The organism is Arthrobacter sp. Leaf69, assembly GCF_001422645.1.
Taxonomy (GTDB): domain Bacteria; phylum Actinomycetota; class Actinomycetes; order Actinomycetales; family Micrococcaceae; genus Arthrobacter.
The window spans coordinates 1-55858 of record NZ_LMLR01000001.1; the positions used below are offsets into that span (position 1 = coordinate 1).

Here is a 55858-nt window from a genome sequence, read left to right on the forward strand (position 1 = left end):
TGTGTCTGTTGTTTGAGAACTCAATAGTGTGCCAAGTTTGTTGATACCAATTTATTGTATTGAATTGGTTGAATTTGCCGGGCCCGCCACCCCGTGGTGTGGTCTGGTGTTTTTGGCTGGTTTCAAATTTTGTGCATTGTGTGCATCCCGTTTTCCCGGGGGCGCATGGTGTGTCTGTTTTTCTTCAACGGAGAGTTTGATCCTGGCTCAGGATGAACGCTGGCGGCGTGCTTAACACATGCAAGTCGAACGATGATCCCAGCTTGCTGGGGGATTAGTGGCGAACGGGTGAGTAACACGTGAGTAACCTGCCCTTAACTCTGGGATAAGCCTGGGAAACTGGGTCTAATACCGGATATGACTCCTCATCGCATGGTGGGGGGTGGAAAGCTTTATTGTGGTTTTGGATGGACTCGCGGCCTATCAGCTTGTTGGTGAGGTAATGGCTCACCAAGGCGACGACGGGTAGCCGGCCTGAGAGGGTGACCGGCCACACTGGGACTGAGACACGGCCCAGACTCCTACGGGAGGCAGCAGTGGGGAATATTGCACAATGGGCGAAAGCCTGATGCAGCGACGCCGCGTGAGGGATGACGGCCTTCGGGTTGTAAACCTCTTTCAGTAGGGAAGAAGCGAAAGTGACGGTACCTGCAGAAGAAGCGCCGGCTAACTACGTGCCAGCAGCCGCGGTAATACGTAGGGCGCAAGCGTTATCCGGAATTATTGGGCGTAAAGAGCTCGTAGGCGGTTTGTCGCGTCTGCCGTGAAAGTCCGGGGCTCAACTCCGGATCTGCGGTGGGTACGGGCAGACTAGAGTGATGTAGGGGAGACTGGAATTCCTGGTGTAGCGGTGAAATGCGCAGATATCAGGAGGAACACCGATGGCGAAGGCAGGTCTCTGGGCATTAACTGACGCTGAGGAGCGAAAGCATGGGGAGCGAACAGGATTAGATACCCTGGTAGTCCATGCCGTAAACGTTGGGCACTAGGTGTGGGGGACATTCCACGTTTTCCGCGCCGTAGCTAACGCATTAAGTGCCCCGCCTGGGGAGTACGGCCGCAAGGCTAAAACTCAAAGGAATTGACGGGGGCCCGCACAAGCGGCGGAGCATGCGGATTAATTCGATGCAACGCGAAGAACCTTACCAAGGCTTGACATGAACCGGAAACACCTGGAAACAGGTGCCCCGCTTGCGGTCGGTTTACAGGTGGTGCATGGTTGTCGTCAGCTCGTGTCGTGAGATGTTGGGTTAAGTCCCGCAACGAGCGCAACCCTCGTTCTATGTTGCCAGCGCGTTATGGCGGGGACTCATAGGAGACTGCCGGGGTCAACTCGGAGGAAGGTGGGGACGACGTCAAATCATCATGCCCCTTATGTCTTGGGCTTCACGCATGCTACAATGGCCGGTACAAAGGGTTGCGATACTGTGAGGTGGAGCTAATCCCAAAAAGCCGGTCTCAGTTCGGATTGGGGTCTGCAACTCGACCCCATGAAGTCGGAGTCGCTAGTAATCGCAGATCAGCAACGCTGCGGTGAATACGTTCCCGGGCCTTGTACACACCGCCCGTCAAGTCACGAAAGTTGGTAACACCCGAAGCCGGTGGCCTAACCCCTTGTGGGAGGGAGCTGTCGAAGGTGGGACTGGCGATTGGGACTAAGTCGTAACAAGGTAGCCGTACCGGAAGGTGCGGCTGGATCACCTCCTTTCTAAGGAGCACCTACAATCACCGTGCCGGGCGTATGYCCGTGTGGCGGGGTTGTCAGGAGTAGGCCCGTTGCGCAGGCGATTGTTCTGCGGCGGGTGCTCACGGGTGGAATATCAGCAAATAGGTGCCTGGCGGCACGTGCCGGCAGCAAGTACGGACACTCTTTCCCTTCGGGGGCGGTGGGTCCTGGAACGCGGCCGGTGTGAACCGTTGGGTAGTGTTTGGCACACTGTTGGGTCCTGAGRCAACAGGACCGGGTGGCGCAGCCTTTGGGKTGTGTCGTTCCGGGACTTGTGTTTCTGGTTTCCTGGCTGCACCGAGCGCACGTGTATCGGCCCTTWSGGGGTTGTGTGTGGGGTGTGTGGTACGGGGTTGTTGTTTGAGAACTACATAGTGGACGCGAGCATCTTTTATAAGAAGCAATTTCCAAGAATATGAACCTGGATCTGATCCTGTGCCCTTTGGGTGTGGGGTTGGTTTTCATGGTTCTCTCGAAAATTAGCGTTTTTGATCTTTTGTGGTCAAGTTTTTAAGAGCACACGGTGGATGCCTTGGCATTAGGAGCCGAAGAAGGACGTAGGAATCTGCGATAAGCCTGGGGGAGTCGATAACCGGACTGTGATCCCAGGGTGTCCGAATGGGGAAACCCCGCCAGGGGCGCGAGTTACCTGGTGACCCGCATCTGAACACATAGGGTGCGTGGAGGGAACGCGGGGAAGTGAAACATCTCAGTACCCGCAGGAAGAGAAAACAATAGTGATTCCGTCAGTAGTGGCGAGCGAACGCGGATCAGGCTAAACCGTTCCATGTGTGATAGCCGGCGGGCGTTGCATGGTCGGGGTTGTGGGACTTCCCATTCTGTCTCTGCCGGGGCAGTGGGGTGAGTAGTACAGGCATAGGTGAACGGTCTTGAAAGGCCGGCCAGAGAGGGTGTGAGCCCCGTAACCGAAATGTTGTGTACCGCCCGGTGAAGTATCCCAAGTAGCACGGGGCCCGAGAAATCCCGTGCGAATCTGTCAGGACCACCTGATAAGCCTAAATACTCCCTAATGACCGATAGCGGACCAGTACCGTGAGGGAAAGGTGAAAAGTACCCCGGGAGGGGAGTGAAACAGTACCTGAAACCGTGTGCTTACAATCCGTCGGAGCCATCGCAGCTTGCTGTGTTGTGGTGACGGCGTGCCTTTTGAAGAATGAGCCTGCGAGTTAGTGTTACGTCGCGAGGTTAACCCGTGTGGGGAAGCCGTAGCGAAAGCGAGTCTGAATAGGGCGTTGCAGTGGCGTGATCTAGACCCGAAGCGAAGTGATCTACCCATGGCCAGGTTGAAGCGACGGTAAGACGTCGTGGAGGACCGAACCCACTTCAGTTGAAAATGGAGGGGATGAGCTGTGGGTAGGGGTGAAAGGCCAATCAAACTTCGTGATAGCTGGTTCTCCCCGAAATGCATTTAGGTGCAGCGTTGCGTGTTTCTTACCGGAGGTAGAGCTACTGGATGGCTAATGGGCCCTACAAGGTTACTGACGTCAGCCAAACTCCGAATGCCGGTAAGTGAGAGCGCAGCAGTGAGACTGTGGGGGATAAGCTTCATAGTCGAGAGGGAAACAGCCCAGACCACCAACTAAGGCCCCTAAGCGTGTGCTAAGTGGGAAAGGATGTGGAGTTGCGAAGACAACCAGGAGGTTGGCTTAGAAGCAGCCATCCTTAAAAGAGTGCGTAATAGCTCACTGGTCAAGTGATTCCGCGCCGACAATGTAGCGGGGCTCAAGTACACCGCCGAAGTTGTGGATTTCAGACAWTAGCCCAGCCGCCTCCTTTGTGGGGTTGGTTCAGGCGTCTGGAGTGGTAGGGGAGCGTCGTGTGGGCAGTGAAGTCGCGGTGTAAACCAGCGGTGGAGCCTACACGAGTGAGAATGCAGGCATGAGTAGCGAAAGACGGGTGAGAAACCCGTCCGCCGAATGATCAAGGGTTCCAGGGTCAAGCTAATCTGCCCTGGGTAAGTCGGGACCTAAGGCGAGGCCGACAGGCGTAGTCGATGGACAACGGGTTGATATTCCCGTACCGGCGAAAAACCGCCCATGCTGAACAGGGGATACTAACCGCCCGAAACCTGCCCGATCGCCCTTGTGGTGTGAGGGTTTTGGTGGAGCGCGGGACCTGATCCTGGGAGGCAAGCGTATTAACAGGTGTGACGCAGGAAGGTAGCCGAGCCGGGCGATGGTTGTCCCGGTCTAAGGATGTAGGGCGAACGGTAGGCAAATCCGCCGTTCATGATGCCTGAGATCCGATGGGACTCCCGTAAGGGGGGATTCGGTGATCCTATGCTGCCGAGAAAAGCATCGACGCGAGGTTTTAGCCGCCCGTACCCCAAACCGACACAGGTGATCAGGTAGAGAATACTAAGGCGATCGAGAGAATTATGGTTAAGGAACTCGGCAAAATGCCCCCGTAACTTCGGGAGAAGGGGGGCCCCCATCGTGATGGACACTAGCTGTCCGGAGCGTGCAGGGGCCGCAGAGACCAGGGGGAAGCGACTGTTTACTAAAAACACAGGTCCGTGCGAAGTCGCAAGACGATGTATACGGACTGACTCCTGCCCGGTGCTGGAAGGTTAAGAGGACCGGTTAGCCGCAAGGCGAAGCTGAGAATTTAAGCCCCAGTAAACGGCGGTGGTAACTATAACCATCCTAAGGTAGCGAAATTCCTTGTCGGGTAAGTTCCGACCTGCACGAATGGAGTAACGACTTCCCCGCTGTCTCAACCATAAACTCGGCGAAATTGCAGTACGAGTAAAGATGCTCGTTACGCGCAGCAGGACGGAAAGACCCCGAGACCTTTACTATAGTTTGGTATTGGTGTTCGGAGTGGCTTGTGTAGGATAGGTGGGAGACGTTGAAGCCCGGACGCCAGTTCGGGTGGAGTCATCGTTGAAATACCACTCTGGTCACTTTGGACATCTAACTTCGGCCCGTAATCCGGGTCAGGGACAGTGCCTGATGGGTAGTTTAACTGGGGCGGTTGCCTCCTAAAAAGTAACGGAGGCGCCCAAAGGTTCCCTCAGCCTGGTTGGCAATCAGGTGTCGAGTGTAAGTGCACAAGGGAGCTTGACTGTGAGAGAGACATCTCGAGCAGGGACGAAAGTCGGGACTAGTGATCCGGCGGTACATTGTGGAATGGCCGTCGCTCAACGGATAAAAGGTACCTCGGGGATAACAGGCTGATCTTGCCCAAGAGTCCATATCGACGGCATGGTTTGGCACCTCGATGTCGGCTCGTCGCATCCTGGGGCTGGAGTAGGTCCCAAGGGTTGGGCTGTTCGCCCATTAAAGCGGTACGCGAGCTGGGTTTAGAACGTCGTGAGACAGTTCGGTCCCTATCCGCTGCGCGCGCAGGAAATTTGAGAAGGGCTGTCCTTAGTACGAGAGGACCGGGACGGACGAACCTCTGGTGTGTCAGTTGTACTGCCAAGTGCACCGCTGATTAGCTACGTTCGGATGGGATAACCGCTGAAAGCATCTAAGCGGGAAGCTCGCTTCGAGATGAGATTTCCATACACCTTGTGTGTGAGAGGCCCCCAGCCAGACCACTGGGTTGATAGGCCGGATGTGGAAGCGAGGACTAACGACTCGTGAAGCTGACCGGTACTAATAGGCCGATAACTTACACCACACACCACCTGGACAAACCAATCCTTCAAAAGAGGTTTGCCCGCCAAGGGTGGTACAAAGATAACAAGACTGCTTGCGTCCACTATGTGGTTCCCAACCAACAAACCCGTCACGGGARCGTTGCTTGAGAACACAACACAATAACAACACCACACCTGCACCAGCATCACCGGTGCAGGAAGTTGTAACCACAAGATTTCCCACCACCACACCCCAGGGCGTGGACGGAACGGGAGCAAGGGTTACGGCGGTCATAGCGTGGGGGAAACGCCCGGTCCCATTCCGAACCCGGAAGCTAAGACCCACAGCGCCGATGGTACTGCACCCGGGAGGGTGTGGGAGAGTAGGTCACCGCCGGAACATCATTAAGGTCGAGGACCCCCAACCACGTTGGGGGTCCTCCCGCATTTAACGAGGGTGTGGGAGAGTAGGTCACCGCCGGAACATCATTAAGGTCGAGGACCCCCAACCACGTTGGGGGTCCTCCCGCATTTAACCCCCCAACCACCACCACGACACCCCCGCACCACCGGCAGCCGCCCCACCAACCCACCCGCACATCCCGCCGGTCACACCCCAACCCTCCCGCACATCCCGCCGGTCACACCACAACCCTCCCGCAGCACCTGCGCGGGCGCTCCCCCCGGAGCCGGGGAGGCATCACCTACACGGCTGCCGGCCTGCGAGAGCCCGCAGCCGCCCAGCGCAGCCACGCCGGCAGCCCGCGGGTAGAGTTGGTGCCCATGGAGAACCTTTTCAGCCACGCACCCTCTGATGCCGCCGAGACGCCGGAACCGGCACCGGGAGAGGGGCTGGACCAGTTCGTCTTTACCGTCATTGTGCCGGGGGCAGTCGCCCGGGCCTTCGTCGGTTTCACCGAACACACGCACCTCTGGTGGCCTCTTGAGGATCACAGCGTATTCGGGGCCGGCTCCTACGTGGAATTCGAGGAGAACCTGATCCTGGAGAGCGCGGACGACGGCAGGACGGCCATTTGGGGGTCCATCGACGACTGGCAGCCCCCGCTCTCCTTCCATGCGAGCTGGCACCCAGGATCATCCGCGGTGTGGTCCACGGAGCTGCGCGTCGCCTTCCGGGCCGTCGAGGACGGTACGGAGTTGCGGTTGGTGCACAGTGGCTGGGAGGGCGCCGAGGACCCTGCGGCTACGCGGGCGGAGTACGCCGCCGGCTGGCCCGGAGTGCTCGACCGCTTCGTGCGCTTTATGGGCGGCGACGGTGCCTAAGAGTCGGCCTGCAGCCCGCATGGCCGCGCTCCTGCCCGGTTGCTGAGCCGGCCGGTCCGCGGAATCCGGAGAATTCCCCGGATTTCAGGGCGTTGCTCCCGGGGCAACCAGGCCATGGAGCAAGCAACTTGGGAGGAACGCGCCTAAGAGGCAGCCGTCAGTGCCTAGCGCAGCGGCGCCGGGTCCGCGGGCGGAACGGCCGTGCTGGAACGTATTACGAAGTGCGTGGGAAACTCTGTGTCGGCCGCCTCGTCGTCGCTGCCGCCGTCGAGCCCGGCCAGGAGGCGCCGGACGGCCAGTGCGCCCTGGCCGCGGGCGTCCTGGTCGATGGTGGTGAGGCCGAAGACCTCGCCGAGTTCGTGGCCGTCAATACCGATCACCGACAGGTCGTACGGGACGCGGAGCCCGAAGTCGCGGGCGGCGAGAATAGTGCCGATAGCCATCTCATCGGATGCGGCGAAAACCGCCGTGGGCCGTTCCACGGAGCTTCCCAGCAGGCGTCTGGCGCTGGCGTAGGCGCCCTGGATCGTGAAGTCGGCGGAGATCTGCCACTCGGGACGGACCGCCAGCCCTGCGTCGTTCATGGCCTTCTTGAATCCGGCCTGGCGGGTGCCCGGAAGGCGGAAGTCCTGCTCGTAGGCGGCATCGCCGGTCATATGGGCGATCTTGCTGTGGCCGAGCTGGATCAGGTGCCGGGCCGCGGCCTGGGCGATGCCTGAGTCGTCGATGCGGATGGTCGAGGCGCCCGGCAGCGGACCGCCGATGCCGACGATGGGCCGGTGGATCGCGAGCAGTTGCTGGATCTCGGCCTCGCTGAGTTCCAGCGACACGGCAATCACCGCGTCCACCCGCTTGCGCAGCAGGAAGTCGTTGAGCACGCTGTGGCGGCGTTCCTGCCCCCCGCTGACGTTGTAGAGGGTGAGATCGTACCCCGCGTCCAGCAGTGTGGCCGAGACGCCTTCCACCACCGACGAGAAGAACCAGCGGTGCACCGACGGAACCACGACGCCGACGTTGTGGTTCCGCCCGGAGGCCAGGCTGGAGGCGTGATAGGAGAGGACGAACCCGAGTTCGGCCGCGGCGTTCCGGGCGCGTTCACGGCTGCGGGCCGAGACGTTCCCTTTGCCGCTCAAGGCCCGCGAAACGGTGGCTATGGAGAGGCCAGCGCGCTCCGCGACGTCCTTGATGCCGGGCATTCTTAGCTCTCCGCGTCCTCGATGTAGATTTCCAGCCAAACAGTTTCCCCTGAGCCTAACCGATGCCCGGAGGCGGCCGGTCCAGATGACCTTGCCCCGTCCCCGGCGGCGTCCTGGGAGCTGCGCAGCAGCACCCGCCCGGCGGGCAGTTCGACAGGTTCGTGCCCTGCGTTGAGGAGCACCAGGGTGGTGCCGTTCACGTACGCCAGGCACGTGTCCGTGCACCATTCCTCAGCCCAGGCGAGTGAACCCTGCCCGAGCCCCAGCCCGCGCCGCACGGCAAGCATGCGCCGGTAGAGATTAAGGTGCGACGACGGCGAGGCGGCCTGGGTGTCACGCGCCAGTCCCGCGAAGCTCGCCGGCTGCGGAAGCCACGGCGCCGCACCGTCGCCGAATCCGGCGTGAAGTTCGGCGGCGCGCCACGGCAGCGGCACGCGGCAGCCGTCACGGCCCAGCCGCTCACCGCCGGTGCGGGCAAAGGTGGGGTCCTGCCGCTGGTGGTCCGGGATGTCGATGCCGTCGGGCAGGCCAAGCTCTTCGCCCTGGTACAGGTAGGCGCCGCCGGGAAGGCCCAGCATAAACATGGAGGCGGCCGCGGCCCGGGAGCGGCCCAGGGCCTCGCACGGCTGCGGATCGAAGGTGCCGATGCCGTCGCCGTCGCGCGGTGCGCGGCCGTCGTAGCCGAAGCGGGTGGCGTGCCGGACGACGTCGTGGTTGGAAAGGACCCAGGTGCTGGGGGCTCCCACGGAATCGAGCGCCGTCAGCGACTCCGTGATGACGCCCCGCATGCGGTGGACGTCCAGGCCGGTGTGCAGGTACGGGAAGTTGAAGGCCTGGTGCATTTCATCCGGCCGGACCCAGTCGGCCAGGCGGGGGAGCGGGTCCACGTTCGCTTCGGCGCAGAGGATCCGGTCCGGGCCGTATTCGGCCAGGATCCGCCGCCACTTGCGGTAGATGTCGTGGAGGGCGGGCTGGCCGAACATCGGGGCGTCATGGCCCGGGAAACCGTCGCAGCTGTTCCCGTCGGCGCGGCCGCCCCACTCGGGCAGGCCGGGAGCCTTGACGAGGGCGTGGGCAACGTCCACCCGGAAGCCGGACACACCGCGGTCCAGCCAGAAACGCAGGACGCGCTCGAATTCCTCGTGCACGGCGTCGTTGTCCCAGTTGAAGTCCGGCTGTGAGGTGTCGAACAGGTGCAGGTACCACTGGCCGGGCGCGCCGTCCGGTTCGGTGATCCGGGTCCAGGCCGGGCCGCCGAAGTGGGATTCCCAGTTGTTCGGCGGTTCTTCGCCATCGGCGCCGCGGCCGTCGCGGAAGATGAACATGTCCCGTTCCGGGCTGCCCGCGGGAGCGGCCAGGGCTGCCTGGAAGGCGATGTGCTGGTCCGAGCAGTGGTTGGGTACGAGGTCCACGATCATCCGCAGGCCCAGCCGCGTGGCCTCGGCCATCATCGCGTCGAAGTCCGCCAGCGTGCCGAACAGGGGGTCGACGTCGCAGTAGTCGCTGACGTCGTAGCCGGCATCGCGCTGCGGCGAACGGTAGAACGGGGAAAGCCAGACGGCGTCGATCTCCAGTTCGGCCAGTTGCGGAAGTTCCGCGGTGATCCCGGCGAGGTCGCCGATGCCGTCCCCGTTCAAGTCCCGGAACGAGCGCGGGTACACCTGGTAGATGACGGCCGAACGCCACCAGCCGGGGAGGTGATCGGCGGCGTGCACCGGCGTCAAGGGGCCGGTCAAGGGCCCGGCCAGCGGCGCGGCTGATACGGCGGGGGCGATGAGTGCTGAGTCAACGGACATGCCGGTAATCGTAAGGCCGAACCGGTCAAAATGAAAACGCTTCCAGCGCGGATCGCCGCACACCTTTATTTATGGTCACCTGCAGGCGCCGCGGCGCCCCTTCTGCGCCAACGCGCTGAACTGCGGGTTCATCCCGAGTTGCTGCTCCCTGCCGTTGAATTCGACCGCATCCGATACTCGCCGGTAGGGTGACTTTCCAAAGTCATGTTCAGCATGTACCTTGGAAGCGCTTGCAGCTGTGAGCCACATCACCGACGATGCCACCAGGCCTCCGGAGTCTTCACCAGGGCTCGGACGGAGCCTTCAGCGTGGATGCAGGATTTATGAAAGGGACACCAATGAAGGTGCAGAACACCCTCACAACCGGGACCAGCCGCCGCGTATTCACGGCCGGCGCGATCTCCGTAGTTGCCGCGCTGGCGCTCAGCGCCTGCGGCGGCGCCGCAGCCACCGCCCCCGCCACGGCTACCGCCAAGCCAGACCTCAAGGCCTCCGGGGCCAGCACCATCACCATGTGGGTTGACGCCGAGCGCTCGCCCGCCCTGAAGGACATCACGGCGAAGTTCAAGGCTGAAACCGGAATCGACGTGAAGCTTGTGGTCAAGGACTTCGCGGCAGTCCGCGACGACTTCATCACCCAGGTTCCCACGGGCAAGGGCCCTGACCTGATCGTCGGCCCGCACGACTGGGTAGGCAAGTTCGTCCAGAACGGTGTCATCGCCCCCGTCGAGCTCGGTGACAAGACGGACTCCTTCCAGGAGTCCTCGGTCAAGGCCATGACCTTCAACGGTTCCGTTTACGGCGTTCCGTACGCGATCGAAAACATCGCACTGCTGCGCAACACGGCAATCGTGCCGGATGCCGCCAGCACCTTCGATGAGGTGGTCGCCAACGGCAAGAAGGCCGTCGCCGACGGCAAGGCCAAGTTCCCGTTCCTGGTGGGCATGGACCCGAAGCAGGGTGACCCGTATCACCTGTACCCGCTGCAGGCCTCCATGGGCTCGCAGATCTTCGGCGTGACCGCCGACGGCGGCTACGATCCCAAGCAGCTCCTCATCGGCGACGCCGCCGGCGTGGAGTTCGCCAAGAAGCTGGCCGCCTGGGGCGACGCCGGTGAGAAGATCATCAACTCCAACATCACCGGTGACATCGCCAAGGAGAAGTTCCTGGCCGGCGAGTCCCCGTACTACCTGACGGGCCCGTGGAACGTGCCGGACGTCCAGAAGAAGGGCATCAAGTTCGCCGTGGACGCGCTGCCGACAACCGGTGACAAGCCGGCCCAGCCGTTCATCGGCGTCAACGGCTTCTTCATCAGCGCCAAGAGCGCCAACGCCCTGGCCACCAACGAGTTCGTGACCAACTACCTCACCTCCGAGGCAGCACAGGACTCCATGTACAAGGCCGGAGGCCGTCCGCCGGCGCTGAAGTCATCGTTCGAGAAGGCCGCCAGCGATCCCGTCGTGGCAGCGTTCGGCAAAATCGGTGCAACCGGCGTCCCGATGCCGGCCATCCCGGAAATGAGCGCCGTCTGGGCTGACTGGGGCGCCACCGAGCTCGCCCTGATCAAGGGCCAGGGCAACCCGGCCGCCGACTGGGCCAAGATGGCCGCCAGCATCAAGGCAAAGATCGCGGGTTAGTCCCCGCGCCGGATCCTGACGTTTGCGCTACGTCGACAAGCGTCACGAACCGGCAAGCACCGGGCCGGGCGGCAGCGATGCCGCCCGGTCCGTTCCTGCACCACCACCAGCTGCTCCCAAGGACTGTAGACAGCCATGACAGATACCGAACTCCGCCAGGCCGGCACCCCGGCCGCCGCAAAGGGCACGGCAACAGCCCCGGACGGCGCCGCCGGGCGGCCTGCCCGTCCGGTCAAGAGGCGCCGCCGCTTCGGCCCTGACACCACCAAGGGCACCGTCGCCAAGATCGTGTTGCTGGGCCTCGTGGACGCACTGGCCGTCTACGTCCTCATGATGCTTTTCCTCAGCGAGTCGTGGGGCGCGCTGGCAGTCTCCTCCGCCGTCGTCCTGGCGATCAACTGGATCTATCTGCGCAAGGGCGGGCTCCCCGCCAAGTACCTGGCCCCCGGCGTCCTGTTCCTTCTGGTCTTCCAGGTCTTTGTGGTCATGTTCAGCGGCTATATCGCCTTCACCAACTACGGCGACGGGCACAACAGCACCAAGAATGATGCGATCGCCGCCATCCAGCTCACCGCGCAAAAGCGCGTCCCGGATTCCCCGGCCTACAAAGCCGCCGTCCTCGCCAAGGACAATTCCTTCTACCTGCTGTTCACCGACCCGGACGGCAAGGTCTCGCTCGGCAACACCGAAACCCCGCTGGAGGAAATCTCCGACGCCGGCACGGACTCTACCGGCAAGGCCAACGCCGTGGACGGCTACCGGACCCTGAACTTCCAGGAGATCGTCGCGAACCAACAGAGCATCCTGGCCATCATGGTCCCGGTCTCCGACGACCCCGCCGACGGGACGCTGCGCACGGCAGACGGCAGCAACGCGTACCAGTTCAAGCCGGCCCTGACCTACGACGACGCCGCGGACACCTTCACGGACACCGAAACCGGGACGGTCTACCAGGACAACGGCAAGGGGGCCTTCGCGGCCAGCAACGGCGATACCCTGACCACCGGCTGGAAGATCGACGTCGGCATGGAGAACTTCGTCCGTGCCTTCACCGACCCCAGCCTGCGCGGGCCGCTGCTGGGCGTCATCCTCTGGACCTTCACCTTCGCCATCGCCTCCGTGGCGCTGACCTTCGCGATGGGCCTCTCCTTGGCGATGACCTTCAACCGGGAGGACCTGAGGGGCAAAAAGATCTACCGGATCCTGATGATCCTGCCCTACGCCTTCCCCGCGTTCCTCTCGGGGCTGGTCTGGTCCGGCATCCTCAACCCGCAGTTCGGCTGGCTCAACCAGACCCTGCTGGGCGGCGCAACGATCGGCTGGCTCACGGACCCCATCCTCGCCAAGATCAGCGTGCTGGTGGTCAACCTCTGGCTCGGCTTCCCCTACATGTTCCTCGTCTGCACCGGCGCACTGCAGTCGCTGCCCACGGAGCTGGACGAAGCCGCGCGGATGGACGGCGCCGGGCCCTGGCGCGTGTTCCGCTCCATCAAGCTGCCGCTGCTGCTGGTCTCCATCGCGCCGCTGCTGATCTCCTCCTTCGCCTTCAACTTCAACAACTTCAACGTGATCTTTATGCTCACCGGCGGCGGACCGCGCTTCGCGGACACTGACCGGGACATCGGAGCCACGGACATCCTGATCACGCTCGTGTACAAGGTGGCGTTCGGGCAGGGGACGGGGCGTGACTACGGCCTGGCCAGTGCCCTGGCCATCATCATCTTCATCATCGTGGCCACCGTTTCGGCCATCAGCTTCAAGCAGACCAAGGCACTCGAGGACGTGAACTCATGAACGGGTCAGCATCAGGCACCGTCAGTCCGACGACGGCTCCGGCCGACGTCGACGACACCACAACGGGCCACAGCGCGACAGGCCACACCACGGTCCAGGACCTGAAGGCAATGGCGCGCCGGCGTCCCTTCGGCGTCTGGTTCAAGGACAAAGGCTGGCGGCACCTCGTCGGCATCACCGTGACCCTCTTCGCGATCTTCCCGCTGCTCTACGTCCTCTCCGCGGCGTTCAACTCCACCGGCACACTGGTGGGCTCCAACGCACTGTTCAGCCGGATCGACTTCGGAAACTTCACCGCACTGTTCAACGACCCCTCACGGCCCTATGCCCGCTGGTTCGTCAACACCATGGTGGTGGGAACTGTGACGTCCGCGGCCACCGTTTTCCTCGGCGCCATGGCGGCGTACGCGTTCTCCCGGATGCGCTTCAAAGGCCGCCGGATCGGGCTGCTGAGCCTGCTCCTGCTGCAGATGTTCCCGCAGCTGCTCGCCGTCGTCGCGATCTTCCTGCTGCTCAGCGGCATCTCCGAGGTCATCCCGGCGCTGGGCCTCGGCAGCCAGCTGGGCCTCATCATGGTCTACCTGGGCGGTGCCCTGGGCGTGAACACCTACCTGATGTACGGCTTCTTCAACACCGTCCCGCAGTCCCTCGACGAGGCGGCCAAGATTGACGGAGCCAGCCACACGCAGATCTTCTTCGGCATCATCATGCGCCTGGTCACGCCGATCCTGGCCGTTGTGGGCCTGCTGTCCTTCATCGGCATTTCCGGCGAGTTCGTGATCGCCAGCGTGGTGCTCACGGACCCGGACAGCCAGACACTCGCCGTCGGGCTGTATTCCTTCGTGGCGCAGCAGCGGTCCGAGAACTGGGGAGTCTTCGCCGCCGGTGCCGTGATTGCCGCGGTGCCCGTTATGGCACTCTTCCTCTTCCTGCAGCGCTACATCGTCAGCGGCCTCACCCAGGGCTCGGTGAAGGGCTAGGCATGAACGGGCTGGGCATGCCGGGGGCGGGAATGGCACGGCCGCTGCCGCACCACGACGGGTCCGGCCTGCATGCCCCGCAGCAGGTGTCGCTCGGCGACGAGGCCCTGCTGCGGGTCCGGGTTCCCGCCGACTGGGGACGCGCCGCCCGGGTGTGGCTCCGTTCGATCCAGGACGGCGAGCCCCGTTATGAGCCCTGTACAGCTTTGGGCGAGGCGGACGGCTGGGTCTGGTGGGAGGCGCCCATGACCGTCACCAACCCGGTGGCCCGGTACCGTTTCCTGCTGGAGGTCCCGGACGGCCACGAGGAGCCCGACGGCGGTGCGGCAGGCTGCGCGGGCGGCGAGACCGGCGCGGCTCCCGGCTCTGCGGCCGGGGGGCTGCGCTACTGGAGCCTGAACGCACAGGGGATCTTCAGCCGGGATGTCTCCGACTACGCGGACTTCCGGCTGACCACGTTCCCGGCAGCGCCGGACTGGCTCTGCGGCGGCACGATGTATCAGATCTTCCCGGACCGCTTTGCCCGCTCCTCCGGGTCGGACGCGGGCCTTTCGCCGGAAGACCGGGCCGCGGACCAGGCGGCCCCGGAGTGGGCGGTGCCGTGCAGCTGGGACACTACCCCGGTGGAGGGCTCGGGCCCGCAGACGCCCTACCAGTTCTACGGCGGGGACCTCGGCGGCGTCATGGAAAAGCTTGACCATATCCAGCAACTGGGCGCGGACGTCGTCTACCTGACACCGTTTTTCCCGGCACGCTCCAACCACCGCTACGACGCCTCCACGTTTGCCTTCGTGGATCCGCTCCTCGGCGGCGATGGGGCCCTGGTGGAGCTCGTTGAGGCGGCCCACGCCCGTTGCCTGAAGGTGATGGGCGATCTCACCGCCAACCACTCCGGGGACGCCCACGAATGGTTCCGGCGCGCCCTCTCCGATCCGGATTCCGAGGAGGCGGGCTACTACTACTTCAACGGCGACCACACCGGATACGAATCCTGGTACGGCGTCCCCTCGCTGCCCAAACTCAACTGGACCTCGGAGGGGCTCAGGGAAAGATTCGTCCTGGCCGACGACTCGCCCGTGGCCCGTTGGCTCAAGCCTCCCTTCAACCTGGACGGCTGGCGGATCGACGTCGGCAACATGACCGGGCGGCTTGGGGCCACGGATCTCAACCACGACGTGGCCCGGCTGATCGCCGACCGGGTCCGGGAGATCAACCCGGACGCGGCACTGCTGGCCGAGGCCACCAACGACGCCGCCCCGGACTTCAGCGGTGAACACTGGCACGGCGCCATGACGTACTCCAACTTCACCCGGCCGCTGTGGTCCTGGCTCGCCGGAGACGCCGCGCACGTCAACTTCTTCGGCACCCCCTTGCCCGGTCCCAACCGGACCGGCGCCGAGGACTTCCTGGCCACCCACCTGGACCTGGCGGCCGCCTTCAGCTGGGACGTCCGGCAGCAGAACATGAACGCGCTGAACAGCCACGACACCGCGCGGGCCGCCACCGTCATGATCGACGGCGGCCAGCGGCTCGGTGCGGTGCTCATGTTCACGCTCCCCGGCGTCCCCGTCGTGTTCGCCGGCGACGAATTCGGGCTCAAGGGACACAACGGCGAAGCCTCCCGCACGCCGATGCCCTGGAACGATCCGGACCGGGTCCTGACCGACCTCCGCGATGACTATGCCGCACTCGCCGGGCTGCGCCGGGACCAGCCCGCACTGACCGGCGGAGGCATCCGCTGGCTGCACGCACACGGTGACGCCCTGGCATTCGTGCGGGAAGAAGCGGGGAGTTCCGTGCTCGTCGTCGTGGCCCGGGACGCCGCGGAGGTCGCACTGCCGCCGGGACTGCTCACCCGCGCCCAGCTCGGGGCCCTCGCGGAAGCCCCCGCATTCGCCACCGGCCGCATCAACGCCGGTCTGGAGAACATCGGCCCCGAGACAGGCGGGCAGATCAGGGCGAATGGCCCCGCTCCATCCGCCCTGATCTGCACCCGCGGCCCCGCGGCGGGAGTCTGGGTGCTGCCCGGGACCCCGTTGCCTTAGGCACACTGCCCCGGCAGGTTGGATCCGCGCCTTAGACTGAAGGCCGGATTCGACGAACTGGAGACCGCATGAGCATCATCGACGAGCTCACCTCTGCCCTGGGCCCGGCGAAAGTCGCCCTGGACACGCCCACCCTGACGGCCTATGCCGTGGACCAGGCTCCGGTGCTGGACTACCAGCAGCCGCAGGCCGTGGTGCGTGCCGAATCGGTCGAAGACGTCCAGGCCACCGTCCGCGCCTGCGCCGCGCACGGGGTGCCCTTGGTGGCCCGCGGCGCCGGCACCGGCGTTTCAGGCGGCGCGCACGCCAGCAAGGGCTGTGTTGTGCTGAGCCTCGAACGGATGAACCGCATCCTGGACCTCAACCCGGACGATGAGACGGCCGTGGTGGAACCCGGGGTGGTCAATGCCGACCTCAACACCGCCGCCGCGGTGCACGGCCTCATGTATGCCCCGGACCCGGCCAGCTTCAAGCTATCCACCATCGGCGGCAACGTGGCCACGAACGCCGGCGGCCTGCGCTGCGCCAAGTACGGGGTCACCCGGGACTCGGTGCTGGCGCTCGACGTCGTGCTCGCGGACGGCTCGCTCATCCACACCGGCCACCAGACGTTCAAGGGCGTCGCCGGCTACGACCTCACCGCGCTGTTCGTCGGCTCCGAGGGGACGCTGGGGATTGTCGTCGGCATCACCGTGCGGCTCAAGTACCTCCCGCAGGACGTGCACACTGTGGCCGCCTTCTACCCGGACTTCCGCAGCGCCGCGGCGGGCGTCCTCGCCGTGGGAAAGGCCCGCGTGCAGCCGGCCATCATGGAACTCCTCGACAGCGGCACGCTGGCCCAGCTCGATGAGATCCACGGCTCGGACCTCGCCGCCAGGGGAAAGTCGCTGCTCCTGATCCAGACCGACGGCTTCGGTGCGGCCGCAGAGGCAGCGGCCATCCGGCCGGTCCTCGCGGCCGGCGGGGCCGTGGTGACCATGGAGGCCAGCGCGGAGGCGGAACTGCTGGTGGACCTGCGGCGCAACAGCCGGGGAGTGGAAGTCGACGACGAATACCGCGTGGGTGAGGACGTCGCCGTCCCGCGCTCCCGGCTGGTGGACTACGTCGCCGAGCTTGAGGCCATGGCGGCGGCGAACGGGGTCAAGCTCAAGGTGGTGGCGCACGCCGGGGACGGGAACCTGCACCCCACCTTCTGGGTGGACCGGGTGGATAGCACCGTCGACGCCGACGCCATGGAGCGGCTGGGCGCGGCCCTGGACAAATCCGTCACTGTGGCGCTCGCGATGGGCGGCACCATCACGGGGGAGCACGGGATCGGACAGTTCAAGCTGCGCTGGCTCGGCCTGGAGCAGAAGGAGCCCGTGCGCGAACTGCAGCGCCGGATTAAGGAACTTTTCGACCCGGCCGGGATCCTGAACCCCGGCAAAGCGATCTAGTCCGGCACCGGGATTTAGCCCGGCCGTGCCAGAAACCGGCGGGACGGCGGCCGGCCCGCCGGGAACCTAGTCGTCGGAGTCCGGGTATTCGTCGATGGATTCGTCGGCGCCGTAGCGCGACTCCTCGGTCTCGACCTCCAGAATCTTGAGCAGTCCCGTGTCCGGGTTGAGCATGATGGCCGCCTCGTCGCGGCGGTGGCGCAGCTCGGAGTCAATGTAGGACTGCACGGCTTCGGCCAGCGGGATGTGCCGGTTCTCTTTCTCGGACATGTACCAGCGGTGTTCCAGGATCTCGTGCACAGCCTCCGCCGGCTCCAGCTTCCCGGACAAATCGCGGGGGATGGAACGGACAATCGGTTCGAAGATCTGGCTGACCCACAGGTGGGCGCTGTATTCCTCGTCCATTCCGGGGTTGTTGTCCGCCCGGAAGGAGTCCATGTCGTTCAGGAGCCGGCGGGCCTGGTTTTCCTGCGCGTCCAGGCCGGTCAGGCGCAGCAGCCGGCGCTGGTGGTGGCCGGCGTCCACCACTTTGGGCTGGAGCTGGATGGTGGAACCGTTCTGCGTCGTCTTGATCGCGTATTCCTCGACGTCGAACCCCAGCTCGTTGAGCTTCCGGATGCGGGCCGCCACCCGCCAGCGCTCGCCGATCTCGAACGATTCCTTCTCGGTCAGCTCGGTCCAGAGGCGGCGGTAGCTGTCCATGATGAGCTCGCTCGTGGCTACCGGGTCCACTTTTTCCTCGATGAGCCCGCCGTCGAGGAGGTCCATGAGCTCCCCGGCGATGTTGACGCGGGCGATTTCAAGATCGTATTCGCGCTGTCCCGTGGAGAGGTCCGGATACAGCTCGCCGGTTTCCGCGTCCACAAGGTAGGCGGCGAACGCGCCGGCGTCGCGGCGGAAGAGCGTATTGGACAGCGAGACGTCGCCCCAGTAGAAGCCGATCAGGTGCAGGCGGACCAGCAGCAGGGCCTGGGCGTCGATCAGGCGGGTGAGGGTGTCCTTGCGCAGCATCTGCGAGAAAAGGGCGCGGTACGGCATGGAGAACTTCAGGTGCCGGGTAACCAGCACGGGGTTCAGCGGCCGCCCCTCGGGTGTGGTGCGCCCGGTGATAACGGCGACCGGTTCCACGCACGGGACGTCCAGCCGGGCGAGTTTGCGCAGCATGTGGTACTCGTGGCGGGCCACGTGCTCCGAGGTCTCCTTGATGGCGATGACCGAACCGCCCAGGTGGGCGAAGCGCACGATGTGGCGGGAGATGCCGCGGGGGAGCGCGGCGAGGTATTCCGCCGGCCAGTCCTCCAGGGCGATGTGCCACGGCAGGTCCAGGAGCTCCGGTTCGGTGGCTGCGGCCGTGATGCTCAGGGAACTCGAGGCCACGGAACCCTTGCTGTCATTGGCGCTGGCGGCTTCGAACCGGGGCAGCTTGCCGATCTGACCGTAGTCGGTGGGTTCGTCGTGCCACTGGGCGCCGTTGTCCTCGGTGCTGGAGTTTCGCTCGGTCATAGTCCAATTCTTCCGTACTAAGGGCGCCGGCCCTAACGAATGGTGCGGCAAACGTCTGTTAACGCCCGACGGCGGCCCTCCAGTGGGGAGGACCGCCGTCGGATACGTCGTGCAGGGGCCGGTGGGTGGGTGGGATCAATCGCCCAGGCGCAGACCCGTCTTGGTGTCGAACAGGTGTACGTGGCCTGACTGCGGGCGGACCCAGATGGACTCGCCCTTCATCGGGGGACGGCGGCCGTCGACGCGGGCCACGATGTCGTGGCTCGTGCCGTCCAGCGTGGTGTGGCCGTAGACGTAAGCGTCGGCGCCGAGTTCCTCGACGACGTCGACCTCAACCTGGAGGCCTTCGCCCTCGGCGACCTGCTCGAGGTCTTCCGGGCGGGAACCGAGCGTGACGGTCTGGCCGTGGGCCTCTTCGAGGATGTTGCGCGGTACCGGGTACACGGTGCCGCCGAACTGCACGCCGCCGTCGACGACAGGAAGTTCGAGCAGGTTCATCGCGGGGGAGCCGATGAAGCCGGCCACAAAGACGTTCTTGGGCTTGTCGTACAGGTTGCGCGGGGTGTCGACCTGCATCAGCAGGCCGTCCTTCAGTACGGCGACGCGGTCGCCCATGGTCATGGCCTCGACCTGGTCGTGGGTCACGTAGACCGTGGTGACGCCCAGGCGGCGGGTCAGGGACGCGATCTGCGTGCGGGTTTGGACGCGGAGCTTGGCATCAAGGTTGGACAGCGGCTCATCCATGAGGAAGACCTGCGGGTTACGCACGATCGCGCGCCCCATGGCAACACGCTGGCGCTGACCGCCGGAGAGCGCCTTCGGCTTGCGGTCCAGGTAGGGCTCGAGGTCCAGCAGCTTGGCAGCCTCGCGGACACGCTCGGCGCGCTCTTCCTTGCTGACACCGGCGATCTTCAGTGCGAAGCCCATGTTGTCCGCGACGGTCATGTGCGGGTACAGGGCGTAGTTCTGGAAAACCATGGCGATGTCGCGGTCCTTGGGGGGAACGTCGGTTACGTCACGGTCGCCAATCAGGATCCGGCCGGAGTTGACGTCCTCAAGACCTGCAAGCATGCGCAGGGAGGTCGACTTTCCGCAGCCGGAGGGTCCCACGAGGACCAGGAACTCGCCATCGGCGATTTCAATGTTGAGCTTGTCAACAGCGGGCTTTTCCGTGCCCGGGTACAGACGTGTTGCGTTATCAAAAGTAACTGTAGCCACAGTTATCAATCCCTTCACCGGCAGGTACGTGCCGGACGATCCGTAGTGAATGGTCTTATTGTTCAATTGTTAATTCAGTTGTCAGCACCTGATCGTGCGCATACTCCCCGGCCGAAGCCGAGGAGTATCCAATGACGCCGCACGGTACTTGTGCGCCACATCACAACCTAGAGTATGTCAGATTTTTGCCAAATGGGCCAAAATGTTGCAGATGTCACATGTGATTCGGCCGACTCTGGGTCCGGGATGAGCTATAGAGTCACACGCCGAGGGCGCGCTTCCGCTCCCGCAGCAGGGCCTCCAGCAGTTCGGCAACGTGCACCGGGGCTTCGATCCGGAACTGGGCCTGGGTGAAGTCCAGGCCCACCTTCACGCCGACGTCCCCGGGGAGCAGCCGGGCCAGGGCGTCCTCGTCCGTGGTGTCGTCACCGGCGAAGACCGTGGCGGTGGCGCCGGTCGCCTGGCGCAGGAAGGCTATGCCCTCCCCCTTCGAGGCGTGGATCACGGAGGTCTCCAGGACGCGGTTGCCGCTCTTCAGGAAGACGCCGGGCCGGTCCTGCAGGACGGCCCGGGCCGCGGCGACGGCGTCCTCGGCGACATCGTCCGCGGCCAGCCGGGTGTGCAGCACGACGCCGGCCGGCTTGTCCTCCAGCAGAGTGCCCGGCGCCACCTCCACGATGCCCTCCAGCTCGCGCCGGACCTCGGCGAGCAGGGCGCGACGGTCGTCATCGAGTTCTAGCTCGGCGGACCCCGGGCCCATCCAGACCTCGGCGCCGTGGCTCCCGATCAGCAGGGCCTTCTCGGGGGGAAAAGCGACCGCCCGCAGGCTGTCCAGCGCCCGCCCGGAGATGAGGGCCGTCGTCGTCCGCGGGAGTTCGGTGAGCGCGGCGAAGGCGGCCGCCGAGCGCGGAAGGGACCGAGCGTCCCCGGCATGGTCAACGAGCGGCGCCATGGTGCCGTCAAAATCCATCGCGACCAGCAGGTGCTCCGTCGCGGCGATGGTGCTTATGGCCTCCAGCAGGTCGGGGGACAGCGAGAGGGGGGTCTGCTCCGGTGACAGCTCAGGAGTCATCGCGGATTACCTTTTCTTCCAGTGCGGTCAGGAAATCGGAGGACCAGAGGTCGACGTCGTGGTCCAGGATCTGCTTGCGCATCGCACGCATCCGGCGGGCGGCTTCCGCGGGCTGCATGTTCACGGCCTTCATGATGGTGTCCTTGAGGCCGTCGATATCGTGGGGGTTCATCAGCAGGGCCTGCTTGAGCTGGTCCGCGGCGCCCGCGAATTCGCTCAGCACCAGGGCGCCATCGTTGTTGGTCCGCGCCGTGACGTATTCCTTGGCCACCAGGTTCATCCCGTCCCGCAGGGCGGTGACCAGCATGACGTCCGCCGCCAGGTACAGCGCCACCATCTCATCGATCGGGTAGTTGTGGTGCAGGTAGCGGACGGCGGTGTTCTGCAGGGTGTCATAGGTGCCGTTGATATGGCCCACCGTGCCCTCAACCTCTTCGCGGAGCAGGCGGTACTGCTCCACCCGTTCGCGGCTGGGGCTGGCGACCTGGATGAGGGCGGCGTCCTCCACCGTCACCTTGCCGTCCGCCAGGAGTTCCTCGTAGGCCTTGAGCCGGTGCCTGATGCCCTTGGTGTAGTCAAGGCGGTCGACGCCGAGCAGGATCGTCTTGGGGTTGCCCAGATCCTTGCGGATCTGCCGGGCGCGCTCGATGATTTCAGGCTTCTGGGCGAGTTCGCTGATCTGCTGGACGTCAATCGAGATGGGGAACGCCTGGGCGCGGGCGATATGGGTGGTCTCGCCGTTGCTGCCCTTGACATGGACCTGCTGCTGCTTGACGCTTGCGCCGAGGAAGCGGCGGGCGGAGCGCATGAAGTTGCCGGCATCGCTGCTGCGCTGGAACCCGACCAGGTCGGCGCCGAGCAGTCCGTCGATGATGGCGCGTCGCCAGGGGAGCTGCGCGAAGATCTCCGGCGGTGGGAAGGGGATGTGGTTGAAGAACCCGATTTTCAGGTCCGGACGTGCCTCGCGCAGCATCTTGGGGACGAGCTGCAACTGGTAGTCCTGGACCCAGACGGTGGCGCCGGGGTTGGCGTGGTGGATCACGGCGTCGGCGAACCGCCGGTTGACCTTGCGGTAGGAGTCCCACCAGGTCCGGTGGAACTCAGGCGGCGCAATCACGTCGTGGTAGAGCGGCCACAGCGTGGCGTTGGAGAAGCCCTCGTAGAACAGCTCGATGTCATGGGTGCTCAGCTGGACCGGGACGAGGTCGATGCCGCCATGGCTGAAAGGTTGGACATGCTCATCGGGCGCGCCGTGCCAGCCGACCCAGGCGCCGTCGGTCTTGGTCATCATGGGTGCCAGGGCGGTGACCAGACCGCCGGGGGAGCGGCGCCAGCCGTCCTCGCAGCCCGGCTCGTCCGGGGAGCAGCGGTCCACCGGCAGGCGGTTGGACACCACCATGAAGTCATACTGCGAGTCCGGATCGGTGTCGCTGCTGCCGTGTGCGGCGGTGCCGTGCGCGGACGCGCCTGAGGATTTTGGATCCGATTCGGCGTGTTTCGTGGCCTGCATTGGTGCCCCCTGGGGATTGCTCGTGGCTCCTCTCCACCCTAGCCGGGCGGAATCTTCTGTGCTATTCGTCCGTTGCGACGCGTGAGGGAAGGTTGAAAGCGCAACTTCCCAGTTTTCTCCCCTAAAATGATGAATTGCCACCCAGTGGATCCCACCGGCCGATCGACCCGAGGAACTAATGAGCCCCGCAAACGAACCCCGTCAGTCCAAAACAGAGCGAACTGCCGCGGCCCGCGAGAAAGCCCGTGAGATCCGCGAAGCGCAGCTGAAGAAGGACAAGCGCAACAAGCTGCTGATCGGCTGGGGCATTGTTGCCGCGGTTGTCGCCATCATTGTGGTGGTGGCACTGGTGGTCATGTCGAACATCCAGAACAACGCGCCGGTGGCGGACGAGGGACCCACCCCGGCCAACGGCAACGTGTACGGCGGCGTCACGCTGCTGGCCAACACGGAGGTGGCGAAGACCGAACCGGCCACCGTCAACGTCGCCGACATTCCCGCTCCGGCAGCAACTCCGCCGGCGAAGGTCACCGCGCCCGGCGCTGAAGCCGAGGCCGGCAAGCCGGTGAAGGTGGTCCTTTATATCGACTTCATCTGCCCCGTGTGCAAGAACTTCGAGACCCAGTACAACGAGACCCTCACGAGCCTTCGCAATGAAGGCAAGATCACCGTGGAGTACCGCCCGCTGGGCTTCCTGGACACCCGCTCCACCACCAACTACTCCTCCCGCGCGGCCAACGCGGCGGCATGCGTCGTGAACGAATCGCCGGAGAAGTACGCCGACTTTGTCAATGTTCTCTTTGAGAAGCAGCCTGCTGAAGGCGGCGCCGGCATCTCTGATGATGACCTGAAGACGATGGCCACCGACGTCGGGGCCAAGAGCATCGAGACGTGTGTGGACGAGAAGACCTTCCGCCCGTGGGTCAAGTACACCACCCAGCAGGCTGCGTCCATCGGTATCACCGGGACGCCGACCGTGTTCGTTGAGGGCGAGCAGTGGGGCAAGGGCGAGAGCGCCCAGACCCCGTTCGAGGAGTTCCTCCAGGCCGCCATCGACGCCAAGAAGTAAGCGGAGCACACCGCCAGCAAAACCGCAGGCCCGGTTCCGGATTCTCCCGGAGCCGGGTCTGTTTTTATCACCGGGCATCCGTGGGCTAACCTTATCTAGCGCCATCGCGCCGGGTCCCTCAACGTGTCCCGGTGGCGGCTGGCGCGCAGGAATGCCTCCTTAGCTCAGTTGGCCAGAGCACCGCTCTTGTAAAGCGGGGGTCGTCGGTTCGAATCCGACAGGGGGCCCGAATAGAACCGCGCCGCTACCGGGAATCGTCCCGGTGGCGGCGCGGTTTTGTTTTGCCCTACTTGGCCGTGATTTTGATTCCGGCCACCGCCCCGGTCCAGGCGCCGGTAGGGTCGCTACGGGTCAGTTGCGCGCTGATATACCCCTTCTGCAGCTGGACGACCCGCGTCTGGGTTTCCGAGCAATCGACCTTGAACGACATGTGCTCGGTTCCGGAACCAGTGTCCTGGGCGAGGAAAATTTGGGCCTGAGAGCCGCCAACGCACGTCAAGGTGACCGTGTGCGGGCCGGAGGTCTTCAGCGTTGCGGCTTTGCGGAAGCCGACCCCTGGACCGTCAGCCGGTCCGGCGTCGGCAAGAAGCACGGACCCGGGTGCCCCCGCTAATCGCTTATGCAGCTCGGCGTAGTTGCGAGCTTCCACGCCCAGGACTCCCGGGTCCTTCGCCGGCATGGTGGGCGCAGGTTTGTGGGTTTGCGCCGCCGCCGGCTGCGGATCCCCCATGTCTTCATAGGCGCAGGCACCCAGCCCGACAGCCAGCAATGTGCCAACTACGAGCGCCGCAGCGCAATGGACAGTTTTTGTTCCCCCAGGACCCGACATGTGGTGAGTCTACGGGCGGACATCACGTCCACAGTGCAGGCGGTCACCTCGAGAGCGTCCCGGGGCGTCCCAGGGCCGCCCCCCCGGCATGGGTCCGCAGCCTGCGCCTGCGGGACGTTAGGCCCTAGACCGCGGAAACCGTGGAGCGGAGTCTGGGCTCATGACCGAAGCGAATCCGGAAAAGACGCCGGAGATCAAATCCACCCGACTCGAGGAACAGCCCACCGCGGTCCTGCGCGAAACGGTGCCGATGAACGCACTGAAGGAGTTCTTTGGCCGCGCCTACCAGGCCGTGATGGCGGCAGCCGAGCAGCAGCAGGTCCAGCTGGCCGGACCGCCTTTCGCCCTGTACCACGGGATGCCGACCGACGTCGTGGACGTGGAGGCGGGCTTTCCGGTGGCGGCGCCGCTTCCGTGGCCCGGTGACCACGGGGGAGTGACAGCGGGATCCCTTCCCGCCGGCCGCGCCATGGAAGCCATGCATGTGGGGCCCTACGAGAAGCTCCCCGAAACGTACAAAGCCATCACGGGGAAGATGCAGGCCGCGGGGCTGACCCCGGGGAACGTGATGTGGGAGTACTACCTCACGGACCCGGCCGCCGAACCCGATCCGGGAGCCTGGAAGACACTCGTCGTCTGGCCGGTGGCGTGAGGCGCGCGCGCAGCAGGGCGCGGCCCCGTGACGCAAAGTGTCAGTTTCACCACACTATTCTTCGGCTGCATGGATAATGTCCTAAACTGCTTCACTGAGGTGCCTGAAATGGCGCTGCGCAGCAACGAAAGTGAACCCCCAAATGGCTACCGATTACGACGCACCACGCAAGACAGAAGAAGAGTCTCCCGCTGAGTCGCTGGAGGCCCTTCAGGCGTCCCGTGGCGGCGGCGCGCAGACCGCCGTTATCGACGTCGATGAGAACGACACGGCAGAAGGCATCGACCTTCCCGGTGCCGATCTCTCCGGCGAAGAACTGACGGTCATTGTTGTTCCCGAACAGTCCGACGAATTTACCTGCTCGTCCTGCTTCCTGGTCCGTCACCGGTCCCAGGTGGCCAAGGAAAAGAACGGCATGAAGTACTGCCGCGACTGCGAAGGCTAGGGGACCTTCCACCGCGCGCCGCCACTTCACAGCGCCACCACTTCGCAGCAATGCACCACGAAGCGCCGGAACCCGCGAGGGGTCCGGCGCTTCGCCGTTCCACGACATGTCCCAACAGGAGGACGACGGCGGTGCAACCGTCCCGTAACCGGGCGCGGCGCAGCCTAACGGTTGGGCGCCGATGCCGGATTACCCCTCGATTCGGCGAGGGAACGCTCCTATTCTGGAGCTATCTCAACTCTTGAGGGGGCAGCCCAAATGAAGACGTTCCGGGTGTGGTTTATCGCAATCATGCTGGCGGTTGCATCCGGGCTGGTGGCGCCCGGTCCCGCATCGGCGGCTCCCTACTGCGGGCTGGTGTGGGGATCGCTGGTCAAGTCGAATCCCGCCATGAGCCAGGCCCAGGTGACTAACGTAAGGACCGGCCAGCACTACTGCTTCGACCGGCTGGTCATCGACCTCAACGGGCGCGTTGGCGGCTACACCGTCCGCTACGTTCCGCAGGTAACGCAGGACGGTTCCGGATTGCCGGTCCCGCTGCGGGGCCAGGCGTTTATCCAGGTCACAGTCAACGACCCGGCGTACGACCAGAACGGCAAGTCCACCTACAACCCGGGAAACCGTAAGGAACTGACGAACGTCACGGGCTACCAGACGTTCCGGCAGGTGGCGTGGGCAGGAAGTTTCGAAGGGTATTCCAGCCTCGGCATCGGGGTCCGGGCCCGGCTGCCGTTCCGGGTGTTCGCCCTGGAGGGACCGGCGGCAGGCTCACGTCTGGTGATCGACGTCGCGCATTTCTGGTGAGGCCTGGCACCGGCGGGATCGCTAGAGCGAGTTAAGGTCCGCCCGGAGCGGGTACTCCCGGCCGTCCAGGACCAGCTGGGCGCAGCGGCGGGTTGCCGGGTTCAGCACGATCGGGGCCATGAGGTTCACCGTGGTGGCTTTGGGGGAGTGGTTGAGCACCACCAGCATCTGGAGGTCCTGGTCCTGCTCAAGTTCCAGGGCCTGCAATGTGGCCGCTGGAACCGGCGGGGCGTAGCCCGGCACAAACACGGCGGCGTCGGCGAGGAACAGGCGTACGGGGCTGGGAGAACCGGCCTCAAGGGCATAGAGACCGGTGGCGCCTTCGACGCTGCGCAGAGTGAAGTCATGTGCGTTCTCAAGACCCGGCATGGGCGCGGTGAACGTCACGGGGGTGGTGGTGACGGGGAGATCGGCCACAGGCGTGTTCACCGCAGGAAGTCCATCAGCGTGGGCTGCAGGACCCGCGCCGTGGCGGCCAGGGCAACCTGGTAGTTGGTCTCCTGAAGCTTCAGGTCCATGATGACGCTGCCGAGATCTGCCTTTTCAATGCCGGTCCGCTGGGCATCCAAGGTGGCCTCCAATTCTGTGTTGACGGTGCCGGCACGTTCCAGCTGCGCCTGGCGTGTACCTATCTCAGCACGTCCGTTGACGATGTTCTTAAACGATGTCTCAAGGGGAGCCAGCTGCGAGGTGATGTCCCCGCCGCTGCGGAGTTGCGCGGCGATATTGGCCACCGTGGCGAAGACGGAGCCGGCATCGCTGCCGAAGATCGCTCCGCCGTCGGCGTCGACCCGGACCGTCTGGGTGGCGCTGATGCGCCGTTCCACCGGGCTGATGCCGGCGCCCTGGAACACGGGCGGCGTCGCGGAGCTGAAGGCCGTGGCGGCATCGGAACTGCCGGCGAAGATGTTCCGGCCCAGGTGCTTGCTGTTGGCGACCGAGACAAGATCCTTGTTCAGGGCCTCCAGTTCGAGGGCGATGGCGTCCTTGCCCGACTGGTTCAGCGAGCCGTTGCCGGCCAGCACGGTGAGGTCCTTGATGCGGTGCATCACGTTGGTTGCCTGCTCCAGTGCGGAGTCAGCGGCGGTGAGCCACGTGTTGCCGTCGTCGATGTTCCGGCCGTACTGCGCCGTGGCGGCGAGCAAGGAACGGGTTTCGAGCGCCTTGGCCGTAGCGGCGGGATCGTCCGAGGGGCGGGAGATTTTGTTGAGCGTGGTGGCTTTGTCCTGCAGCTCGGACAGCCGGGCCTGCTGGGTCTGCAGGGTCCGCTGGGCGTTCGCGCTCATGGTCAGGTTTGTGACGCGGTTCAGCATGTGGCTACCTTCCTACCAATCCGGTGCGGTTGATCAGGACGTCCAGGGCTTCGTCGACGGCGGTCATCACCCGGGCCGCGGCCTGGTAGGCGTGCTGGTTGGTGAGCAGGCTGACGTTTTCTTCATCCAGGCTCACGGATGACTGCGAGGCCCGGCTGGTCCGGGCGGAAGCCTGGGCTGCATCGGTGAGCGACTCGTGCTGCTGGGCTGCGCGGGACTGCACCCCGATGTTCGTGACGATCCCTGACCAGACTTTGTCCGGGGAGTTCGCACCGGTGCCGAGCTGCGAGATCTTGTCCGCGATGCTGGTGTCCAGGGCGCCGCCCGTTGAAGATTTGAGGGCGATATTTGCGGTGCTTGTGGGGCCGGCGATGCTCAGTGCGGCGGGTCCTGTGCCGGTGGTGAAGAAGTTGACGCCCTGGACGCCGGCGCCCGTGACACCATCCTTATGGACGAAATTGACCGCCGTGGCGAGGGCGGTCGCGAACCTGTTGTAGGACTCGGCTGCCTCGGCGATGGGGCCTCCGGATCCTCCGGAAGCGGGTGCCAGCACGGAGAGGGCGCCGGCGAGTTCGCCGCCGTCGAGTGCTGCCGTGCCGCCGGGGTTGGTCCACTCGACGCGCGGGGCGTCGGTAGCGGCGTCGGCCATGGCCGTCGCCCCGGCCAGCTTAAGCGTCCGGACGGAGCCGCCGGTCACCAGGGCGTTGCCGCCCACAAGGACGTCCACGGTGCCGTCGGGCTGTTCGCGGACGGTGCCGCCGGCGAGGCCGGCGATCTGGTCCGTGAGCTTGGCACGGGCGTCGATCAGCTCGTTGGCCGATCCGCCGGCCGCGAGCGTCGAGCGGATCGTCGTGTTGTAGGACGCTACCTGCGCGGCTGCCGCGTTGACGGCTGTCACCGCGTCCAGCGCCTCGCTGCGGACACCGCTCCACTGCGAGTCGAGGGCCTTGTAGGCGGAGGAAATCTTGTCCGTCACGGAGTTGGCGGCGGTCAGGAGCAGCCCCTTGGGCCCGGACTCCGTGGGCTGGTTGGCGGCGCCCTGCCACGCGGACCAGAAACCGTGCAGCGCATTCGAAATACCGTTGTCGCCCGGTTCCTGCAGGATGCCCTCGATGCCCTGCAGCGCCGAGGAACGGACAGTGGCGTAGCCGGCCTGCGCGCCCGCCGAGCGGACACCGGCGTCGAGGAAGCTGCTGCCGAGCCGTGAGATGGCGTTCACGGACACACCCTGGCCGGGTTGCAAGGCTCCGCCGCTGAAGAGTCCACGGGCCGGCGCTGCCAGGGAAGACTGATCGACGCGTTGCCGGGTGTAGCCCTCGGTGGCGGCGTTGGCGATGTTCTGCCCGGCCACGTTCATGCCCTGCTGGGCTGCGGTCAGCCCGCGGTAGGCGGTGTTCAGGGCGCCGAAGGTGCTCATGGTGGCTTCCTTAGAATTGCTTGTCGAAGATGCGGGAGGCGGCGGTGTCCCCGGTCTTGCCGTGAGCGTCGTAGGTGCCCGCCGCGGGACGCAGATCCGCCAGCGACTCCTGGGTGGAGCGGACGGCGGTGCGCAGGTACTGCTCGTTGGAGTCGCGCAGTTCCTTGATCAGGGCGGTCTGGCGGGTCAGCGCGGCGAGGTGCGCGGTGAGGATCTCGGCCCAGGCGCCTTCCGGAGCCGCCGCGGCCAGTTCCGCCAGGGACGCGTCCGTGGGGAGGCCCCAGACCTCGGCAACGACGGCGGCCTCGATGGTGCGCGCCAGGCTCGCCTGGGCGAGGTGCCCCAGGACCTGCTCGACTTCCCGGGTGCCGTGGGGCAGCCAGCGGGATTTGCCCGAGGTAAGCAGCAGCTGCTCCTCCTCCAGCTTGAAGGTGAGAACGTCCAGGAGTTCACGCTCCCGCCACAGCAGGGCTGAAAGTTCGTGGATGGCCATGGTCCGGACGGCTCCCTCAAAGGTGACTAATGCGGTGGTGCCGGGCATGCAGTACATAAGGAGTCAGCTGCAGCCTTCAGCAGGGTTCGTAGAAACTATCGGCAGGGGACTGGGATCCGTTAGCGGGAATAAGGCTGATTACAGGCGAAATAGCAAGGAAAAGTGTTCGGAAAAGAATTTCGCAATTTTCCTTACGTGTGTATCGGAAAGGGCGATAACTACTCCTGAAGGCCCACGGATGGGCCATCGCTTACAGTCCCACTCACGGAGGAAACATCATGGGCTTCGTTATCAATAACAACCTTGCGGCCAACAACTCGTACCGCAACCTCAACGCCACCCAGACGGACCTGTCCAAGTCCCTGGAAAAGCTGTCCACCGGCCTGCGCATCAACCGTGCAGCCGATGATGCAGCAGGCCTGTCCATCTCCGAGGGCCTGAAGTCACAGGTCACCGGATCGGCCCAGGCATCCCGGAACGCCCAGGACGGCATCAGCGTCATCCAGACGACTGAAGGCGCCCTGACCGAGGTCCACTCCATCCTGCAGCGCATGCGTGACCTCGCTGTCCAGGGTGCAAACGACACGAACAACGATGATGCCCGCGCAGCCATCAAGAAGGAAGCAGACTCCCTCGGCGAGGAGATGGGGCGCCTCACCGAGGCAACCAACTTCAACGGCATCGACCTGCTCAAGGGCGGCTCACTGAGCATCCAGGTCGGTGCCGGCTCGGTTGCTGCCAACGACCAGATCACCGTCAACCTCGCTGACGTTGCCACGGACGTCGCAGGCCTTTCCGGTGCAGCGGGTGCTGGCGCGGTTGACTTCGACGTGACGGATGCAACTACTGCTGCCACGACGATCTCCTCCATCGACGACGCCATCAAGGCGATTTCGACTTCTCGCTCGGATCTGGGCGCGTCCCAGAACCGCCTCGAGCACGCTGTCAAGTCGCTGAACGTCGCCGGCGAAAACCTGTCTGCCGCTCAGTCCCGCATCGCCGACGTCGACATGGCTCAGGAAATGGTCAAGTTCACCAAGGCCAACATCCTGTCCCAGGCAGGCACCGCAATGCTGGCCCAGGCAAACCAGTCCAGCCAGGGCGTTCTTTCGCTCCTGCGCTAAACCGGTTTCCGGTGGCTCGGTAGTCCAGAAGTAGGGCTGCCACCCTGATCGGACGAAGACTTAATCCCGATCAAGACACTGCGGAAGGGCCGGACGATGAGAGCAATCCATCGTCCGGCCCTTACGCGCAACATCTGAAGTTCCGAACACCAAGCACCAGCAGTCATGTGCGGCAATGAAAGGCAGCGATGGGAATCTCACTCGACGGACTAGCCAGTGGGCTCGATACCACTGCCCTCATCAGCTCCGTGATGCAGGTTGAGGCCATCCCGCAGACGCTGCTCAAGTACAAGTCCCAGGACCTCCAGTCCATGGTGTCCGCGCTGCAGGGCCTCAACAGCAAGGTGGCCGCGCTCGCCACCCAGGCCACCGCCGCCGCCAAGCCCGGCGCACTGGACCTCAACACCGCAACCACAACCAGCGACAAGGTCACCGCCACCCCCACGGCGGCCGCCAAGGCCGGATCCATCGACTTCCAGGTCACCAAGCTGGCCCAGACCCAGGTCACCGTCACACCCAAGGTCAACGCCGTAGTCGGCTGGCCGTACACCACCATGACCATCAACAGCGGTGGGCAGGCTTATACGATCGAGCCGCTCACGAGCAACCTCGACGACGTCGTGAAGTCCGTCAATGCGGCCGGAGCGGGCGTGACCGCCAGCAAGGTCGCCGTCGGCGCCGGCGAATACCGCCTGCAGTTCACCGCCACGAAGTCCGGCGAAGCCGGGGCCTTCACCATCAGCGATCCCGGCACCACGTTCACCGACGTCAAGGCTGCACAGGACGCCGAAATTTCCCTCTGGCCCGGCACCGCCGCAGCCCAGTCGGTGAAGTCCTCGACGAACACCTTCACCGATCTCCTCCCGGGCGTGTCCATCACCGCCAAAGAAGTGACCGCCGCTCCCGTGACGCTCACCGTGGCCCGCGACGACGCCGGCATCACCAAACTCGCGTCCGGGCTCGTCGAAGGTGTGAACAGCATCTTCTCCTACGTGGCCAGCAAAACCGCCGTCACCAGCACCACCAACACGAGCGGCACGTCGACCACTGCCGGCATCTTCGCCGGCGACAGCGCGGTGCGCTCCGTGAACCAGAACATCCTGTCCGCGGCCTCCTTGCCGGTGGGCACCCCGCCGCGGTCGCCGTCGGAAATCGGCATCAGCATCACCAAGACCGGCACCATGGAGTTTGACGAGAAGAAGTTCTCGGCAGCCCTCGCCGCCGACCCGGCCGGCACCGCCGCCAAGGTCCAGGAGATCGCCACGCGTGTTGCCGCGGCCGCGACCACGGCGTCCGACAAGTACGACGGCACGCTCACCAAGAAAATCACCGGCCAGCAATCCGAAGTCCGTGACCTGGCCGACCGGATCAGCGATTGGGACACCCGGCTCGAATCCCGCAAGGCCACGCTGCAGCGCACCTACTCCGGTTTGGAAGTGGCCCTCAGCAACATGCAGGCGCAGCAGTCCTGGCTCACCGCCCAGCTGGGCGGCCTTTCTTCAGGAAGTAACTCAGCATGACCACCAGTTATGGCAACGGCTTCGGCAGTGCCGCCCAGCGGAACCAGTACCTCGCCGACTCCGTCCTCTCGGCGCCGCCGGCTCGCCTCCTCACCATGCTCTACGACCGGCTCCTGCTGGACCTGGGCCGGGCCGAGAGCGCGCAGCAGTCGGCCAACTGGCCGGTCGCGTCGGAGAACCTCCTCCACGGCCAGGCCATCATCGCCGAGCTGATCTCCTCGCTCAAGACGGATGCCTGGGACGGCGCCGACGGTCTTCTGGGCCTCTACAACTACGCCTTCACCGCCCTGGTCAACGCAAACATCCAGCGCGATCCGGCACTGACCCGCGAAGCCATTGAACTCCTGGAACCCCTGCGCCAGGCCTGGCATGAGGCCGCCGCCGCGGCTCCCGCGCCGTCGGCAGCCCCCGCAGCTGCTGCAACGGCGGGCTATGGAGCCGCCACAGCCTTCCCCGCCGCCACAGGGTTCTCCGCTGCCGGCGCCTGGAACACCCAGCCCGGAACAGGTGGCGGGAGTCTCGGCTTTGGGTAACCACACGGAGGTGGAGACCGGCTTAGGGGGAGCCGGCATCCAGGACTCCGAATCCACCCCGCCGCCTCACACGGACACCGCCCTGGCGGCCTGGAATGCCATCCTGGATGTGCTGGAGATGGCCGTGGGCGCCGCCGAGCGCACACTGAAAGACCCGCTTGGCCCGCTCTCCGTCGCGCCCCAGTCGGGGGTTGAGCCCCTGCCCGAGAAACGCTGGCAGCCGCCGGTATCCCCGGGACCGCTTCCGGCGGGAGCCCGCCGCCGCGCGCTCGCATTGTCGGCCGCGCAGGAGCGCGTCGCCAGGAAGCTGGAAGAAGCCCGCATGGACGTCGCCAGGCAGCTGCACGCGGTCTCTTCCGTTCCCGGCGTCGGTGATCCCTCCGGAGCCATCTACCTCGACGTCAACGGCTGACCGCCCCGGCAGGATACCCGGCGAGGGCCGGCAAAACACACAGCGAAGAAACCTGCAAAAAACCTTTCATACTTTCTGCTAACGCGCGGCTGACCAGTGCCGATAACCACTGATAGAGCACGGATCGCTCGTTTAACGGCCACGGATCGGCCACCCCACCATCCCAGGCAGGACTCTGTGCTCGAATCCGTGACTTCCGCCGCCTTGGCCAGCGCCATGGACGGCCTGGCGCTGCGCCAGCGCGCCATCGCGAACAACATCGCGAACGTCAACACGCCGAATTACCACGCAAAGCGTGTCAGCTTCGAGGCGGCCCTCGCAGACTCCGTCAGGTCCGGTGACGGCAGCGTCGGCGCCACCACAGGCACCTCGCTGGAGCCCACCGGGTTGAACGGCAACAACGTCAACCTGGACACCGAGACCCTGTCCAACATCGACACCGTGCTGCGCTTCCAGTTCGCCGCCCGGGCCATCGGCGGGGAATTCAATGCAGTCCGCGCCGCGATGAGGACCAACTAATGACGTTCGACGCAATCGGCATCGCCGGGTCGGCACTGACCGTACACCGCAAATGGCTGGACTCCGTCTCGGACAACCTTGCCAACATGAACAACGTCTCCCGCACCAGCGGACCGGCGTTCCAGGCCAAGTACGTCGAGGCCGCCGAAGGCGCGGAGGGCTCGGGCGTCTACGTCAAGAGCACCCAGCTCGGCAACGGCGAGGGCCGGATCGTTCACCAGCCGGACCACCCCCTGGCGGACGCCGACGGCAACGTGAAGTACCCGGACATTGACATGGCCGAACAGATGGGCGCCCTCATCATCGCCCAGCGCGGCTACCAGGCAAACGCGCAGGTAGTGGACCGCGCCCGTGAAAGCTACCTGGCCGCCCTTGAGATTGGAAGATCCTGATGCCTGTTTCCCCGATCGCCCCCGTCCAGGGCGTCATGCCCACCGACTACCTGTCCGGAGCGGGTGCCGCTACCGGCACTGACGGCTCCGCCTTCGGCGCCTCCCTCACCGGGGCGGTGGACAACCTCCAGCAGCTTCAGTCGACGTCGAAGGAGCTCGCTGTCTCCGCTGTCACCGGCAACCTGGACGACATCCACAACGCCACCCTCGCGGCCAGCCGCGCCCAGATCACCCTTGAACTCGTGGCCACCATGCGCAACAAGGGCGTTGACGCCTTCAACGAGATTATGAGGATGCAGGCCTGATGCCTCCGCAGATTACCGTCTTCTTCCAGCGCTTCGGCGCGGGCCTCAAAGGATTCACCGCCGGCCAGCGCACCATCGCCGTGATCGGCGCCGCGCTGCTGGTGGTGGGCATCATCGCGCTCTCCGCCTGGCTGTCCAAGCCCGCCCTGACGCCGCTGTTCTCCGGCCTCAAGGACACCGACGCCAACGGCATCGTGGAGCAACTGCGCGCGGACAACGTGCCGTATGAGCTGAGCGACGGCGGCTCCACCATCCTGGTGCCGCAGGACAAGGTCTACGACGAGCGCCTCAAGGCCGCCGCCGCCGGCCTGCCCACGGCCGCCGCCACCGGCTACTCCCTGCTGGACAAAATGGGGGTCACCTCCTCCGAGTTCCAGCAGTCCGTCACCTACAAGCGGGCCCTCGAAGGGGAACTCGCGAGCACCATCTCCGCCATGGACGGCGTACAGACCGCCGCAGTCCGCCTCGCGATTCCGGAAAAGACCGTTTTCGTGTCCAAAACCCCGGACACCACCGCCTCCGTCTTCGTGGAGACGGCCCCCGGCTCCACCCTCTCCGGCGACAAAGTCCAGGCGATCGTGCACCTGACGTCGGCCGCCATCGAAAACCTCAAGCCCGCCAACGTCTCCGTTGTCGACTCGCAGGGCAACGTCCTGTCCTCCGTCGGCGGCGCCGCGGCGGGGTCCGCTTCCAAGCAGGCCTCCGACTACCAGCAGCGCACCTCCGACGCCGTCAAGGCCGTTATGGACCGCGTCGTTGGCCCCGGCAACTCCACCGTGGCGGTGGCCGCGGACATCACGGGCGAATCCGCCCAGCAGAAGAGCGAAACCTTCACCAACGCTCCGGGCGCCCTGCCGCTCAGCGAGTCCTCCAAAACCGAGAAATACACCGGTACCGGAGGAGGCGCCGCGGGAGTCCTCGGCCCGGACAACATCGCCGTTCCCGGCGACACCAGCGGAAACGGCAGCTTCGACTCCTCCACCGAGACCAAGAACAATGCCGTCAACAAGATCACTGAGGACCGTGTGATCCCGGCCGGCGCCGTGAAACGGCAGACCATCTCGGTGGCCGTCGACCAGGCCGCCGCCGGCGGACTCAACGTCGCCTCGCTGACCTCACTCGTCACCGCCGCCGCCGGAGTCGACGCCGCCCGCGGCGACGTCGTGACGGTCGAAGTGGTGCCGTTCAGCACCGCCGCGGCGGACCAGGCTGCCGCCTCCCTCGAAGCGGCCAAAGCCGAACTCGAAGCCCAGAAGCAGTCAGCCTTCTTCACTACCCTCATCACGGCGGGCAGCATCCTGCTGGGACTGCTCATCCTGGCCCTCGTCATCGCCATCGTCCTGCGCCGCCGGCAGAAGCGCGAACCGGTGGACCTCGGCGAACGCCTCGACCTGGAGATGATGCCGGTCATGCCCACGGTCACGGCGCTGCCGCCGGCACCCGCGACGTCGGCCATCCCGCTCACCGCCCTGCCCCCAATTGTGCCGCCGCCGGCCCAGGTGGAGGCCGAGCGCCGCCGCTTCGAGATCGACAGCATGGTCGCCTCCAACCCGGAAAAAGCGGCCGACTACCTGCGCGGCCTCATGGATGACAGGCAGCCGGTATGAAACTAGCCGATTCGACCCTCACCGGAACCCAGCGTGCCGCCGTCGTTCTTATGCAGATGAGCCCGGCCAACGCCGCCAAGGTGATGGCCCAGTTCAACGACGCCGAGGCCGAGGACATCGCCGCGGAAATCGTCCGCCTGCGGAAGGTGGATCCGGAAGTCGCCGAGCAGATCATGAAGGACTTCCACGAAGCCGCGATGTCCAGCCCCCGGCAGGCCCGTGGCGGCCGCGAGCTGGCCGAAGGCCTCCTGGAGGCATCCTTCGGCTCGGAAAAGGCAGCCGGGCTGCTCAACCGGCTCACGGTCAACATGGCGGGCAAGTCCTTCGAATTCCTCGAGGACATTGAACCGGTCCAGATCCTTGCCCTGATCGACGGCGAACTGCCGCAGACCATCGCACTGGTGCTGGCGCACCTTAGCCCGCGCAAGGCCTCGGCCGTGATGTCCGGGCTGCCCGGCTCGCTGCGGGCCGACGTCGCCCTGAGCATCGCGACCATGGGTTCCGGCGCGCCCGAGGCCATCGGGATTGTGGCCGACACCCTCAAACTGCGCGGCGGCGCGGCCGTCTCGCAGCAGGCGTCCAAGGTGGTGGGCGGCATCCAGCCGCTGCTGGAAATCATCAACCGGACCGACGCCGGCACGGAACGTTCCGTGCTGGACGGCCTGGACCTGCTGGATCCGGACCTCGCCGTGGAAATCCGCGCCCAGATGGTCACCTTCGACGACATCGTGAAGCTGGAACGCCGCGACGTGCAGCTGGTCCTCCGCGGCCTGGACGCGTCCGTGCTGGCCGTCGCCATGAAGGGCGCCTCGGAACCGGTCCTGGAGACCATCACCACCAACGTTTCCGGCCGCAACCTGGAAATCCTCGAATCCGAGATCGCCGCCCTGGGCCCGCTGCGGGCCTCGCAGATCGAAGAAGCCCGTGCCGCCGTGGTGCGTTCCATCCGCGAGCTCGAGGCCGACGGCCAGATCACCATCCAGCGCGGGGACGAAGAGGACTATGTTTACTGACGGGGCCGCGACCGACAGCGCCCCGGCACGGATTGTCTTCCCCTCGCTCCGCTCGAGCGGACCCGCCAGCGAACAGGCCGGCTACACCGAAGGCCACGCCGCCGGCTATGCGGCCGGGGTCCGGGCCGCCGCCAAGGAACAGCGCCGCTGGCGCGACCGCATGTCCGCCGAGCAGGCCGCCTCACTGGCCGCCGGGCAGCAGGACCTCGATCGCGCGGTCCGTGCCCTGGCCGTGGCGCGGACGGACTTCTCACACCGCAACGTCCAGGCGCTGCACGACGCCGAGGAGGTCCTGGCCCGCACCGCGCTGGAACTCGCCGAGGCCATCCTGGGCTACGAACTGGCCGAGGGCACCAGGACGGCCCGCGCCGCCCTGGACCGCGCCCTGTCCGGAAACGATGCCGCCACAGTGCTGGCCATCCGGCTGAACCCGGCCGACATCGCGGTCCTGGCCAAGGAAGGCCAGGACTTGCCCGCCGGCCTGCCACTGCTCGCGGACCAATCGCTTAACCGCGGCGACGCCAAGGTCGAATACCAGCAAGGCTGGCTCGACGCGAGCCTCGGCAGCGCCCTGGCACGCGCCCGCGCAGCGCTTTTGGGCGACCAGGACTGGGACGAGAATTCGCAGGGGGACCAGCGATGATCGCCGACTGGCGTCCCAAGGGAGCCGACTACGCCGCGGCACTGCGCGCCGCCGCCCCGCAACGGGTAGGCGTCGTCACCTCGGTCATGGGCCTTGGCCTTGAAGTATCCGGACTGGACTGCGCCCTGGGCGACCTGGTGACCGTCGGCTCCAACCCGGGACTGGACGCCGAGGTGGTCGCCGCCCTGGACAGCTCCGTGCGCTGCATGCCGCTGGGCCGGCTGGCCGGCATCGCGGCGGGCGATCCCGTCCGGGCCAAGGGCGGCGCCGTCCTGGTCCCCACCGGATCAGGGCTCTTTGGCCGCGTCCTCGACGGCCTCGGCCGGCCCATCGACGGCAAGGGCCCCCTCACCAGCGGACCCCGCGTGCCGATCGACAACGAAGCCCCGAACGCCATGAAACGCGCCCGCATCGGTACACCCCTGCAGACCGGCGTCCGCGTCCTGGACACCATGACCACCCTCGGCAAGGGACAGCGCATGGGGCTCTTCGCCGGTTCCGGCGTCGGAAAGTCGTCCCTGCTCTCGATGATCGCCCGCGGCACGGACGCGGAAGTCTCGGTGATCGCCCTCGTGGGGGAGCGCGGCCGTGAAGTCCGCGAGTTTCTCGAGGACGACCTCGGACCTGCCGGCCTGGCCCGTTCCGTCGTTGTGGTCGCCACCTCGGACGAACCCGCCCTGATGCGCATGCGCGCGGCGTTCACCGCGACGCGGATCGCCGAATCCTTCCGCGACAACGGCCAGGACGTGGTCCTGATGATGGATTCCCTCACCCGCGTGGCGATGGCCCAGCGGGAGATCGGCCTCTCCGCCGGCGAGCCCCCCGCCACCCGCGGCTACCCGCCGTCGACCTTTTCCATCCTGGCCCGGCTGCTGGAACGCGCCGGCACCGCCGAGACCGGCTCCGTCACGGGCATCTACACCGTGCTGGTGGACGGCGACGACCACAACGAACCGATCGCCGACGCCGCCCGCTCCATCCTGGACGGCCATGTGGTCCTGGACCGGAAGCTCGCCGTCACCGGGCACTTCCCCTCGGTGGATGTACTCGGCTCGGTCTCCCGCGTCGCCACGAAGGTCAACGCCCGCCCGCACCTTGACGCGGCGGCGACCCTGCGGCGCGTCCTCGCAGCCCGCAAGGCCGCGCAGGACCTGATCGACGTCGGCGCTTACCAGGCGGGCACCAACCCGCTGGTGGACGCGGCCCTGAACCACGAGCAGGACATCAGCACCTTCCTGCAGCAGCCGATGGACGAATCCACGGCACACCCCGAGTCCTGGCAACGGCTCACCCATCTCACGTCGATCCTGGGAGCAGCAGCATGAACCGCCAATTCCCCCTGGCAGGGCTCCTGCGCCTCCGCCAGCTCCAGCAAGACCAGGCTGCCACCGGGCTGGCCGGTGCCCGCTCGCGTTCCAGCTCCGTGCGGGCGCGCGAAGCAGCCGCACGCCGTGACCTCGCCGAGGGAGACGCGCCCGTTTCGGGCTCCGCGTCCCTGCGGGCTGTGGCCGCGGCCCGGTCCTCGTCCCACAGCATGCTCGCGGACCTGCAGAACCTCTCGAGGATCGCGGAGACCGAGGAGGCCACGGCGCGCCAGGAGTTCATCGCCGCCCGCACCCGTTCCGTCGGCCTGGAGAAGCTGCAGGCCCGCCACGACGCCGAGGTGTTGACCGCGGACCTGCGCGCCGAACAGTCGGCCCTGGACGAGATCGCCTCCACTGTCTGGCACCGCGAAGAGCAGGAGGTGAGGTCATGAGCATGACCGAGGCTATCGGCCGGATGCAGGGCATCCAATCGATGATCGCTGAATTGTCACGTCCCGCGGCCTCGGAGGCCAACACCACCGCGCTGAAGTCGGCGGCGTCGACGTCGCTCGCCACCGGTACCGGAAACGGAGACGCCGGGTCCTTCACCGAAGCGCTGACCGCGGCACTGGGCGGAACCAACGGGACCGACGTGTCCTCCCTCGCCAACAGCCTGGGGCTGGGCGGCACGTCTCCGATCGGTGCGCTGAAGGGCATCACGCCGCCCGCCACCGTTCCAGCCGCAGGCACGGCGACTGGCAACGACGTCGTGGCCGTGGCTAAGAAGTACATCGGTGTCCCCTACGTCTGGGGCGGAACAAACCCGGCCACCGGGATGGACTGCTCCGGCTTCACCCAGCGGGTCTTCAAGGACCTCGGCGTTGAGATTCCCCGCGTGGTCAGTGACCAGATGCGCCAGGGCACTCCGGTGGCGTCCCTGGCCGAGGCAAAGCCCGGCGACCTGCTGGTGAGCTTCGGCGGGGACCACATCTCCATCTACCTGGGCAACGGCAAGGCCATCGACGCACCCGTCCCCGGCAAAACCATCCAGATCCGTGACGCCTGGGAACAGCACTCCAACCTGACCTCCATCCGGCGCATCGTCCCGGCCGGGACGGCGTCATGAAAGGCATGGATCTGGGAACCGCGCTGTCCGTGCCGGTCCAGGGCCGCGGCGGCCAGGAGGGCGCACGCCCGCAGCCTGCCGCCGGGCGCCAGAACACCACGGCGTTCGCGGCAATGCTCCACGACGTTCAGGGCACAGCTGACTCAGCGCCGGGGCCCACCCCCGACACCGGCAGTGCCGTGGCCGATGACGCACAGATCAACGCTCCTTCCGGCGCCCCGGCCCAGCCGCCAGCCGGGGGAGCCGACGTCGGATCGGCGACGGCGCAGGATCCTGCCGCCGTGACCAACGCAGAGGCCAGCGCCGCCGGCAACCTGGTTCCGAACGCAGCCGCCAACGCGGCCTCGCTTCTGGGCGCCCCCACCCTGGCCGCCGTCCGTGAACTGCCCGCCGACGGGCGGGCCGGTCAGCCGCACGCTCTGGCGGCTGTTCCCGGCGTCACGTCAGTTGCCGGGGTTCCGGCGACCGGCAGCCCGGAGCACTCTGCGGCGCACCCCGCCGAGCCCGTAGCGGCGGCGCCGGTGCCGACGTCCGGACCCGATCCCCGGTTTGCCTCAGCAGCAGGACCGCAGGCTGGAACCGTTCAGCCCGGAGGCGTTCAGTCCGGAACAGCGCAGCCCGGAACAGCGCAGGCGGCGGTGGCGGCGAGCGAACAGATCACCGGAATGCGTTCCGGCCAGGCACTTCCCGCTGCGGGTGGACCCGCCGCGGTTGCCGGCGCCAGTGCCGCCGGCAGGGTGCCGGACGGCAGCGCGGCGTCAGCTGCCTACCCGGCGCAGCAGCCTGCCGGCACTCAGAACCCCTCCTCGGCTCCTTCCAAGGCCTCAACCGCGGCGCCCGCCCCAGGCCCGGGCACCACCGGCACGGCCCAGGAGTCCTTGCCGGTGCAAACCGTTGCCCCGGCTACTGCGGCAACTCCGGCAGTACCAACAGCAGCGGCGCTGGCGTCACGCGCGGGAACAGCGTCGCCAGCCTCACCGGCCTTGGCCTCAGCACCGTCGGCCGCCGTCGCGGGTCCCGCCGCGGCCGCAAGCACCGCCGCATTTCTCCCGGGCGCTGCTCTCCCGGGCGCTGCGCTCGCCGAGGGCGGCGGGTCCGGTGTCCGCCCCGAATCCACCCCGGCGGCCGCTCCCGCCGCTGCACCGGCTGCTGCACCCGCGCCGGCTCCCGCCGACGCGCTCGCCGCAGCTGGAAGCGCTGCCGCCGCGCCGCCGGCCAGCCAGCCGACGTCGTCCGCCGCTGCGCCACAACCTCCAGCTCCAGCGGCGCCCCAGCCGGGCGCCACGCTCCAGCCGCAGGTGGCGAAGCCGCTCTTCACCCTTGCCGGGGCACCGCAGGGACAGCACATCATGACGCTGCAGGTGACCCCGGAGGATCTTGGCCCGGTGACGGTCCGGGCGCAGATCGATGCCGCCGGCGTGCGGATCGAGCTCTTCGCCCCGGGCGACGCCGGGCGTGAGGCCATCCGCGGGATCCTGCCAGAACTCCGCAAGGAACTCGCTGATGCCGGATACGGGGCAAGCCTGGACGTTTCCGAGCACAGCGGGCCGGGCAGCGCCGCGCGGGACGGCACCGGCCAGGACGGCACCGGCCGGGACGGAACCGGCCGGGACGGGCGGGACTCTGGTTCGGCGCCGGGAAACCGCAACGGCCCGGGCGATCAACGCCCCGGCCACCGCTGGGACGCCCTGGCCGACGGCGCGGCCCTGCTCAACGCCAGGACCCTGAACGGCCCCCAAACCACCCTCGACATTCTTGTCTGACACGAAGGAACGCGACTCATGACGATCCAGCCCATCGCCCCGCAGCCGGTCACAGCCGCGGGGGAGACCTCGCAGGCAGCTGCCGTGCGGGCACCCGTGCAGACCATGGATTCGGAGGTCTTTATGTCCCTCCTGGTCGCCCAGCTCAAGAACCAGAACCCGAGCGCGCCCATGGACACCAACCAGATGATGAGCCAGACCATCCAGCTCTCCATGATGGAAAAGATGCAGGAACTGACCACCAACAGCCAGGAAGGGTTCTCCCTGCAGATGCGGCAGGCCGCCGCCCAGCTGGTCGGCCAGTCCGTTGACTACACGCTCACTGACGGCACCACCGGCACGGGCATCGCCAGCTCCGTGTCCTACTCCGGAGCAGTTCCGACCGTCAAGGTTGGCGACCTCTCCATCCCCCTCGACTCCATCACCGGGCTCACCGCTCCGGCCGCTCCCTGACCAGTTTTCCACCCGTAGAAAGGCAGTTCCCATGCTCCGCTCGCTGTACTCCGGAATCTCCGGCCTCCGCGCCCACCAGACCATGCTGGACGTCACCGGCAACAACATCGCCAACGTCAACACGGCCGGCTTCAAGGCGTCCTCCACCCAGTTCCAGGACACCCTGTCCCAGATGACGCAGGGCGCCTCCGGCCCGCAGGCCGAAACGGGCGGCAGTAACCCCGCGCAGATCGGCCTCGGCGTCCGCGTCGCCGGTGTCAGCACCAACTTCGCCCAGGGCTCCTCGCAGAGCACCGGCCGCGCCACGGACATGATGATCTCCGGCGACGGCTTCTTCGTCACCAGCAAGGGCGGCCAGCAGCTCTTCACCCGCGCCGGCGCCTTCAGCCCCGACGCCGCCGGCCAGCTGGTCAGCCCCGACGGCGGCATCCTGCAGGGCTGGACGGCCGTCAACGGTGCAGTCAACACCGGCGGACCGGTCGGTGACCTCGCGCTGAACGCCAACAACCTGGTGCCCGCGGTGTCCACGAACGCGGTCACCGTGGACGGCAACCTGCCGAGCGAGGGCGGCACGCTGGAACGCGTCGTCAAGGTCTACGACGCCACCGGTGCCGAGCGGAACCTCACCCTCACCTTCACCGGGGCAGGCAACAGCTGGAATGTTTCCGGCGCGGATGCCAACGGCAGCACGGGAACGGCGACTCTGGGCTTCACCAACGGGAAGCTGACCAGCGGCGGCCCGCTGACGGTCGGCGGCATCACCGTCAACCTTCCCGAGGTCTCCTCCTTCGCGGGGATGACCTCCCTCGCCGTCAGCGGCCAGAACGGCTCCGCCGCCGGCAAGCTGGAGTCCTACACCCTCGGCAACGACGGCTCCCTGATCGGATCCTTCAGCAACGGCGTGAAGCAGGTCCTCGCCAAGATCGCGCTCGCCAAGTTCACCAACCCCTCCGGGCTGGAGAAGACCGGCGGCTCGTCCTACGTTGCCACGGCCAACTCCGGCGGCGTGCAGCTCGGCGGAGCGGGCGACGCCGGCATCGGCAGCCTCTCCGGCGGCTCCCTGGAAATGTCCAACGTGGACCTCTCCCAGGAATTCACCAACCTGATCGTCGCCCAGCGCGGCTTCCAGGCCAACGCCCGCATCATCACCACCTCGGACGAAGTTCTGCAGGAACTGGGCAACCTCAAGCGCTAGAACTAACGGAAGAGCTGGCCGACTCCTGAATGACTCCGGCCCGGGTCCGCGGAACAAAATTTGCGGACTCGGGCCGGGTCATCTTGGCGCCGCGATGTCAGTTGATTGCCTCGACGCCAAGCCGCTTGAGTTCTTCCAGATGGTTCCGCATTTTTGCAGCACCTCAGGGGAGTGCGGCTGCCAGTCCAAGACCTCGTCAACCACCCGCAGCGGCTCCCTGGTGCGGTAGGACCTCGTCGGGTTGCCCGGGAACTTCTGGTCCGTCAGATTGGGGTCATCCTCAAACGGGCCCGTGGGCTCCACGCGGTAGATTCTGCCCGGTCCCTCGCCGAGCCCCAGCTCCGCGCCCCAAGTAGCAGCATCGAGTGTGGCGGTCAGGTAGATGTAGTTCGCCCGCTTTCGCTCACCGAAATTCGAGCTATAGCCGGGTTCCAGCAAATCCCCCGGCAACAGGCGAGCCTTCGTGCCGTGGAAGAAGGGCCCGGGATCCTTGGCCCCGGATGGCAGAGATTCGTTGTCCATGCACGCCTCCTCGAAGTTGGGACCCACTCTAGCCCGGCGCAGGCAACGGTAGGATCGTGAGGTGAAAAAACAATCCTGCGGTGTCTGCGGCTCGGCCGTGTTCTTTGAAAATTCGGTCTGCCTGCACTGCGGAACGAACCTCGGATACCTGCGGGAGCTGCGCGCGATCGTCGTGGTGGACGGGGAAGGGCGTTGCCGGGACTCATCGGGCAAAGAGTGGTACATCTGCGCGAATCTGTTGCTCTCCGGCTGCACCTGGCTTGCCCCGACGAGCGGCGGCCAGTGCTTCAGCTGCGACCTCACACGGACCAGGCCCCACGACGGCGACGCCAAAGGCATCTCACAGTTCATTGTGGCTGAGCGGGCCAAGCGCCAGCTCATCTCCGAACTGGATGAGCTGGGCCTGCCGATCGTCACCCGTGCGGAGGATCCTGACAAGGGCCTTGCGTTCGACCTGCTGTCCAGCGTCCATGAGAACGTGGTCATCGGCCATGCCGCCGGAATCATCACCATTGACCTTGCGGAGAGCGACGACGCCTACCGCGAGAGGATGCGCGCCCAGCTCGATGAGCCTTACCGCACGATGCTGGGGCATTTCCGGCACGAAGTGGGCCACTATTTTGAGGACGCGCTCGTCTTCAGCCATGACGGGCTGACCCAAGAGGCCCGGGATCTCTTCGGCGACGACACCAAGGACTACCAGGCGGAGATTGACCGCCACTACTCCGAAGGCGCCCCTGCGGACTGGGAGCAGCGGTACATCTCCCGGTACGCCACCATGCACCCGTACGAGGATTTCGCCGAGTCCTTCGCCCACTATCTGCACATCTGCGACACCGTTGACACCGCCCGGGAATTCGGCCTGATCCCGAAGACACCGGAGGCCTCGTCGTTCTGCGACCTCGTGGAAACCGAATGGCTGCCGCTCTCGGTCGCGCTGAACCAGGTCAACCGGAGCATGGGAAAGGACGATCTCTACCCCTTCGTCCTCCCCAACGCGGTGATCGAGAAGCTTGAGTTCGTCCACGGGCTCCGCACGTCGGCGCAGGCCGCCTCCTAACGACTTGCCCGCCGCCTAACGAACAGGCCGCCTCTGCCGACAGTAGGAGGAGAACACACCCTCCCTTGCTGACCACGCTGAGCGGAACACCCGCTGAGCAGAAAACCAGAGCAGAATCGGCCCATGATCGTCGTCACACGCCTCAACGGAACGCGCTTCGCGGTCAATCCGGATCTGATCGAGCGCATCCACGAGAGCCCGGACACCCATCTGGTGACCCTCGACGGCGCCGCGTACGTGGTGCTGGAAAGCCTCGCAGAAGTTGTCGAGCTCATCGCCGACTACCGGGCGTACGTCCTGAGCAAGGCACGGGACTTTCCCGCCGTGACGGGATACCCGTTAAGCCTCGTGCCGCCGTCGGACCCTGAAGACGGCGGCCGCCGCCCCGCACCTGAGCCACCAAGAAAGTAATCCATGGATCCCGCAACAGTCATCGGACTGCTCCTCGCCTTTGGCTCCCTCATCGTGATGGTCCTGCTGGAAGGCGGCAGCCTCTCGTCGCTACTGCTCCCAGCCCCGATGATCCTTGTCTTCGGGGCCACCCTGGCCATCGGACTGGCCGGGAACACCCTCAAGGACGTCATCCAGGCCTTCAAAGCGGTGCCGGGGATGTTCATCGGGAAAACAGCGAAGCCGCAGGACAGCATCGACCAGATGGTCCGGTTCGCCGAAAAGGCGCGCAGCGAGGGCCTCCTGTCCCTCGAGGAGGAAGCCGCCAGCGTCAACGATCCCTTCCTGGCCCGTGCCCTGCAGAACATCGCCGACGGCACCGACGCCGAAGACCTCCGGATGCAGATGGAGGATGAGATCGACACGAAGGCACGCAGCGACCATTCCGCGTCGAAGTTCTTCGCGTCCCTTGGCGGTTACGCCCCCACCGTCGGCATCGTCGGAACTGTCGTCTCCCTGACCCACGTCCTGGAAAACCTGTCCCAGCCGGACGAACTGGGGCACATGATTGCCGCCGCGTTCGTCGCCACGCTCTGGGGCCTGCTGTCCGCCAACTTCATCTGGCTGCCGTTCAGCTCCCGCCTGGCGAGGCTGTCCGAACTGGACATTGAACGCCGGACGCTGCTGATGGAAGGCATGCTCGCCGTGCAGGCCGGCGCCCAGCCGCTGCTGCTCGCCGAACGTCTCCGTTCCATGGTTCCCGAACACCAGCTCAAGAGTTCCGGAAACGACCGCAAGGCACCGGCCGGCGACGCCGAAGCGATGGACAACGCCGCGTGAGTGGCCGCCGTCGCCCCCGCAAGAAACCCGAAGAGCACCACGTCGACGAACGCTGGATGGCGTCCTACATGGACATGGTCACGGTGCTGATGTGCCTGTTCATCGTCCTCTACGCCATGTCCACCGTTGACGCGAACAAGTTCGAGAAGCTCCGCAATTCCCTCGCCACCGGCTTTGGTGCGGTAGCGAGCGAAACAGTGGACACGGCCGAGGGCACGGTAGTCCCGCCGGAATTCGTGGACGAAAACCTCGAGGCCTTCGCCGCCCTGCCGTCGGCAAAAGCGACGGCGGCGCCCGACGCGCTCGAAGCGGCCTTGAAGGAAGTGGACCGGCTGCGGGCCCTGGAGGCGAAGATGAAGGCCGGCCTGAAGGCCGCCGGGCTCAGCGAGAATGTCGAATTCCAGATCGACCAGCGCGGACTCACGGTCAAACTGATCGGCTCCCAGACCTTTTTCGCACCGGACCGGCCGGAACTGACAGCGCGGGCCGCCCACGTCCTGAAAATAATCTCGCCCATCCTCGGACCGGCGGCCCTGGAGATCATGGTCGAAGGCCACGCCGCCAACGGCGTGACCTCCTACCCGTCTACCTGGGAGTTGTCCTCGGCCCGTGCCGTGAACGTCCTGCGCTACATGGTCGACCGCGGCGGCATCGCCCCGGCAACCATCGGCGCCGTCGCCTTCGGCTCCGCACGGCAGGTCAATGACGATTCCACGCCGGCGCTCATGGAGCGAAACCGCCGGGTGGACATCGTGATCATCTCGGACCAGCCCGACGTCGTCCGGGCACTCATCCCGGAAGTGCTCAAGCACAGCGAGAAATAGAGTCTGTTCTTGCCTGCTGTGTTGTGCCACTGCTTTTGCCTGTGGCCAACTGCTTACGACGGCGGATCCCTTGCCGATAGTGGCAACCGTGAGTGTTTTGGATGAGCGGGAAGTGGCACGGGAGCGGACGGTCAGCGTCTACGACTTCCGGCGCCCCGCAACGCTCGCCCGCGAACACAGCCGTGTCCTGGAGCTCGCTTTCGAAACCTACGCCCGGCAGTGGGGAACCCAGCTCACCGCTAAGGTCCGCGTTAAATCCGTGGTGCGGCTCGAAGACGTCAGCATGCTCAGCTACGACGAGTACGCCGCCTCCCTGCCCGCGGTCACCGCCATGGTGTTGTGCACGGTGGAGGGGCACGATTCCAAGCTCGTGGTGCAGTTCCCCGCCCCGGCCGCCCTCGGCTGGGTCAACCGCATGTTGGGCGCCTCGAACGACGCGCCCATGCCGGACCGCAAGTTCACCCAGATCGAACAGGCCCTGGTCAAGGGCCTCATGGACGAGGCCCTTGAAGACCTCGGCTACTCCCTGGGACCGCTGCTGAGCGAAACCGTCCGCGTGGACACCATCCAGTACAACTCCCAGTTCGCCCAGGCCGCAGCCCCCAGCGAACTGATGATCGTTGCGGCGTTCACCATGAACGTCGGCGACATGAGCGCCCCCGCCACCCTGGCCGTCCCCGCCAGCATCCTGCTGGGCCGGCTCAAGAAGGTCAACCCGACGGACAACCGCGGGGACGCCGCGGCACGCGTCACCGCCCAGCTGGAACGGGTCCCGGTGGAATTGTCGGTCCGGCTTTCGACGTCGTTCGTCACCCCCAGCCAGGTCCTGGGCCTCGCCGTGGGCGACGTTCTGACCCTGCCGCACATGGAAAACCGCCCGTTTGACCTCACCCTGGACGGCACCCGGCTCGCCACTGCCGCCCCGGCCCGCAACGGGTCCCGTGCGGCCGCCGTCATTGTCACAATCGAGGAGAATCACCGATGAGCATCACCCTGACCAGGCACGAATCGTCGGCGGAACGGCTCGTTGAGGAACTGCCGAGCCCGGTAGCGCTCAAGGTGCTGGCCCTGGTGCCGGCCCGTGCTGCCGCGCCCTACGCCCGCCAGGCCGTCACCGCGACGTTCGTCGGTTCTGTCACCGCCGACCTCGCGCTCATGTTGAGCGACCGCACCTTCCTCGACGAAGCGGCCGGCGGCATGTCGGGGAGCCAGCCCGGCGTCGTTTCGGTGACCGACGTGCTGCGCCCGGCGATGGAAAGCGCCAGTTCTGTCTTCGGCGCCGGCGTTCTGAGCGACCTGCGCGAGTCCGACGCCTCCGGGCTGCTTTCGGACCCCGACACCGCTGTCTTCGAACTGTCCGACGGCGTCAACGCCGCCGCCTGGTTCGCCGTCCGTCTCCGGGAGCACAGCACCAGCCAGGACCGCGCAGGGGACGTGTTCGCCGGCGGCGAGGCCGTTGCCGGCCGGCTGGGGCGGATCAACAACATCGAAATGGCCCTGACCGTGGAGATCGGACGCACCCGCATGTCGGTGCGCGACGTGCTCTCGCTCGAACCGGGAAAAATCATTGAACTCGACCGTTCCGCCGGCGCCCCGGCGGACGTCCTGCTCAACGGCCGGCTGATTGCCCACGGCGAAGTGGTGGTGCTGGACCAGGACTACGCGGTCCGGATCACCCGCATCCTCGATGTTGCCGAGGGGCTCAGCTGAATGGACGCACTGATCCTCGGGCTGCGGGTATTCGTGGCCCTGGGCGCGGTGCTGGGCCTCATGTGGTTGCTGCAACGCCGGCTCGGCAAAGGCACCGGACGGCGGCGGGCTGACCGCGCACTGACCATTGTCAGCCGGCAGAGCGTCGGCCAGAAAGCGTCCGTGGTGGTGGTCGACGCCGCCGGGCAGCGCTTCCTGCTGGGCGTCACGGAACACGCCGTCAACGTCCTGCACACCGGCGACATCCCGGCCGAAGCCGAAGAGCCGGCTGTGCCGGAAACCCGCCGCGGAGCCGGTGAATTCGCCCGAGTGCTGTCCGGCTTCGGCCCGCTGCACGGCGGACAGTCCGCCTTCGAGGAGCTTCCCGTCGAGGGCAGCGACGAGCCCGCCGGCCCCGACGCCGGAAACGCCCCGCTGTCCCGCCGCAGCACGCTGCACCGGGACTCCCATGCGCGGGGACCGGCGCTGCGCGGCAGCGCGTCCGGCCACGCGCCCCTGCACGGTTCAATCCTTGCCGGCTCCACGTGGAAGCAGGCCGCCGCCGCTCTCAGGAGCGGACGCCGCAATTGACCCGCTCCCTAGCTTCCCGCTCCGCCTCCGCGCGCCCTCCTGCCGTCGGACCGGCCAGGGCCATTGTCCTGGGCCTGGCCGCCGTCCTGTTCGCGGTGCTGCTGCTGTGGCTGAACGCCTCGGCCGGCCACGCCGCTCCCATCGACCCCACCCCGCCGGTAGCGCCAACTGATCCGGCGAACCCCGGCAGCGGAAGCGTCAACATCGAGATCAACGGACTGGACGGCAAACCGTCGACGGCGGTCCTGACCCTGATCGGCATCACCCTGCTCTCGGTGGCGCCGGCGCTGCTGCTGATGATGACCTCCTTTACCAAGATCTTCGTGGTGCTGGCCATGACCCGCAACGCGCTGTCGCTGCCGTCCATCCCGCCGAACCAGGTCCTCGCGGGGCTGGCCCTGTTCTTGTCGATTTTCGTCATGTGGCCGGTCATCAACGAGATGAACACGATCGGGATCCAGCCCTACCTCAACGGCACCCTGGACTTCAACGGGGCCGTCGGTGCGGCCAGCGGGCCGCTGCAGCAGTTCATGCTGGCCCACACGCGGGAAGAGGACATCGCCCTGATGTCCCGGGCCGCCGCAGCGGAAAATCCGGCCACCCCCGAGGCCGTTCCCATGCAGACCCTCATTCCCGCCTTCATGATTTCGGAACTGCGTGCCGCGTTCATCATCGGTTTCGTCATCTTCATCCCGTTCCTGGTGATCGACCTCGTGGTCTCCGCGGCCCTGATGTCCATGGGCATGATGATGCTCCCGCCGGTGATGATTTCGCTGCCCTTCAAGATCCTGCTCTTTGTCCTCGTGGACGGCTGGGGCCTGATCATCACCTCGCTGATCCAAAGCTATGCGGGCACCGGATGAACGCCAACGCCGTCCTGGACATCTGCCTCCAGGCCATGATCGTCGCGGCCAAGCTCTCCGCGCCTGTGCTGGTGACAGCACTCGTGGTGGGACTGGCCATCGCGCTGCTGCAGTCCATCACCCAGCTGCAGGAAGCCACCCTGTCATTCGTGCCCAAGGCCGCGGCCGTGGCAGTCGCCCTGCTGATCTGCGGCCACTGGATGATCTCGGAGATGGTGGCCTTCACCAACGACCTCTTCGACAAGATCCCGGCCCTGCTCGGAGGCCTGTGAGGTGGGCATACCGATCGACCCGACGTGGCTGGAAGCGGTTCTGCTGGCCACCGTCCGGATGACGGCATTCCTGATCGTGGCGCCGCCCTTCGCATACCAGGCGTTCCCCGGCCGCGTTAAAGCCATGCTCGGGCTCGGGCTCGGCCTGGCGGTCTCCCAGTGGGTGTCCGACGGCTACACGCCACGCGACACCGCCGGCTTCCTCACGGGGGTGGTCCTGGAACTCGTCACCGGGCTGGCCCTCGGCTTCCTGGTGCTGGTGATCTTCTCTGCCGTCCAGTCCGCCGGCAGCCTGATCGACCTCTTCAGCGGGTTCCAGCTGGCGCAGAGCTTTGACCCCCAGATGAACGTCAACGGCGCACAGTTCACCCGGCTGATGCAGATGGCCGCCCTGGCGCTGCTGTTCGCCTCGGACGGCTACCAGCTGGTCATCACCGGACTCACGGGCAGCTTCGTGGCCCTGCCGCTGGCCGGCGGTATCGATCTGGCCCAGCCGGTGCAGGCCATGACGTCGGCGGTGACCGGCATGTTCCTCGCCGCCGTCCAGATTGCCGGTCCGCTGGTGGTGGTGCTGTTTCTCGCAGACGTCGGACTGGGCCTGCTGACGCGTGTGGCCCCGGCGCTCAACGCCTTCTCGCTCGGCTTCCCGCTCAAAATCCTGATGACGCTGATGCTCGCCGGATTCATGTTCCTGGCGCTGCCCAGAATCGTCTCCAGCCTCGCAAACCAGGCCGCCAAGACAGTGCTGGGGGTGGGCTGATGTCGGATTCACAGGAAAAAACCGAAGAAGCCACCGACAAACGCATGAAAGAGGTCCGTTCCAAGGGCCAGCTTTCCCGCTCCCAGGACCTCACCGCGTGGGTGGGCGTCGGCGCCGCCGCCATCATGCTTCCGGCCACCATCGAACGCGCCTCCAGCGCCGCCACGGACCAGCTCTTCAGCGTCCGCGGCATTGTCGCGGCCCCGGAGCCGGGCAAGGCCGTGAAAGCCCTGGAGGACGGACTCGCCGCCATCGGCGGGATCGTCGGACCCATGCTGATTGTGGTGTTCATCGTGGTCCTCGCCGGGGCCGCGCTGCAAGGCGGGGTGCACATGAAGAAGTTCAAGCTGGACTTCGAGCACTTCAAACTGCTCAGCGGCCTGAAACGCGTCTTTGGCACCCAGGCGATCTGGGGCGGCGTCAAGGCGCTGCTGAAGGCCAGCGTGGTGGGTCTGGTCCTCTACAGCGTTGTGCAGGGGCTGGTTCCGGTCCTCCTGACGGCCGGAGGAATGCCGGTCTCCGGGGTGGTGCAGGCCGCGGGCGGTGGGATCGCCTCGCTGGTCCAGTTCGCCGTGGCGGCCGGCATCGTGCTGGCGGCGGCAGACTTCTTCGTCGTGATGCGCCGCAACCGCAAGAAGACCCGGATGTCCAAAAAGGAAATCCAGGACGAGAACAAGAGCAGCGAAGGCGACCCGCTGATCCGATCCCAGCGGCGGGCGCGGCAGATGGCGATGAGCAGGAACCGCATGATCGCGGCGATCGGCGACGCCGACGTCGTGCTGGTCAACCCCACCCACTTCGCCGTGGCGCTCAAGTACGAACCGGGAAAGTCCGCACCCCGGGTGGTGGCCAAGGGCTCCGGCCACATCGCCGCCAGGATCAGGGACGAGGCCGAGGCAAAGAACGTGCCGATGGTCCAGGACATTCCGCTGACCCGGGCGCTGCACAGCGCCTGCGAACTGGGCCAGGAAATCCCGGTGGACTTCTACCGCGCGGTGGCAGGGGTCCTCGCCTTCGTGATGTCGCTCAAGGCACGCGGCGCCGCCCGCGGCATGCACCGGATGGCCACCGCCCTATGAACACGTCTCCAGCCAACGTCTGTGAAAGGACCGCACCATGAAGAACAAGCTCGGTCCGCTGACAGTGCCCATCGGCATCGTCGGCATTGTGCTGCTGCTGATTGTTCCGGTGCCCGCGCCACTGCTGGATGTCCTCATCGTCTGCAATATCCTCCTGGCGCTCCTGATCCTTCTAACCAGCATGTTCGTGAAGAAGCCGCTGGACTTCTCCGTCTTCCCGTCGCTCCTGCTGGTTGCCACCCTGTTCCGGCTGGGCCTGAACGTCGCGTCCACCCGGCTGATTCTGGGGGAGGGTCACGCCGGACAGGTCATCGAGGCGTTCGGCCAGGTGACCGTGGGCGGATCCATGATTATCGGCGCCGTCGTGTTCCTCATCCTCGTAGTCATCCAGTTCGTAGTGGTCACCAAGGGTGCGGAGCGCGTGGCCGAAGTCGGCGCGCGCTTCACCCTCGACGCGATGCCGGGCAAGCAGATGGCCATCGACGCCGACCTCAACGCCGGGCTGATCACCGACACCCAGGCCCGGGAACGCCGCGCCGAAGTCTCGGCCGAGGCCGACTTCTACGGAGCCATGGACGGCGCCTCGAAGTTCGTCAAGGGTGACGCCATCGCCGGGCTCATCATCATTATCATCAACTTCGTCGGCGGCATCGCGATCGGCATGCTGCAGCGCGGCATGGAGATCGGCGACGCCGTGAACACCTACGGCCTGCTGACCATGGGTGACGGCCTCGTCACCCAGATCCCGGCCCTGCTCATGGCCGTCTCCACCGGTATGATCGTGACCCGTTCCAACGCGGAATCGGACATGGGCACCACCTCGTCCACCCAGCTGATGCAGTCGCCCAGCGCACTGATGATCGCCGGCGTTGCCGCCATTGCGATGGCCCTCATTCCGGGCATGCCGCCCCTGCCGTTCATCCTGGTCGGCGCCGGGCTGCTGTTCGCGTCGCGCCGGATCGCGGCGCAAAAAGTGCAGGAGGCGAAGACCCGGGACGCCGAGGCCAGCGCCCTCAGCCACCCGGAAATGGACCCGAACGAGAAGCTGCTCGAGGACATGCGTGTCCACCCGGTGGAGATCCTGCTCGCCCCGGACCTCGTGGACATGGTTTCCGGTGCCTCGGATGACCTGCTTGCCCGCGTGAGGTCCCTGCGGCACAAGATCGCCATGGAACTGGGACTGGTCATCCCTCCCGTCCGCACCAGGGACAGCGTGGACCTTCCCCCGGCAAGCTACTCGATCCGGATCGCCGGGGTCGAGGCAGGCAGCGGGACCGCCCCGAGCGGCCAGATGCTGGCCCTGGGCGACAGCCTCGACTCGCTCCCCGGTATCGCGATGATCGAACCCGTGTTCGGCCTGGCCGGGAAATGGATCCCGGCGGAAATGCGCCACAACGCTGAGATGACCGGCGCCACCGTGATCGACCGCGTCTCCGTCCTGGTCACCCACCTGTCCTCGATCGTCACGGCCAACGCCGCACGCCTGCTGTCCCGCGAGGACGTCCGGGTTCTCACCGAGGGCGTCCGCAAACAGAGCCCCTCCGCCGTCGACGAACTCACGCCCGCGCTGCTGTCCCTCGCCGAGCTGCAGCGCGTGCTCCAGGGCCTGCTGGACGAGCAGGTGCCCATCAACGACCTCGCCAGGATCTACGAGGCGCTTACGCTCCGCGCCAAGGTCTCCACCGACCCGGAATCACTGGTCGAATCCGCGCGGCAGGCCCTGGGCCCGGCGCTGACGGCCAAATTCATGGACGGCGCGGTGCTGAACGTGATCATGATCGACCCGGTCCTGGAGCAGCACATGCTCGAGGACATGCGCCCCGCCGAAGGCGGCAGCCAGATCGTGATGGGCCAGGACCGGCTGGACACTGTGCTCCGCTCGGTGCGTTCCGCCGTCGACTCCGCGGCCGCGGCCAACCGCCCGGCCGTGCTGGTCTGCGCGCCGGCGCTCCGCCCCGCAATCCGCAGACTCGTGGGAGCGCAGCCCGGCTCGGTGCCGGTACTGTCCTACCGCGAAGTCACTTCAGCCAACGTCCGGATCGAAACAGTAGGAGTCGTTCGCCATGCAGAACCGCTTTCGGCTTAAAGGCGCCTCGCTAGAGGAGATCCGCCGCAAGGCGGAACAGCAGCACGGCCCCGCCGCCCGCATCGTCTCCGCGGAGCGCGTCATCAGCCCCGGGATCGCGGGACTTTTCGCAGGCGACCGCTACGAGGCGATCATCGAGGTGGTCACGGGACATGAGGTGGTCACCGGTGAGGTGGTTCCCGAACCCGACATCCTGGCCGGGACCGACCGTCCCGGCGATCCGCCCGCGGGGCCGGCGCCCACCCACGAATTGCAGGGCGCCGCGATCGCGGCCCTGCTGGAGGAAGCCGACGCCACCGAATTGAGCCTGCACCGGCCCGGTAACTCCGGACTTTCCACGGAGTCCCCGGACTTCGCCGAACTGCTCCAGCAGCTCGGCGACGGGCTGCGTGGCCCGGCCGGCACCCCTGCCGCGGAAGCGAAGGCCGGCGCCTCTGCATCTGCCGCGGCCGCTGGCGCTGCACCGTCGCCGTCGCCGTCGCCGTCGGCGACGGCGGCGGCGGCAGCGGCGCCGGCCGTTGCACCGGCCACGCCGGAGGCTCCTGCTGCACCGGTGGCTCCGGCGGTCCGGTTGCGGGAGTCCGTGCCTGTGCCGCTGAGCGGTACCGGCGATCTGGTGGTGCTCATCGGGCTGGATGACGACGCCCTGGACACCGCCCTGGCCATGTCCACCGCAGTCGGCGGCGCCGACGTGCGCACAGCCGGGAAGTTGTCCGCCTACGGCCATCTGCACGTGGACGGACGCCAGGCCGCGACGGCGGCCCGCGCCCACGCCGTCATGACGGACCAGACCGTCCTCGTGGCCTTCGGCCTGGGGAAGGCCCGCGACGCCCTCGCGAGGCTCCAGTCCGTCGCCGCGCTGTCCGCCGACCAGCTGTGGGTGGTGGTCGACGCCGGGCGCAAGCAGGAGGACTCCGCGCGCTGGGTGGGTGTGCTCGCCGCGCAACTGGACATCGCCGCCGTCGCAGTCGTGGGGGCGGCCGACACCGCCACCCCGGAAACCGTCAACACGCTGGGACTGCCGGTGGGCTGGATCGACTCCGGCCAGGCCCGCTCGGTCAGGATCTAAGATGCGAGGCACGAACCAACTGCGAGCGGCAGGATTCGTCACCGGCTCCGCGCAGCGAAGGGTAGATTGAGAGGATGC

The 55858-nt window shown here is 66.1% G+C and carries 51 protein-coding genes, 1 tRNA gene, 3 rRNA genes and 1 pseudogene (1 of these 56 cut by a window edge); 44 read left to right on the forward strand and 12 right to left on the reverse strand.

Going from position 1 to position 55858, the window contains the following annotated elements; genetic code table 11:
• The first annotated feature begins 184 nt into the window (after positions 1 to 184).
• The 4 genes from ASE96_RS00005 (at position 185) to ASE96_RS00020 (ending at position 6617) form a co-directional block, all read left to right on the forward strand.
• Positions 185 to 1708, forward strand: a 16S ribosomal RNA gene (locus ASE96_RS00005).
• 518 nt (positions 1709 to 2226) lie between these two features.
• Positions 2227 to 5374, forward strand: a 23S ribosomal RNA gene (locus ASE96_RS00010).
• A gap of 242 nt (positions 5375 to 5616) precedes the next feature.
• Positions 5617 to 5733: ribosomal RNA gene (rrf, locus tag ASE96_RS00015) — 5S ribosomal RNA — on the forward strand.
• The 16S, 23S and 5S rRNA genes sit together here, the layout of an rRNA operon.
• A gap of 383 nt (positions 5734 to 6116) precedes the next feature.
• Positions 6117 to 6617 carry an SRPBCC domain-containing protein gene (locus ASE96_RS00020; protein ID WP_056424276.1) on the forward strand — a complete coding sequence of 167 codons (501 nt, stop codon included), beginning with the start codon at positions 6117 to 6119 and terminating at the stop codon, positions 6615 to 6617.
• Between the two features lie 164 nt (positions 6618 to 6781).
• Here ASE96_RS00020 and ASE96_RS00025 read toward each other — a convergent pair whose 3' ends face one another.
• Both ASE96_RS00025 and ASE96_RS00030 read right to left on the reverse strand, forming a co-directional pair.
• Entirely contained in the window at positions 6782 to 7813 is a 1032-nt protein-coding gene (locus tag ASE96_RS00025; RefSeq protein WP_056424279.1) for a LacI family DNA-binding transcriptional regulator, read from the reverse strand.
• A 2-nt stretch (positions 7814 to 7815) separates the two neighbouring features.
• Positions 7816 to 9609, reverse strand: coding sequence for a glycoside hydrolase family 13 protein (locus ASE96_RS00030; RefSeq protein WP_056426454.1), 1794 nt, complete (start codon positions 9607 to 9609; stop codon positions 7816 to 7818).
• A 338-nt stretch (positions 9610 to 9947) separates the two neighbouring features.
• Between ASE96_RS00030 and ASE96_RS00035 the strand changes: the two genes are divergently transcribed.
• The 5 genes from ASE96_RS00035 to ASE96_RS00055 all read left to right on the forward strand — a co-directional run bounded on the left by ASE96_RS00035 (position 9948) and on the right by ASE96_RS00055 (position 17501).
• A complete protein-coding gene (locus ASE96_RS00035) occupies positions 9948 to 11246 on the forward strand; it encodes a sugar ABC transporter substrate-binding protein (protein ID WP_056424281.1) in 1299 nt (432 codons plus the stop codon).
• A 135-nt stretch (positions 11247 to 11381) separates the two neighbouring features.
• Positions 11382 to 13040 (forward strand): ABC transporter permease subunit, encoded by a 1659-nt coding sequence (locus ASE96_RS00040; protein ID WP_056424284.1) that lies wholly within the window; start codon positions 11382 to 11384, stop codon positions 13038 to 13040.
• Between the two features lie 110 nt (positions 13041 to 13150).
• The gene (locus ASE96_RS00045) at positions 13151 to 14020 is read left to right on the forward strand and encodes a sugar ABC transporter permease (RefSeq protein WP_082492565.1); all 870 of its coding nucleotides are present in this window, start codon (positions 13151 to 13153) and stop codon (positions 14018 to 14020) included.
• A 2-nt stretch (positions 14021 to 14022) separates the two neighbouring features.
• A complete protein-coding gene (locus ASE96_RS00050; RefSeq protein ID WP_442853869.1) occupies positions 14023 to 16065 on the forward strand; it encodes a glycoside hydrolase family 13 protein in 2043 nt (680 codons plus the stop codon).
• A gap of 68 nt (positions 16066 to 16133) precedes the next feature.
• On the forward strand, positions 16134 to 17501 hold the full coding sequence (locus ASE96_RS00055) for an FAD-binding oxidoreductase (RefSeq protein WP_056424286.1): 1368 nt from the start codon (positions 16134 to 16136) through the stop codon (positions 17499 to 17501).
• 66 nt (positions 17502 to 17567) lie between these two features.
• Here the strand turns inward: ASE96_RS00055 and ASE96_RS00060 are convergent, their stop codons facing one another.
• The 4 genes from ASE96_RS00060 to ASE96_RS00075 all read right to left on the reverse strand — a co-directional run bounded on the left by ASE96_RS00060 (position 17568) and on the right by ASE96_RS00075 (position 22804).
• A complete protein-coding gene (locus tag ASE96_RS00060; RefSeq protein WP_056424289.1) occupies positions 17568 to 19004 on the reverse strand; it encodes a DUF4032 domain-containing protein in 1437 nt (478 codons plus the stop codon).
• Positions 19005 to 19139: 135 nt separating this feature from the next.
• Complete coding sequence (locus ASE96_RS00065) at positions 19140 to 20222, reverse strand: ABC transporter ATP-binding protein (protein ID WP_056426461.1); 1083 nt, start codon at positions 20220 to 20222, stop codon at positions 19140 to 19142.
• Between the two features lie 259 nt (positions 20223 to 20481).
• Positions 20482 to 21294 (reverse strand): trehalose-phosphatase, encoded by an 813-nt coding sequence (otsB, locus tag ASE96_RS00070; protein ID WP_056424291.1) that lies wholly within the window; start codon positions 21292 to 21294, stop codon positions 20482 to 20484.
• A complete protein-coding gene (locus ASE96_RS00075) occupies positions 21284 to 22804 on the reverse strand; it encodes an alpha,alpha-trehalose-phosphate synthase (UDP-forming) (RefSeq protein WP_056424295.1) in 1521 nt (506 codons plus the stop codon). The genes otsB and ASE96_RS00075 overlap by 11 nt, the downstream gene beginning before the upstream one ends.
• 178 nt (positions 22805 to 22982) lie before the next feature.
• Between ASE96_RS00075 and ASE96_RS00080 the strand changes: the two genes are divergently transcribed.
• Together ASE96_RS00080 and ASE96_RS00085 are read left to right on the forward strand one after the other, a co-directional pair.
• A complete protein-coding gene (locus ASE96_RS00080; RefSeq protein WP_056424298.1) occupies positions 22983 to 23873 on the forward strand; it encodes a DsbA family protein in 891 nt (296 codons plus the stop codon).
• A gap of 153 nt (positions 23874 to 24026) precedes the next feature.
• A tRNA-Thr gene (locus tag ASE96_RS00085) sits at positions 24027 to 24100 on the forward strand.
• A 59-nt stretch (positions 24101 to 24159) separates the two neighbouring features.
• Here ASE96_RS00085 and ASE96_RS00090 read toward each other — a convergent pair.
• On the reverse strand, positions 24160 to 24702 hold the full coding sequence (locus ASE96_RS00090) for a hypothetical protein (protein WP_235500057.1): 543 nt from the start codon (positions 24700 to 24702) through the stop codon (positions 24160 to 24162).
• A gap of 160 nt (positions 24703 to 24862) precedes the next feature.
• On the opposite strand from ASE96_RS00090, the gene ASE96_RS00095 reads away from it, so the two are divergent.
• The 3 genes from ASE96_RS00095 (at position 24863) to ASE96_RS00105 (ending at position 26603) form a co-directional block, all read left to right on the forward strand.
• Positions 24863 to 25354, forward strand: coding sequence for a GyrI-like domain-containing protein (locus tag ASE96_RS00095; RefSeq protein ID WP_056424301.1), 492 nt, complete (start codon positions 24863 to 24865; stop codon positions 25352 to 25354).
• Between the two features lie 142 nt (positions 25355 to 25496).
• Positions 25497 to 25799 carry a DUF4193 domain-containing protein gene (locus ASE96_RS00100; protein WP_056424304.1) on the forward strand — a complete coding sequence of 101 codons (303 nt, stop codon included), beginning with the start codon at positions 25497 to 25499 and terminating at the stop codon, positions 25797 to 25799.
• Positions 25800 to 26057: 258 nt separating this feature from the next.
• The gene (locus tag ASE96_RS00105) at positions 26058 to 26603 is read left to right on the forward strand and encodes an AMIN-like domain-containing (lipo)protein (protein WP_056424307.1); all 546 of its coding nucleotides are present in this window, start codon (positions 26058 to 26060) and stop codon (positions 26601 to 26603) included.
• A 21-nt stretch (positions 26604 to 26624) separates the two neighbouring features.
• Here ASE96_RS00105 and ASE96_RS00110 read toward each other — a convergent pair whose 3' ends face one another.
• From ASE96_RS00110 to ASE96_RS00125, 4 genes are read right to left on the reverse strand one after another with little or no spacing between them, the layout of a single operon-like run.
• Positions 26625 to 27032 carry a flagellar assembly protein FliW gene (locus tag ASE96_RS00110; RefSeq protein WP_056424308.1) on the reverse strand — a complete coding sequence of 136 codons (408 nt, stop codon included), beginning with the start codon at positions 27030 to 27032 and terminating at the stop codon, positions 26625 to 26627.
• On the reverse strand, positions 27029 to 27916 hold the full coding sequence (flgL, locus tag ASE96_RS00115; RefSeq protein WP_056424311.1) for a flagellar hook-associated protein FlgL: 888 nt from the start codon (positions 27914 to 27916) through the stop codon (positions 27029 to 27031). The genes ASE96_RS00110 and flgL overlap by 4 nt, the downstream gene beginning before the upstream one ends.
• 4 nt (positions 27917 to 27920) lie before the next feature.
• Positions 27921 to 29333 (reverse strand): flagellar hook-associated protein FlgK, encoded by a 1413-nt coding sequence (flgK, locus tag ASE96_RS00120; RefSeq protein WP_056424314.1) that lies wholly within the window; start codon positions 29331 to 29333, stop codon positions 27921 to 27923.
• Positions 29334 to 29343: 10 nt separating this feature from the next.
• Complete coding sequence (locus tag ASE96_RS00125) at positions 29344 to 29874, reverse strand: flagellar protein FlgN (protein ID WP_326951637.1); 531 nt, start codon at positions 29872 to 29874, stop codon at positions 29344 to 29346.
• A gap of 230 nt (positions 29875 to 30104) precedes the next feature.
• Here ASE96_RS00125 and ASE96_RS00130 point away from each other — a divergent pair, with 230 nt between their 5' ends.
• From ASE96_RS00130 to ASE96_RS00205, 16 genes are all read left to right on the forward strand, one after another.
• A complete protein-coding gene (locus tag ASE96_RS00130) occupies positions 30105 to 30950 on the forward strand; it encodes a flagellin N-terminal helical domain-containing protein (RefSeq protein ID WP_056424317.1) in 846 nt (281 codons plus the stop codon).
• Positions 30951 to 31138: 188 nt separating this feature from the next.
• Positions 31139 to 32470 carry a flagellar filament capping protein FliD gene (gene fliD, locus ASE96_RS00135; protein WP_056424320.1) on the forward strand — a complete coding sequence of 444 codons (1332 nt, stop codon included), beginning with the start codon at positions 31139 to 31141 and terminating at the stop codon, positions 32468 to 32470.
• Positions 32467 to 33003: a flagellar export chaperone FliS gene (locus ASE96_RS00140; RefSeq protein WP_056424323.1), complete on the forward strand. Its 537-nt coding sequence runs from the start codon at positions 32467 to 32469 to the stop codon at positions 33001 to 33003. The genes fliD and ASE96_RS00140 overlap by 4 nt, the downstream gene beginning before the upstream one ends.
• Positions 33004 to 33013: 10 nt before the next feature.
• Positions 33014 to 33415: a hypothetical protein gene (locus ASE96_RS00145; RefSeq protein ID WP_156367459.1), complete on the forward strand. Its 402-nt coding sequence runs from the start codon at positions 33014 to 33016 to the stop codon at positions 33413 to 33415.
• A gap of 177 nt (positions 33416 to 33592) precedes the next feature.
• Positions 33593 to 33934 carry a flagellar basal body rod protein FlgB gene (flgB, locus tag ASE96_RS00150; RefSeq protein WP_056424328.1) on the forward strand — a complete coding sequence of 114 codons (342 nt, stop codon included), beginning with the start codon at positions 33593 to 33595 and terminating at the stop codon, positions 33932 to 33934.
• Positions 33934 to 34326, forward strand: a complete 393-nt coding sequence (locus ASE96_RS00155) for a flagellar basal body rod protein FlgC (protein WP_056424331.1) — start codon at positions 33934 to 33936, stop codon at positions 34324 to 34326. Before flgB ends, ASE96_RS00155 begins: the two co-directional genes overlap by 1 nt.
• A complete protein-coding gene (gene fliE / locus ASE96_RS00160) occupies positions 34326 to 34631 on the forward strand; it encodes a flagellar hook-basal body complex protein FliE (protein ID WP_056424334.1) in 306 nt (101 codons plus the stop codon). The genes ASE96_RS00155 and fliE overlap by 1 nt, the downstream gene beginning before the upstream one ends.
• Entirely contained in the window at positions 34631 to 36238 is a 1608-nt protein-coding gene (gene fliF / locus ASE96_RS00165; protein ID WP_056424337.1) for a flagellar basal-body MS-ring/collar protein FliF, read from the forward strand. The genes fliE and fliF overlap by 1 nt, the downstream gene beginning before the upstream one ends.
• The gene (gene fliG / locus ASE96_RS00170) at positions 36235 to 37251 is read left to right on the forward strand and encodes a flagellar motor switch protein FliG (protein ID WP_056424340.1); all 1017 of its coding nucleotides are present in this window, start codon (positions 36235 to 36237) and stop codon (positions 37249 to 37251) included. Before fliF ends, fliG begins: the two co-directional genes overlap by 4 nt.
• A complete protein-coding gene (locus tag ASE96_RS00175; RefSeq protein ID WP_056424343.1) occupies positions 37241 to 37894 on the forward strand; it encodes a FliH/SctL family protein in 654 nt (217 codons plus the stop codon). The genes fliG and ASE96_RS00175 overlap by 11 nt, the downstream gene beginning before the upstream one ends.
• Entirely contained in the window at positions 37891 to 39219 is a 1329-nt protein-coding gene (locus ASE96_RS00180; RefSeq protein WP_056424347.1) for a FliI/YscN family ATPase, read from the forward strand. The genes ASE96_RS00175 and ASE96_RS00180 overlap by 4 nt, the downstream gene beginning before the upstream one ends.
• On the forward strand, positions 39216 to 39650 hold the full coding sequence (locus ASE96_RS00185; RefSeq protein ID WP_056424350.1) for a flagellar FliJ family protein: 435 nt from the start codon (positions 39216 to 39218) through the stop codon (positions 39648 to 39650). The genes ASE96_RS00180 and ASE96_RS00185 overlap by 4 nt, the downstream gene beginning before the upstream one ends.
• Positions 39647 to 40324 (forward strand): C40 family peptidase, encoded by a 678-nt coding sequence (locus ASE96_RS00190; protein ID WP_056424354.1) that lies wholly within the window; start codon positions 39647 to 39649, stop codon positions 40322 to 40324. Before ASE96_RS00185 ends, ASE96_RS00190 begins: the two co-directional genes overlap by 4 nt.
• A complete protein-coding gene (locus ASE96_RS00195) occupies positions 40321 to 42087 on the forward strand; it encodes a flagellar hook-length control protein FliK (protein WP_082492500.1) in 1767 nt (588 codons plus the stop codon). Before ASE96_RS00190 ends, ASE96_RS00195 begins: the two co-directional genes overlap by 4 nt.
• An 18-nt stretch (positions 42088 to 42105) precedes the next feature.
• Positions 42106 to 42540, forward strand: a complete 435-nt coding sequence (locus tag ASE96_RS00200; protein ID WP_056424360.1) for a flagellar hook assembly protein FlgD — start codon at positions 42106 to 42108, stop codon at positions 42538 to 42540.
• A 31-nt stretch (positions 42541 to 42571) separates the two neighbouring features.
• Positions 42572 to 43735, forward strand: a complete 1164-nt coding sequence (locus ASE96_RS00205) for a flagellar hook protein FlgE (protein WP_056424363.1) — start codon at positions 42572 to 42574, stop codon at positions 43733 to 43735.
• A gap of 97 nt (positions 43736 to 43832) precedes the next feature.
• On the opposite strand, the pseudogene arr reads toward ASE96_RS00205, so the two are convergent.
• Positions 43833 to 44257, reverse strand: a pseudogene (arr, locus tag ASE96_RS00210) (NAD(+)--rifampin ADP-ribosyltransferase).
• A gap of 61 nt (positions 44258 to 44318) precedes the next feature.
• On the opposite strand from arr, the gene ASE96_RS00215 reads away from it, so the two are divergent.
• The 14 genes from ASE96_RS00215 to ASE96_RS00280 form a co-directional block, all read left to right on the forward strand.
• Positions 44319 to 45317, forward strand: coding sequence for a zinc-binding metallopeptidase family protein (locus ASE96_RS00215; protein WP_056424365.1), 999 nt, complete (start codon positions 44319 to 44321; stop codon positions 45315 to 45317).
• Between the two features lie 123 nt (positions 45318 to 45440).
• Positions 45441 to 45728 carry a flagellar FlbD family protein gene (locus ASE96_RS00220; RefSeq protein WP_056424367.1) on the forward strand — a complete coding sequence of 96 codons (288 nt, stop codon included), beginning with the start codon at positions 45441 to 45443 and terminating at the stop codon, positions 45726 to 45728.
• A gap of 3 nt (positions 45729 to 45731) precedes the next feature.
• On the forward strand, positions 45732 to 46547 hold the full coding sequence (locus tag ASE96_RS00225) for a motility protein A (RefSeq protein WP_056424372.1): 816 nt from the start codon (positions 45732 to 45734) through the stop codon (positions 46545 to 46547).
• Complete coding sequence (locus ASE96_RS00230; RefSeq protein WP_056424375.1) at positions 46544 to 47371, forward strand: OmpA/MotB family protein; 828 nt, start codon at positions 46544 to 46546, stop codon at positions 47369 to 47371. The genes ASE96_RS00225 and ASE96_RS00230 overlap by 4 nt, the downstream gene beginning before the upstream one ends.
• An 88-nt stretch (positions 47372 to 47459) precedes the next feature.
• Entirely contained in the window at positions 47460 to 48356 is an 897-nt protein-coding gene (locus ASE96_RS00235) for a flagellar motor switch protein FliM (protein ID WP_235500058.1), read from the forward strand.
• Positions 48353 to 49081: a flagellar motor switch protein FliN gene (gene fliN, locus ASE96_RS00240; RefSeq protein WP_056424381.1), complete on the forward strand. Its 729-nt coding sequence runs from the start codon at positions 48353 to 48355 to the stop codon at positions 49079 to 49081. The genes ASE96_RS00235 and fliN overlap by 4 nt, the downstream gene beginning before the upstream one ends.
• Positions 49082 to 49651, forward strand: coding sequence for a flagellar biosynthetic protein FliO (gene fliO, locus ASE96_RS00245; RefSeq protein WP_056424384.1), 570 nt, complete (start codon positions 49082 to 49084; stop codon positions 49649 to 49651). It abuts the gene before it with no gap.
• Complete coding sequence (gene fliP, locus ASE96_RS00250) at positions 49648 to 50514, forward strand: flagellar type III secretion system pore protein FliP (RefSeq protein WP_056424387.1); 867 nt, start codon at positions 49648 to 49650, stop codon at positions 50512 to 50514. Before fliO ends, fliP begins: the two co-directional genes overlap by 4 nt.
• Positions 50511 to 50786, forward strand: a complete 276-nt coding sequence (fliQ, locus tag ASE96_RS00255) for a flagellar biosynthesis protein FliQ (RefSeq protein WP_056424389.1) — start codon at positions 50511 to 50513, stop codon at positions 50784 to 50786. Before fliP ends, fliQ begins: the two co-directional genes overlap by 4 nt.
• 1 nt (position 50787) lies before the next feature.
• A complete protein-coding gene (locus tag ASE96_RS00260) occupies positions 50788 to 51546 on the forward strand; it encodes a flagellar biosynthetic protein FliR (protein ID WP_056424392.1) in 759 nt (252 codons plus the stop codon).
• Complete coding sequence (locus ASE96_RS00265; protein ID WP_056424395.1) at positions 51546 to 52625, forward strand: EscU/YscU/HrcU family type III secretion system export apparatus switch protein; 1080 nt, start codon at positions 51546 to 51548, stop codon at positions 52623 to 52625. The genes ASE96_RS00260 and ASE96_RS00265 overlap by 1 nt, the downstream gene beginning before the upstream one ends.
• A 37-nt stretch (positions 52626 to 52662) precedes the next feature.
• Positions 52663 to 54711, forward strand: coding sequence for a flagellar biosynthesis protein FlhA (locus tag ASE96_RS00270; RefSeq protein WP_056424398.1), 2049 nt, complete (start codon positions 52663 to 52665; stop codon positions 54709 to 54711).
• Positions 54689 to 55780, forward strand: coding sequence for a hypothetical protein (locus ASE96_RS19300; RefSeq protein ID WP_056424401.1), 1092 nt, complete (start codon positions 54689 to 54691; stop codon positions 55778 to 55780). The genes ASE96_RS00270 and ASE96_RS19300 overlap by 23 nt, the downstream gene beginning before the upstream one ends.
• A gap of 74 nt (positions 55781 to 55854) precedes the next feature.
• On the forward strand, positions 55855 to 55858 hold the 5' end (the start) of the coding sequence (locus ASE96_RS00280; protein ID WP_056424404.1) for a carbon storage regulator. It continues 269 nt past the right edge of the window; the window shows 4 of its 273 coding nt (coding positions 1-4); it begins with the start codon at positions 55855 to 55857; its stop codon lies off the right edge, out of view.

What these genes read in the sequence shown, in the direction of transcription:
- fliE (WP_056424334.1), top strand. Translation starts at nt 34,326, where the DNA reads ATGCCTGTTTCCCCGATCGCCCCCGTCCAGGGCGTCATGCCCACCGAC.
- ASE96_RS00185 (WP_056424350.1), top strand. Translation starts at nt 39,216, where the DNA reads ATGAACCGCCAATTCCCCCTGGCAGGGCTCCTGCGCCTCCGCCAGCTC.
- ASE96_RS00030 (WP_056426454.1), bottom strand. Translation starts at nt 9,609, where the DNA reads ATGTCCGTTGACTCAGCACTCATCGCCCCCGCCGTATCAGCCGCGCCG.
- ASE96_RS00265 (WP_056424395.1), top strand. Translation starts at nt 51,546, where the DNA reads ATGTCGGATTCACAGGAAAAAACCGAAGAAGCCACCGACAAACGCATG.
- ASE96_RS00220 (WP_056424367.1), top strand. Translation starts at nt 45,441, where the DNA reads ATGATCGTCGTCACACGCCTCAACGGAACGCGCTTCGCGGTCAATCCG.
- fliD (WP_056424320.1), top strand. Translation starts at nt 31,139, where the DNA reads ATGGGAATCTCACTCGACGGACTAGCCAGTGGGCTCGATACCACTGCC.
- fliN (WP_056424381.1), top strand. Translation starts at nt 48,353, where the DNA reads ATGAGCATCACCCTGACCAGGCACGAATCGTCGGCGGAACGGCTCGTT.
- ASE96_RS00050 (WP_442853869.1), top strand. Translation starts at nt 14,023, where the DNA reads ATGAACGGGCTGGGCATGCCGGGGGCGGGAATGGCACGGCCGCTGCCG.
- flgK (WP_056424314.1), bottom strand. Translation starts at nt 29,333, where the DNA reads ATGAGCACCTTCGGCGCCCTGAACACCGCCTACCGCGGGCTGACCGCA.
- ASE96_RS00130 (WP_056424317.1), top strand. Translation starts at nt 30,105, where the DNA reads ATGGGCTTCGTTATCAATAACAACCTTGCGGCCAACAACTCGTACCGC.
- ASE96_RS00035 (WP_056424281.1), top strand. Translation starts at nt 9,948, where the DNA reads ATGAAGGTGCAGAACACCCTCACAACCGGGACCAGCCGCCGCGTATTC.
- otsB (WP_056424291.1), bottom strand. Translation starts at nt 21,294, where the DNA reads ATGACTCCTGAGCTGTCACCGGAGCAGACCCCCCTCTCGCTGTCCCCC.
- ASE96_RS00025 (WP_056424279.1), bottom strand. Translation starts at nt 7,813, where the DNA reads ATGCCCGGCATCAAGGACGTCGCGGAGCGCGCTGGCCTCTCCATAGCC.
- ASE96_RS00095 (WP_056424301.1), top strand. Translation starts at nt 24,863, where the DNA reads ATGACCGAAGCGAATCCGGAAAAGACGCCGGAGATCAAATCCACCCGA.
- fliO (WP_056424384.1), top strand. Translation starts at nt 49,082, where the DNA reads ATGGACGCACTGATCCTCGGGCTGCGGGTATTCGTGGCCCTGGGCGCG.
- ASE96_RS00175 (WP_056424343.1), top strand. Translation starts at nt 37,241, where the DNA reads ATGTTTACTGACGGGGCCGCGACCGACAGCGCCCCGGCACGGATTGTC.
- ASE96_RS00020 (WP_056424276.1), top strand. Translation starts at nt 6,117, where the DNA reads ATGGAGAACCTTTTCAGCCACGCACCCTCTGATGCCGCCGAGACGCCG.
- fliG (WP_056424340.1), top strand. Translation starts at nt 36,235, where the DNA reads ATGAAACTAGCCGATTCGACCCTCACCGGAACCCAGCGTGCCGCCGTC.
- fliQ (WP_056424389.1), top strand. Translation starts at nt 50,511, where the DNA reads ATGAACGCCAACGCCGTCCTGGACATCTGCCTCCAGGCCATGATCGTC.
- ASE96_RS00040 (WP_056424284.1), top strand. Translation starts at nt 11,382, where the DNA reads ATGACAGATACCGAACTCCGCCAGGCCGGCACCCCGGCCGCCGCAAAG.
- ASE96_RS00060 (WP_056424289.1), bottom strand. Translation starts at nt 19,004, where the DNA reads ATGACCGAGCGAAACTCCAGCACCGAGGACAACGGCGCCCAGTGGCAC.
- ASE96_RS00200 (WP_056424360.1), top strand. Translation starts at nt 42,106, where the DNA reads ATGACGATCCAGCCCATCGCCCCGCAGCCGGTCACAGCCGCGGGGGAG.
- ASE96_RS00075 (WP_056424295.1), bottom strand. Translation starts at nt 22,804, where the DNA reads ATGCAGGCCACGAAACACGCCGAATCGGATCCAAAATCCTCAGGCGCG.
- ASE96_RS00080 (WP_056424298.1), top strand. Translation starts at nt 22,983, where the DNA reads ATGAGCCCCGCAAACGAACCCCGTCAGTCCAAAACAGAGCGAACTGCC.
- ASE96_RS00155 (WP_056424331.1), top strand. Translation starts at nt 33,934, where the DNA reads ATGACGTTCGACGCAATCGGCATCGCCGGGTCGGCACTGACCGTACAC.
- fliF (WP_056424337.1), top strand. Translation starts at nt 34,631, where the DNA reads ATGCCTCCGCAGATTACCGTCTTCTTCCAGCGCTTCGGCGCGGGCCTC.
- ASE96_RS00190 (WP_056424354.1), top strand. Translation starts at nt 39,647, where the DNA reads ATGAGCATGACCGAGGCTATCGGCCGGATGCAGGGCATCCAATCGATG.
- ASE96_RS00055 (WP_056424286.1), top strand. Translation starts at nt 16,134, where the DNA reads ATGAGCATCATCGACGAGCTCACCTCTGCCCTGGGCCCGGCGAAAGTC.
- ASE96_RS00225 (WP_056424372.1), top strand. Translation starts at nt 45,732, where the DNA reads ATGGATCCCGCAACAGTCATCGGACTGCTCCTCGCCTTTGGCTCCCTC.
- ASE96_RS00270 (WP_056424398.1), top strand. Translation starts at nt 52,663, where the DNA reads ATGAAGAACAAGCTCGGTCCGCTGACAGTGCCCATCGGCATCGTCGGC.
- flgL (WP_056424311.1), bottom strand. Translation starts at nt 27,916, where the DNA reads ATGCTGAACCGCGTCACAAACCTGACCATGAGCGCGAACGCCCAGCGG.
- ASE96_RS00180 (WP_056424347.1), top strand. Translation starts at nt 37,891, where the DNA reads ATGATCGCCGACTGGCGTCCCAAGGGAGCCGACTACGCCGCGGCACTG.
- ASE96_RS00125 (WP_326951637.1), bottom strand. Translation starts at nt 29,874, where the DNA reads ATGCCCGGCACCACCGCATTAGTCACCTTTGAGGGAGCCGTCCGGACC.
- ASE96_RS00045 (WP_082492565.1), top strand. Translation starts at nt 13,151, where the DNA reads ATGGCGCGCCGGCGTCCCTTCGGCGTCTGGTTCAAGGACAAAGGCTGG.
- ASE96_RS00205 (WP_056424363.1), top strand. Translation starts at nt 42,572, where the DNA reads ATGCTCCGCTCGCTGTACTCCGGAATCTCCGGCCTCCGCGCCCACCAG.
- ASE96_RS00140 (WP_056424323.1), top strand. Translation starts at nt 32,467, where the DNA reads ATGACCACCAGTTATGGCAACGGCTTCGGCAGTGCCGCCCAGCGGAAC.
- ASE96_RS19300 (WP_056424401.1), top strand. Translation starts at nt 54,689, where the DNA reads ATGCAGAACCGCTTTCGGCTTAAAGGCGCCTCGCTAGAGGAGATCCGC.
- ASE96_RS00090 (WP_235500057.1), bottom strand. Translation starts at nt 24,702, where the DNA reads ATGTCGGGTCCTGGGGGAACAAAAACTGTCCATTGCGCTGCGGCGCTC.
- ASE96_RS00195 (WP_082492500.1), top strand. Translation starts at nt 40,321, where the DNA reads ATGAAAGGCATGGATCTGGGAACCGCGCTGTCCGTGCCGGTCCAGGGC.
- ASE96_RS00100 (WP_056424304.1), top strand. Translation starts at nt 25,497, where the DNA reads ATGGCTACCGATTACGACGCACCACGCAAGACAGAAGAAGAGTCTCCC.
- ASE96_RS00105 (WP_056424307.1), top strand. Translation starts at nt 26,058, where the DNA reads ATGAAGACGTTCCGGGTGTGGTTTATCGCAATCATGCTGGCGGTTGCA.